This window comes from Xanthomonas arboricola pv. guizotiae (genome assembly GCF_002940205.1).
Classification (GTDB): Bacteria; Pseudomonadota; Gammaproteobacteria; order Xanthomonadales; family Xanthomonadaceae; genus Xanthomonas; species Xanthomonas arboricola_C.
Genome location: NZ_MDSK01000024.1, coordinates 1 through 57,671, shown reverse-complemented (window position 1 = coordinate 57,671; position 57,671 = coordinate 1). Strand labels below are relative to the sequence as shown.

The following is a 57,671-nucleotide window of genomic DNA, read 5'->3' as shown; positions in this document are numbered from 1 at the left end:
GGCGTGGAGAAATAGCGCTCGCCGGTGTCGGGCAACATCGCCAGCACCACTGCGCCGGGCACCGCGCTTTCGGCCACGCGCAGGGCGGTGGCGACGGTGGCACCGCCGGAGATGCCGGTGAAGATGCCTTCTTCGGCGGCCAGACGGCGGGCCACGCTGATCGCGTCGGTGTCTTCCACGCTCAGCACTTCGTGGGCGACCTCGCGGTTGAGCACTTCCGGCACGAAGTCCGGGGTCCAGCCCTGGATCTTGTGCGGCTTCCAGTCCTGGCCCTGCAATAGCGCAGCGCCGGCCGGTTCGGTGGCGGTGATGCGCACTTCCGGGCGGGCCACGCGCAGCACTTCACCCACGCCGGTGAGCGTGCCGCCGGTGCCCCAGCCGGTGACGAAATGGTCCAGCCGGTGGCCGGCGAAGTCGCGCAGGATTTCGGCCGCGGTGGTGTTGCGGTGGTAGGCCGGATTGGCCGGGTTGGCGAACTGGCTGGCCAGGAACCAGCCATGCTGCTCGGCCAGCTCCCTGGCCTTGCGCACCATGCCGCTGCCGCGCTCGGCGGCCGGGGTCAGGATCACCTTGGCGCCATAGGCGCGCATCAGCTTGCGGCGCTCGATCGAGAAGGTTTCCACCATGGTGGCGACGAACTTGTAGCCGCGCGCGGCGGCCACCATCGCCAGCGCCACGCCGGTATTGCCGGAGGTGGCTTCGACAATGGTATCGCCGGGCTTGAGCAGGCCGCGCTGTTCGGCATCGAGGATGATCGCCAGCGCCAGGCGGTCCTTGACCGAGCCGCCCGGATTGAACGACTCGACCTTGACGTACAAGGTCACGTGCTCGGGCGCGAGCCGGTTGAGTTTGACCACCGGGGTGCGGCCGATGGTGTCGAGGATGTTGTCGTACAGGGCCATGGGGTCTCCGTCGGAATCAGGCTGCGTGGGCGAGTGTGGGCGTGTCGGGCGTTGTGATGGGTGAGTGCGGGGGCGGCCGCGCGGTCAACGGCGCTGCGCCGAACCAGTGCAGGCTGGCAGCCAGCCCGGCGACCTCGCCCAGGATCAGCAAGGCCGGGGCGCGCACGGCGTGCTGCTGCGCGGTGGCGGCCAGGTGGGCGAGGGTGCCGGTGATCACGCGTTGCTGCGGGCGCGAGCCGTTTTCCACCAGTGCGAACGGGATGGTGGGTGCGCGGCCGGCCTGCAGCAGGCGTTGCTGGATGCCCTCCAGGCCGGCCACGCCCATGTAGAACGCCAGGGTCTGGCGTTCCTGGCCAAGCGCCTGCCAGTCCAGCGTGTCCAGCGAATCCTTGCAGTGCGCGGTGATCAGCCGCAGCGATTGCGCATGGTCGCGGTGGGTCAGCGGAATGCCGGCGTAGGCGGCGCAGGCGATCGCGGCAGTGATGCCGGGAATGACCTGGAAGCCGATCCCGTGGTCGCGCAGGAACTCCAGCTCTTCGCCGCCGCGGCCGAACACGAACGGATCGCCGCCCTTGAGCCGCACCACGCGGCGACCGGCGCGGGCGTGCTCCAGCATCAGTGCGTGGATCTGCTCCTGGCGCGTGCTGTGGCCCTGGGCGGCCTTGCCGACTTCCACGCGCAGCGCGTCGCGCCGGGCCAGTTGCAGGATCTGCGGGCTGACCAGGCGGTCGTAGAGCAGCACGTCGGCCTGACGCAGCGCACGCAATGCGTGCCGGGTGAGCAGGCCGGGATCGCCGGGGCCGGCGCCGACCAGGGTCACGCTGCCGGGGGAAAGCTGGCCGACCGCGGCACGGGGTGCCGGCGCGCGTGCAGGTGCCGCCGCCGAAGCGGCGGGCGCGGCGTCGTGGGTGAGCAGGCGGCGCGCGCCGGCCGCGGCACGCAGGGCGTCGTTGAGGTCCGGCGCGGTGCTGGCGGCGATGGTGAGCCAGACCGGTTGATCGGGCAGGTCCAGCCAGGCCGGCTCGAACCGCCCCACCAGCCAGCGCAGCCGCCCGGCCTGCGCCCACTCGCGCAGTTGCGGGCTGAGTTGCGGCGCGCCCACCAATGGCAGGGCGCCGGCCTGCAGCAGCGCGGCGGTGGCGCGTTCGGCCTCGGTCCCGCCGCCGATCACCAGGACGGCGCGGCCACGCAGGTCGGCAAGCAGCGGGAACACAGAGGGCACGGCCAGGACATCGAGAGGGGAGGGCCAGACCGTAACGCCGGCATATAGCCGTCGGAAATGACTTCATACACCCTGAAAATAGCGTTCGGTTATAAGCTGGCCCGCAGAACTCCTCTACAGTCCAGTCCTTCGTGGCGCCTCGCGCTTTTTTGGAGATAAGCCCATGACGCTGACCCAACTTCGTTATCTGGTCGCCATCGCCGATGCCGAGCTCAACATCACGCTCGCCGCCGCGCGTGTGCATGCGACCCAGCCCGGTCTGTCCAAGCAGCTCAAGCAGTTGGAGGACGAACTGGGCTTTCTGCTGTTCGTGCGCAAGGGGCGCAGCCTGGATGCGGTGACGCCGGCTGGCGTGGAAGTGATCGAGCGCGCGCGCTCGGTGCTGTCGGAAGCCAACAACATCCGCACCTATGCGGCCAACCAGCGCCGCGAGAGCCAGGGCCAGCTGACCCTGACCACCACCCACACCCAGGCACGCTTCGTGCTGCCGCCGGCGGTGGCGCAGATCAAGCATGCCTATCCACAGGTCAGCGTGCATCTGCAGCAGGCCGCCGAAAGTGCGGCGCTGGATCTGCTCAGCCAGGGCGATGCGGATATTGCGGTGGTCAGCACCGCCGGCGGCGAACCGAGCGCCGGCATCGCGGTGCCGCTGTATCGCTGGCGCCGGCTGGTGATCGTGCCGCGCGGCCATGCGCTGGATCAGGCACGCACCGCGCCGGACATGCAGGCCTTGTCGCAGCACCCGTTGATCAGCTACGAATCCTCCACGCGGCCGGGCTCGTCGCTGCAGCGCGCGTTCGCCCAAGTCGGGCTGGAGCCCAGTATCGCGCTGACCGCGCTGGATGCAGATCTGATCAAGACCTATGTGCGTGCCGGGCTGGGCGTCGGGCTGGTGGCGGAGATGGCGGTCAGCGCCAGCGACGAGGACCTGCGCGCCTGGCCGGCGCCGGCGCCGATCGCCGAGTGCATCGCCTGGGCAGTGCTGCCGCGCGACCGCGTGCTGCGCGACTATGCCCTGGACCTGGTGCACGTGCTGGCACCGCAGATCGACAAGCGCGACCTGCGCCGCGTGCTGGACGGCAACCAGGCCCCGGCCTGGCCGCTGCCGCCGACCTGGGAATCGCTGACCCAGACCATTACCAGCTGAGCTGGCTGTCGAAGACTGCAGCGCGCATCGAGCACGCTTGCACACGAGGGCTGCGGTGTGTGTGAGAGCGCTCGCGCAAGCACCACCGATTGGTGTCGGCGTCCGCAGGAAAAGCGAAGGCATTGCCTGCGAATCAGCTGCGGTCAAGAGCGGATGCGGCACCGCGCATTGACCCGCAGACGGTGTCTGCCGGGTTCGGCTGCGGGCGCTTGCGCGCGTACCGGCATAGGTCGCAGCAAGTACGTCCACGTAGCAACTGTGCAACTGCGTCGTGCCGGCGATCGGTGTTCGGAATCTCGTACACTGCCGACCTGTGCGCCGGGAGTACCGATCCCGCCTGGCCGCGCGCGCGATCCCTGTTCGCCACTGTGAGGCACTGCCACCGATGACCGAGCCACTGCGTCCACCACTGAGCAGGCTGTGGTCGCCCGACCAGGACGGCGGCATGTCGTTGCAACTGTCGGCCAATATCGAGGGAGGTGAGCATGCGGTACTGACGGTGCTGGCCGATTCCCGGGACGAGTCGCTGTGGGTGGAACTGCAGGCTAACGGTGCCCAGGTGCAGATTCCGCTGGCAGTGCTGCGCCAGCTGCTGGAGGTTGCGGCGGAAGAGGTGCATTCGGCGGACTGGTTCGCGCGCCAGGATGCGGCCGATTCCGGGCTCTGAGACAGCCTGCGACGGCACCTCGGGAATGCTGCGCTGCAGCGTCCGCTTTCTTGAAAAAACCTATTTTATCAATCACTTGTACAGCAGCACTCGCCGACTGGAGTGCGCGCTGTCGGTGATTCTCCCTACGGCTGTCAGGGCCGCGACGGCGGGGTGGTCCGGCCGCATCAAGTTGCGCGCTGGGCTGTCGTAAACCCTTATAGCAACCATAACGCGACACTCGCAGACGTCTAGGGGTGGACGGCGCAGGACCGGCGATGCGGTACATCGCATGGCCGGTCCGTTGGTCGTGTCGTCAAGCGGTTGCTAGCGCTGTCGCATCACCGTTGCGCGAGGCTGCGCAATGGAGCGACTGGCGCACCCGGGTCCCTGGGGAGAGACCTGGCGTGCTTGGCGGCGGATCCGGGTCGGGAGCCCGGGTCCGCCTTTTTTTATGTGCGGCATTGGTTGTGTGGCGTTGCCGGTTTGCGCAATGCCGGCAAGCCGGCACCCGTCCGCCGCGCGCCGTGGTCAGGCCAGCGGGATGCGTACCGAAAAGCAGGTGCCGCCGTGCGGGCGTGGGCGCACATCCACGTCGCAGCCCAGCGTCTCTGCGGTGCGGTGCACGATCCACAGGCCGATGCCCAGCCCGTCGCTGCGTGGATCGGCCTGGCGGAAGGCCTGGAATACCTGTTCCGGGCGGTCCAGGTTCAGGCCGATGCCGCTGTCGATGATTTCCACCACCGCATGGCCAGGGCGACGCCGGACGCCGACCAGCACGCGCCCGCGTTCGGTGTACTTGACCGCATTGCCGACCAGATTGCCGAGCAGGGTGGTCAGCAAGGTCGGGTGGCTGCGCACGCGCAGCGAGGTGGGCACATGGCGCAAGGCCAGACATTTGTTGATCGCCGGTTGCCGCCACACGCCCAGCACCGAATGCAGCACATCTTCCAGCGCCAGCGACTGCAGATCCGGCGTGGCGGTCTCGCTGGCGGCGGCCAGGGTGGCCAGCTCGTCGAGGTTGCGGGCCACCAGATTGATCGCATCGCGCGCGGTGACCAGAGTCTGGATGGAATCGCCATTGGCATGCCGGCGCATCTTGTCGATGGCATAGGCAGCGGTGCGCAGCGGGGTCTTCAGGTCGTGGCCGGCGATGGCCATCAGACGACTGCGGTAGCGGTCAGATTCTTCGGCTACCAGCAGCGCGCGGCGCAGTTCCAGCTGTGCCATGGTCTGGCGCGCGAGTGCGCGCAGCGCATCGACCTGTTCGGCGCTGAGATGGCGCGGCTGGCGATCGAGCACGCAGACCGTGCCCAGCGGCAGACCTTCGCTGGTCTTGAGCACGGCACCGGCATAGAAATGCAACGGCGCCTCGCCGGTCACCAGCGGATTGCGCGCGAAGCGCACATCCTCGCGGGTGTCCGGCACCACCAGCACGTCGCTGTCGAGCAGCGCGTGCGCGCACATCGACTTGAACAGCGGCGTTTCGCGCTCGCCCATGCCGAGTTCGCTCTTGAACCACTGCCGCTCGGCATCCACCAGGCTGATCAGCGCGATCGGGGTCTGGCAGATGATCGAGGCCAGCCTGGTGATGTCATCGAAGGCGGCTTCGCGCGGCGTGTCGAGAATGCCGTAACTGCGCAGCGACTGGAGGCGCAACGCCTCGCTCGGCGGCTTGGCGGCGCAGGGAAGGGGCTCGGCCGCTGGATCGGACAGGACGGTGCTCATGCGCGCGCAGGTGGATGGACGACGTGCAAGCATAGGGCATGCCAGGGCGTGCCATGTGCGCGCCGTCACGTCCAGTGCTGGAACTGTGACTGCCGACCTCGACAACGGCGGTGCATCGACCCCTCGGGGTGCGCCTGTCCCAGCGCCTGCGAGGTACCGGATCGGCTCGGCAGATCCCGCCGCCGGCCAGCCTCGCGGGCAAGGCGACCGTTGCCGGCGGGTGCGACATGCGGTCGCGCACCGGCCGCCACCATCGCCCCCGCGGCATGCGGCGGCTTACACTCGCGCAATGCCGTCGCTGCGCCGCCACCCTTGCCTGCACCTGCTCGCCTGTCTGGCGGTGCTGCTGATGCTGGTGGCGCCGCTGGTCAGCCGTTGGAGCCAGGCGCAGTCGCTGGAGCCGATGTGCATGAGCGGGCCGGCGCTGGACGCGGGCGGGTCGCTGCATCCGGCCCCGCCGGCACAGACGACGGCCGCGCATCAGCACGCTGCCGCTGCACCGCCCGCCAAGCCGCATACCGGCGACCACGCCGGCGCGCATGGTGAAGCCTGCGACTACTGCGTGCTGGCCGCGCGCCTGCTGCCGTGGCTGGCGTTGCTGGTGCTGTGCCTGCTGCAACTGCGGCCGGCGCCGGCGCCGGTGCACAGGCAGGCGCGCGCAACATCGACGGTGCGTTGGGCCGCACTCGGGGCACGTGGGCCGCCGCTGCACGCGTGAGTCTGGCCCCATCGCGGGCGTCCGCTTTGTCGTAGCGATTGCGTGCCCGATCTTCCGGCGCGCCTGCACGCAGCTGCATGGACGACCCGTTTTCCTGACGTGATGCCTGTGCCCGCTGCGTTGCCGCGGCGCACGGCGGTGTTGCCGTGCCGGCACGGCGAAGGGTTGGTCATGCGGTTGCGATTATTGAAAACGCTGTGGTACGCGCCGTCGTTGGCGCTGGTGTGGGGGCCGGCCTGCAATGTGCAGGCGCAGGATGCGGCATTGACCCTGGGCAAGGTGCAGGTGAGCGCGCAACCCCAGCGCAGCCCGGGCACGGCACGCGTGCTGAGTTCGGTGGATGTGATCGGTGGCGAGCTGCTGCACGATCAACACGTGGACTACAGCTGGGAGCTGTTGATGCGTGCGCCGGGCGTGCAGGTCACCCAGTTCCGCATGGGCACCGACGCGGGGCGGTTCTCGTTCCGTGGGTTCAATGGCGAGGGGCGCATCAATGCGGTGAAGCTGCTGATCGACGGCATCCCCAGCAACGACAATGCCGGCGGCATGCCGTATCTGGATGCGGTGTTTGCGCAGGACATCAGCGCGATCGAGATCGTGCGCGGCACCAACGATGCGCGCTACGGTCTGCATGCGATCGCCGGCAGCGTGGATGTGCTGACCCGTACCGGCGGCAACGATGGCCGCCTGAGCGTGACGGCTGGCAGTTTCGGTGCGCGCGAGGTGCAGTTGGGCAAGGGCTTTGAACATGGCGCATGGAGCCAGAACTATGCGCTGGCCTGGCGCGATTCCGATGGTTATCGCGAGCACGCCGACGCGCGCAAACGCAGCGTGGCCGGCAAGTGGTTCTATACCGACCCCGATGGCGGCTTCCGTGCCGGACTCAGCACGCGTTACTACGACAATCACGCACTGGAAGCCGGTTATCTGGATGCGGCCAGCGCACGCGCGGCGCCACGCAGTTCGCCGGCTTATGCGCAGGACGATCGCAGCGAACGCCAGCTGCGGCAGACCGCGTTGCACGCGGACGGCACGCTGGGCGCCGCTGCGCAGTGGAGCGCCAAGGCCTACCAGAACGATTTCCGCAATCGGCGCTGGGTGCGCTTTTCCGCAGCCGGCCTGCAGCAGGAACGCGATACCGACGAGACCCATCGCGGCCTGCTGTTGCGCGGCAACTGGCAGCCGGATTGGGGCACGCTGGCGGCCGATCTGGAAGCCGGCGTGGACGCGCAGTGGCAGGACAATCAGTCGCAGCGCTACCGCACCGTGGCCCGGGTGCGCGGCGCGCAGTTGCGCGATTGGGATTACGACCTGCGCACGCACGGGGCCTACGTGCAGGCGGTGCTGACCCCGTTCGAACGGCTGCAGCTGGTGCCGGGGTATCGCATCGACGGCGTCGATGGGCAGCTGCATGACGTGCGTGCCGGCATTTACGCACCCACGTACGACTACGGCACCATCAAGCAGCCCAAGTTCAGTGCCAGCTACAGGCTGGCCGGGCAAAACAGCGTGTACGCCAACTGGGGGCGCAGCTTCCAGATCGGCAGCGGCGACGGTGCGTACCGGCGCCAGCCGGCAAATCTCGGCCCGTCGATCAATGCCGGCTGGGAAGCCGGTTTCAAGTTCGCGCCATCGGCGCTGATGGATGGGCGCCTGGCGTATTGGGAGCAACGCGCTTCCGGCGAAGTCGCCACCATCCTGGGCGTCAATGGCGTGGCCGGCGTCGGCGATGTGGCCAATGTCGGGCGCACGCTGCGGCGCGGCTGGGATGCGCAACTGAACCTGCAGCCGGCCGAACACTGGCGGGCGTGGATGTCGTACTCGCGGCAGAAGGCCAGCATTGCCACGCCGGACCCGAGTGCGCCGGCCACGCGCGGCAAGGAGATCGAAAACGTGCCGCACTGGCTGGCCACCGCCGGGCTGGAATGGCAGCTTACGGCGGCCGTGCAGCTGAGCGCCTGGGGCAATGCGCAAGGCGATTACTATCTGGAGCGCAGCAATACGCTGGGGCGCACCGGGGGGTACGCCCTGCTCAATCTGGGCGCGCGCTGGAACCTGGATGCGCGCAATGCGCTCAGCCTGCAGCTGCGCAATGTCACCGATCGCGCCTACGTGTATGCGTGGTACGACACCGGCAGTTCCGGCTATTCGCCGGGCGATGGACGTGCATTGTCGTTGTCTTGGGACTGGAGCTTCTGATGCGCGCAATCATGGGCGATGGCCGCGTCACCAATCCGCGCCGGGATGGCCGCTGGCGCTTTTATCGCGCGGTGTGGCGCTGGCACTTCTATGCCGGGTTGCTGGTGCTGCCCTTCATCGTCTGGCTGGCGCTGACCGGTGCGGCATTCCTGTACCAGGATGCGATCGACCGCAGCGTGCACCATGGCTTGAAGGTCGTGCCGGTGGGCGAGCTGCGGGTGTCTGCGCAAGGCCTGGTCGATACGGCGCAGCGCAGCTACGGCGGCAGCTTGTTTCGCTACACCACGCCCGCACGCGCCGATGCCAGTGCCGAGATCGGGCTGGTCGACACGCATGGCGTGCGGCAGGTGGTGTATGTCGACCCGTATCGCGCACGCGTGCTCGGCGCGCTGCCCGAGCACGGCACCCTGGCCTGGACGATCCGGCGGCTGCACAGTCTCGAGTTGATCGGGCCGCTTGCGCGCGGCTTGATCGAAATGGCGGCGGGCTGGGCGATCGTGCTGGTGCTGACCGGTGTGTATCTGTGGTGGCCGCGTGGGCGCCGCGGTGGGGTGGTCAGCGTGCGCGGCACGCCGGGGCAGCGGCTGTTCTGGCGCGATCTGCATGCGGTCACCGGTGCCGGCGTCGGTGCGGTATTGCTGTTCCTGGCGCTGACCGGGATGCCGTGGTCGTGGCTGTGGGGCGCGCAGGTCAATCGCTGGGTCAATGGGCATGACTTCGGGTATCCGGCCGGTGTGCGGGTGCAGCAGCCGATGTCGCAACAGCGCTTGTCCGCGACGACCGATCCGGCGTGGTCGCTGCGGCAGGCGCGTGTGCCGGAGTCTGTGGTGCCTGCACAAGGAGCCGATGGACTGGATGAGCGTCTGCTTGATGAGACATCGGGTGGGTTGCAGGTCGGAAACGAGCACTCCGAGCACGGAGCGCTCTGGGTACACGCAGGACATGCAGGCCACGAAAAACACGCAGACGATGCAGGCCAGCCGGAACACCCGGAGCACATGGCCAAGCACTCGGAGTACGTATCCCAGTCAGAGCAGGCAGAACACTCAGGGCAACACGCGCACTCGGCAGGCAGCGAACATGCCGCCCATGGCGGTGTCGGCGGCGTTGCTGCGCCGGGGCGTGGGGCGATCGGTCTGGACACGGCGATTGCGCGTTTCGAAGCGCGCGGTATTATGGCGGGCTACAGCGTGTCGCCACCGCGTGGCGCCACCGGGGTGTATACCGCCTCGGTCTATCCGGCCGACCTGCAGCGCCAGCGCGTGATCCATCTGGATCAGTACAGCGGCGCGGTACTGCTGGACATGCGCTACCGCGATTACGGGCCGGTTGGGCGCGCGCTGGAATGGGGCATCAACGTGCATCTGGGCCAGCAATACGGCACTGCCAATCAGGTGATCCTGTTGCTGGCGTGCGCGGCGATCGTGCTGCTGTGCGTGAGCGCGGCGGTGATGTGGTGGAAACGTCGTCCGGTCGGCGGCCTGGGCGTGCCGCCGTTGCCGGCCGATCCGCGCACGCTGCGCGGCCTGCTGATGCTGTTGGTGATCAGCGGGCTGATCTTCCCGCTGGTCGGGGTGTCGTTGTTGCTGATGTGGCTGCTCGACCGCTACTGGATGCAGCGCAGTCAGCCACGCGTTCCCGCGCCATGAGCACATGCGCGTCACCTCAAGTCGCTGCAGACCCGCCGAGTCAGGGATGCGCCCGGCGGTGTGCCTACCGGTAACCTCGACGCCTTAGTGGTGCATGCGAGCTTGGTGACGAGCGCGCACTGCGCTGCGCTCAGATGTCCTCGTGGATGCCGCATTCGCGCTTCAACCCGAAAAAGCGCGTGTCCTCCTCGCGCATGCCCGGCTCCCAGCGGCGTGTGGTGTGGAAGTCGCCGATGGACACATAGCCCTGTTCCCACAGCGGGTGGTAGGGCAGGTCGTGCGCCTGCAGGTATTGCCACACGTCGCGGTCTGTCCAGTCGGCGATCGGGCTGACCTTGTAGCGCTCGCCGCGCTTTTGCACGATCGGCGTCTGCGCGCGGCCGCCGGACTGGCTGCGGCGCAGGCCGGTGAACCAGGTACCCACGTTGAGCTCGTCCAATGCGCGGCGCATCGGCTCGACCTTGCGCAGGTTGTTGTACTGGTCGATGCCGACCATGCCCTGTTCCCACAGGCGGCCGTGGCGCGCTTCCATCCAGGCACGGCTGACCAGCGGGCGGTACACCTTGAGGTTGAGCTTGAGCCGGTCGGCCAGTGCGTCGGCAAACCGGTAGGTTTCCGGGAACAGGTAGCCGGTATCGATCAGGATCACCGGAATGTCCGGGCGCTGCTGGGTGAGCAGGTGCAGCGTGACCGCCGACTGCGCGCCGAAGCTGGACGACAGCGCCGCCTGCTGCGGGCCGTGTTGCAATGCCCAGGCCACGCGCGCGTCGGCGCGCAGGCCTTCCAGCCGCACGTTGAGCGCGTCCAGGTCGTCCAGTGCGGACGCAGTGATCGATGCGGCAGGCAGCGCGGTCATGCGAGCAATTCCAGGTCGAGGTGACGATGTGTGGGGTAGGGCGGCAGCGCGATCAGGCCGCTGCGATGCAGGAAATCGCCGAAGCCTTCGTCGCCGGCCTGATCGCGTTCGGCGGCATAGCGCGCCAGCAGCGGTTCCAGCGCGGCCAGGATGTCCGCTTCGGTGATGTTTTCGCGGTACAGCGTGTTCAGGCGCTGGCCACGGCGATCACCGCCCAGCATCAGGTTGTAGCGGCCGGGTGCCTTGCCGACCAGCGCGATCTCGGCCAGGTACGGGCGCGAACAGCCATTCGGGCAGCCGGACAGGCGCAGCACGATCGGGGTGTCGGCCAGCCCATGTTGCTCCAGCAGCGGCTGCAGGGCCGCGCTGAAGTCCGGCAGGTAGCGCTCGGCCTCGGCCATCGCCAGCCCGCAGGTCGGCAGTGCCACGCAGGCCATCGCGCCGCGTGCCAGCGCGGTGGGCGCGCGATTGCCGGCATCCAGGCCGTACTGCGCGACCAGGGCATCGACGCGCGCGCGCTCGCTGGCCAGCACGCCGGCGATGACCAGGTTCTGGTTGGGCGTCATGCGGAACTGGCCGACGTTCAATTGCGCAATCGCCCGCAGGCCGCTCAGATGCGCAGCGGTGTCGGTATCGGCGATGCGCCCGGCAGGCAGGGCCAGGGTCAGATGCGACAGCCCGTCGTCGCCCTCGACCCAGCCGTAGCGGTCGCCGTTGTGCTCGAACGCGAACTCCCGGGCGGGTTGCAGCGCAAAGCCGGCACGACGTTCGATCTCGGCCACGATGGTGTCCAGGCCGTGATCGTCGATGGTGTACTTGAAGCGCGCGCGCTTGCGCACCGCACGGTTGCCGAAGTCGCGCTGGGTGGTGACCACGGCGGTGGCCACCTCCAGCAACTGATCGCGGGTGACGAACCCGACGACATTGGCCACGCGCGGCCAGGTTTCCGCATCGCCATGGCTGGCGCCCATGCCGCCGCCGATGCTGACGTTGTAGCCGAGCAACTCGCCGTCGTGCAGGATCGCGATGAAGCCCAGATCGTTGGCGAACACGTCCACATCGTTGAGCGGCGGCGCGGCGAAACCAATCTTGAACTTGCGCGGCAGATAACGCTCGCCGTAGATCGGCTCCTCTTCGTTGCCGGAACCGGACACGCGCTCTTCGTCCAGCCAGATCTCGTAATACGCACGGGTATTGGGCAACAGGTGCTCGGACACCCGCGCGGCATCGGCATACAGCGTGGCATGCGCCTGCGACAGCAGCGGATTGGTCGCGACCTGCACGTTGCGATTGACATCGCCGCAGGCGGCCAGCGTATCGATCAAGGTGGCGTTGATCGCCTGCATGGTCGCCTTGAGCTCGCGCTTGATCACGCCATGGAACTGGAACGCCTGGCGCGTGGTGATGCGCAGCGAATGATTGGCGTACCGCGTGGCGATGCCATCCAGCGCCAGCCACTGCGTAGGCGAGATCACCCCGCCCGGCGTGCGGGTGCGGATCATGAACTGGTACGCCGGTTCGAGCTTCTGCCGACGCCGCTCATCGCGGATGTCGCGATCGTCCTGCTGGTAGCTGCCGTGGTACTTGATCAGGGTCTGATCGTCCTCGCGCAACGCACCGGTCACCGCATCGGCCAGGCTCTGTTCCAGCGACCCGCGCAGACGGCGACTTTCGGATTTGATGTCTTCGACGGAGTGGGTCATGGGAATCGGGAGTCGGGAATGGGGAATCGAAAAAAGCGGCTTGGTCTGCCAGGAAAGGTCAGTTGCGGGCTGTTCCGATCCCCGATTCCCCAATCCCGATTCCCGGCACTAATAGACATCGCGCGCATACCGCCCCTCCACCTGCAGCTGGGTGAGATAGGCCGCGGCGGCTTCTGCATCCAGGGCGCCGTGGGTGGCGACGATGTCGAGCAGGGCGGCGTGCACGTCCTTGCCCATGCCGATGGCGCCGCACACGTACAGATGCGCGCCGCCCTGCAGCCAGGCGTAGACCTCGGCGCCGCGCGCGCGCAGGCGATGCTGCACATAGACCTTTTCGGCCTGGTCGCGCGAGAACGCGACTTCCAGCGCGTGCAGTTCGCCGCGCTGCAAGGCCTGTTGCCATTCGGCCTGATACAGGAAGTCGGTATTGAAATGCTGGGCGCCGAAGAACAGCCAGTTGCGGCCGTTGGCGCCAACTTCGGCGCGTTCCTGCACGAAGCCGCGGAACGGCGCAACGCCGGTGCCCGGGCCGATCATCAGGATGTCGCGGTCGCTATCGGCCGGCAGCCGGAAGCGCGCGTTCGGCTCGATGTAGACCGGTGCGGTATCGCCTTCGCGCAAAGCGGCAAGAAAGCCGCTGGCCGAGCCCAGGTGCGCATGCCCGTGCGCCTGGTAGGTGAGTTCATCCACCACCAGATGCACTTCCTCGCCCACGCGCTTGCGGCTGGAGGCGATCGAGTACAGGCGCGGAGTGAGCGGACGCAGCGCGGCCAGCAGGCCGGCATGGTCCCAATCCGCCGGCCAGCGTCGCAGTACGTCGATCAACTGGTGATCGGCGAGCAATGACGCCAGGCCGGCGGTCTGGGTCGGGGTGAGCAGCGCTTGCAGCTCGTCGGCGCGCGCACGCTCGGCATGGGCGGCCAGCAGCGGCCGCGACAGCTTGGTCAATTCGCGCCGGGTGGCCAGCCACTCGTGCAGGGCCAGAGTCTCTTCGCCGACGGTGACCGCAGCATGACCGTCCAGGCGCAGCGTTTCGAGCACCGCATCCACCAGCGCAGGCGGATTGCGATGGCGGATGCCCAGCGCGTCGCCGGGCTCGTAGCTCAGCCCGCTGCCTTCCAGCGAAAATTCCAGGTGGCGCACGCGCTTGCTCGGCAGTGCGTAGACGCGGAACTGCGGACCCTTGAAGTCGCGCCCGCTGACGATCTGGTTGGCCAGCAATTCCGCAGGGAAGGGCTGCTGATGCGACCACACCGGTGCGGCCGGGCTGCTGCGCAGCGGCGTGACCGTGGCCGAGTGCTGGCCGCTCCTGAGCTGTTCGCGCGCGTGCCTGAGCGCCTGCGTGCGCCAGGGCGCAGCGACGCTGTCGATATCCAGGTCGGCTTCGCCGCGTGGCTGCACGCGGCTGCCGCCAAGTTCGGCCAGGCGATCGTCGATGCGGCGTGCGATGCCGCAGAAATCTGCGTAACTGGAGTCGCCCAGGCCAAGCACCGCGTACTTGAGCTCGGGCAGCTTGGGCGCGCGGCGGCCGGTCAGGAATTCGACCAGGCCGATCGCATCGTCCGGCGGGTCGCCTTCGCCCTGGGTGCTGATGACCACGTAGAGCAACCGCTCGCTGGCCAGTTCGCGGGTGGGGTAGGCGTCGGCACGCAGCAGACGCACGCTCAGGCCGGCGGCCTCGGCCTCGGCCGCCAGCTGCTCGGCCTCCCGGCGCGCATTGCCGGTCTGGCTGCCGTACAGCACGGTCAGGCGCTGGCTTTCCTGCGCCGGCGCGTGCGGCTGGCCGCCCGGCAACACCGCCAGCGAGCGCGGCGGCTGGCCTTGTGCCAGCCCGGCGGTGTAGCCGGACAGCCACCACAGCGACGCGGCATCCAGGCCGTCGACCAACCGGTCCAGCAGCGCCTTGCGCTCGTCGGGCAAGGGGCTGGGCGGTAGCGCGGAACTGGCGGCGGTCATTCGGATCCAGGGCGGTTGCTGAGACCGGAGATGTTAGGGAAGCGTTGCCACGGCCAGAAAGGATGAGCCGTTATCGCGTTATGCCGGCCGCTTATTTGGGTGCGCGCGGCCCGCGCCACACACTGCCGCGCCTTGCCCTACCATCGGCTGGTCTGCCCGCCGACGCCCACGACACCTGATGACTCTGCTGCCCCTGTCACACCTGGATCGGCTCGAGGCCGAAAGCATCCACATCCTGCGCGAGGTCGCCGCCGAATTCCGGGCCCCGGTGATGCTGTATTCGGTAGGCAAGGACAGCTCGGTGCTGCTGCATCTGCTGCTCAAGGCGTTCGCGCCGTCGCCGCCACCGATCCCGCTGCTGCATGTGGACACGCGCTGGAAGTTCGGCGAGATGATCGCCTTCCGCGACCGCCGCGCGGCCGAGACCGGCGTGGACCTGCGCGTGCACATCAACCCCGATGGCATCGCCCAGGACGTCGGCCCGATCAGCCACGGCGCGGCGGTGCATACCGACATCATGAAGACCCAGGGCCTGAAGCAGGCGCTGGAGCAGGGCGGCTTCGACGCGGCGATCGGCGGGGCGCGCCGCGACGAGGAGAAATCGCGCGCCAAGGAGCGCGTGTTCTCGTTCCGCAACGCGCGTCATCGCTGGGACCCCAAGAATCAGCGCCCCGAGTTGTGGAATCTGTACAACGCGCGCACCAGACCTGGCGAAAGCGTGCGCGTGTTTCCGCTGTCCAACTGGACCGAGCTGGATATCTGGCTGTACATCTACCGCGAGCGGATACCGGTGGTGCCGCTGTACTTTGCCGCGCCGCGCCCGGTGGTGCAGCGCGACGGCGCCTGGATCATGGTCGACGACGACCGCCTGCCGCTGCACGACGGCGAGACGCCGCAACTGCGCTCGGTGCGCTTCCGCACGCTGGGCTGCTATCCGCTGACCGGCGCGATCGAATCGACTGCAGACACGCTGGAAGCGGTGATCGCCGAAATGCTGGTCAGCACCAGCTCCGAACGCCAGGGCCGCATGATCGATCATGCGCCAGGTGCGTCGATGGAGCAGAAGAAGCTTGAGGGGTATTTCTGATGGGCCGGGAATCGGGAATCGGGAATGGAGAATCGGAACAGCAGTTCGCTGCGTCTGAATCGTTCGAGGATGCCGCTTTTGCCATTCCCGATTCCCGATTCCCGATTCCCGGCGCGATCAGCGCCTACCTGCATCAACACGAAGCCAAGCCGCTGCTGCGCTTCATCACCTGCGGCAGCGTGGACGATGGCAAGAGCACCTTGATCGGGCGCTTGCTGTACGACAGCAAGCGCCTGTTCGACGATCAGCTTGCCGCGCTGGAAAGCGATAGCCGGCGGCACGGCACGCAGGGCGAGGGTATCGACTATGCATTGTTGATGGACGGGCTGGCCGCCGAGCGCGAGCAGGGGATCACCATCGATGTGGCGTACCGCTATTTCGATACCGACCAGCGCAAGTACATCGTCGCCGACTGCCCAGGGCATGAGCAGTACACGCGCAACATGGCCACCGGCGCATCCACTGCCGATGTCGCGGTGGTGCTGGTGGACGCGCGCAAGGGCTTGCTGGCGCAGACGCGCCGGCACAGTTACATCGTGTCGCTGCTGGGCATCGGCCACGTGGTGCTGGCGGTCAACAAGATGGACCTGGTGGACTACGACGCACAGGTGTTCGCCGACATCGCCGAGGGCTACCGCGCGTTGGCCGCGCAGCTGGGCATCGCCGATGTGCAGTGCATTCCGCTGTCGGCACTGGCTGGCGAGAATCTGTCCAGCCCCTCGACGCGGATGCCATGGTACCGCGGCCCGCATCTGCTGCAGCATCTCGACACCGTGCACGTGGAGGCGCCGGAAGCCGGCAGCGGCCTGCGTCTGCCGGTGCAATGGGTCAATCGCGTCAGCTCGCAGTTCCGCGGCTATGCAGGCACGATTGCCGCCGGGCAGGTGCGGGTGGGCGATGCCGTGGTGGTGGTGCCGTCCGGGCGCCGCACGCAGGTGGCATCGGTGCTGGATGCCAACGGCGAGGTGAGCAGCGCACGCGCCGGCCAGGCGGTCACGCTGACCTTGCGCGAGGAGATCGATATCAGCCGCGGCGACATCATCGCCGCCGTCGACGATCCGCCGGAAGTGGCCGACCAGTTCGCTGCGCATCTGCTGTGGATGGACGATGCCGCCTTGCTGCCGGGGCGCCCGTACTGGCTCAAGATCGGCACGCGTACGGTCACCGCGAGCATCAGCGAGATCAAGCACAAGGTCGATGTGAACACGCAGGAGCGGCTGGCCGCCAAGCGGCTGGAGCTCAATGAGGTGGGCTACTGCAATCTGGCGCTGGACGAGCCGATCGCGTTCTCGCCGTATGCGCGCAACCGCGTGCTGGGCGGCTTCATCCTGATCGACCGGCAGAGCAATGCCACGGTGGCCGCCGGCACGCTGGAGTTCGCGCTACGTCGCGCCGGCAACGTGCATTGGCAGCATCTGGACGTGGATCGCGCCGCGCGCGCGCGCATCAAGGGCCAGACCCCGCGCGTGCTGTGGTTCACCGGCCTGTCGGGCGCGGGCAAATCCACCGTCGCCAACCTGGTCGACAAGCGCCTGCACGCGCTGGGCTATCACACCTTCATCCTGGACGGCGACAACGTGCGCCACGGGCTCAACCGCGACCTGGGCTTCACCGACGAAGACCGCGTGGAAAACATCCGCCGCGTGGCCGAGGTGGCGCGGCTGATGGCCGATGCCGGCCTGATCGTGCTGGTGAGCTTCATCTCGCCGTTCCGCGCCGAGCGGCAGCTGGCGCGCGAGCGCTTCGAGGCCGGGGAATTCGTCGAGGTGTTCGTGGACGTGCCGCTGGCGGTCGCCGAGGCGCGCGATGTGAAGGGGCTGTACCGCAAGGCGCGGGCCGGGCAGATTCCCAACTTCACCGGCATCGATTCGCCGTACGAGGCGCCGGAGGCGCCGGAGGTCCATCTTCACGCCGATGGTGAGAACGTAGAGGCGCTGGCGCGTCATGTGCTCGAGTTTCTCGGGCTGGAACGCTGAGCGGGGCTGACAGGACATAGCGGCAGGCGTCAGGCGGTGTGGGCAACGCGAAGCCGCCATGCATGAATGCGTGCATGCAGCGGCCGAGCGGTGGCCGCGTCCGTCCGGCAGCCACGCCGCCGTGTCGGTGGCTGCGCTGGCCAGCGCATCGTGCCGACGACAGCAAGGGTCTTTGGTCATGGTGCAAAGCACGCCCTTTCTGTCAACTCCATGGCGGCTAGGTCGTTAAACTTTCGACGTACCCCGCCAGGATGTTCTGATGCTTGTTCGACCCAGCGCGCGTTTCGGCGCAGCGCTCTTGTTGGCCGTCGCGCTGGCCGGTTGTAGCCGTGAGGCCGCCGCGCCGGCCGCCGCCAACCCCATCCCGGTCTCTGTGCAGGCGGTGACCACCCAGCCCTGGAACTCGACCGTGCAGTCGATCGCCACCGTGCGTGCGCGCGAATCGGTGGCGCTGACCGCCGCGGTGAGCGATGTGGTGGAGCAGGTGTATTTCGACAGCGGCGACGAGGTCAAGGCCGGGCAGCTGCTGCTGCGGCTGCGCGGCAATTCGCAGCAGGCGGCACTGACCGCCGCGCAGGCCACCTTCGAGGAAACCGATCAGCTGTACCGGCGCCAGTTGAGTCTGGTTGGTCAGCAGCTGGTGGCCAAATCCACCGTCGATACGCAACGCGCGCTGCGCGATGCGGCGCAGGCGCGCGTGCAGCAGATGCGTGCGGAGATCACCGACCGCGAGGTGCGCGCGCCGTTCTCCGGCGTGCTCGGCATCCGCCAGATCAGCCCGGGCTCGTTGATCACCTCCAGCACGGTGATCGCCACGCTGGACGACGTGTCGCGCATGTACGTGGACTTCCAGGTGCCGGAGTCGCAGTTCGGCCTGGTGCAGCTCGGCAATACCGTCAATGGCACCGCGGCGGCGTATCCGGGCGAGCAGTTCGAAGGCGTGGTGGCAGCGATCGATTCGCGCATCGACGAGACCACCCGCGCGGTGACGGTGCGGGCGGACTTCCCCAACGGCGATCGCCGGCTGCGCCCGGGCATGTTGCTGGATGTGCGCCTGTTCCAGCCGGCGCGGCAGGCGGTGGTGATCCCGGAGATTGCGGTGGTGCAGGTGGGGCGCGAGTCCTACCTGTTCCGGGTCAAGCCCGACAGCAGCGTGGAGCGCGCCGACGTGCGCCTGGGCGAGCGCCGCGACGGCAAGGTGGAAATTCTCGACGGGGTCAAGGCCGGTGAGCGCATCGTGGTCGACGGCACCGGCAAGCTGCGTCCGGGCCTGAAGGTGGTCGATCAGGCCGCAGCTGCGCCGGCAGCGGCGCGCCCGCAGGCAGCACGATGAAACTCTCCGACCTGTCCATTACCCGCCCGGTGATGGCGGTGGTGATGAGCCTGCTGCTGATCGTGCTGGGGGTGATGTCGTTCACCCGGCTGACCTTGCGCGAGTTGCCGGCGATCGACCCGCCGATCGTGTCGGTGGATGTGGAATACACCGGCGCTTCGGCCGCAGTGGTGGAAAGCCGCATCACCCAGGTGCTGGAAGACGCGCTGGCCGGCATCGAAGGCATCGAGACCATCGAGGCGCGCAGCCGCAACGGCTCTTCCGATATCAGTATCGAATTCGTGCAGTCGCGCGATGTGGAAGCCGCCGCCAACGACGTGCGCGATGCGGTCAGCCGCGTCTCCGACCGCATGCCCGACCAGGCGCGCCCGCCGGAGATTTCCAAGGTCGAGGCCGACGCCGACCCCATCCTGTGGCTCAACATGAGCTCCAGCACGATGGACACGCTGCAGTTGTCCGACTACGCCGAGCGCTATGTGGTGGACCGCTTCTCCAGCCTGGACGGCGTGGCGCAGGTGCGTATCGGCGGGCGCCAGCGCTATGCGATGCGGATCTGGCTGGACCGCGATCAACTGGCCGCGCGCGCGCTCACCGTGGCCGATGTGGAAGCGGCGCTGCAGAACGAGAACGTGGAGCTGCCGGCCGGCAGCATCGAATCGGCGCAGCGCGATTTCACCTTGCGCGTGGAGCGCAGTTATCTCAAGCCCGAGGACTTCGCCAAGCTGCCGCTCAGCAAGGGCGAGGGCGGCTATGTAGTGCGCCTGGGCGACGTGGCCAGGGTCGAGCTGACCTCGGCCGAGCGCCGCGCCTACTTCCAGAGCAACGGCGTGCCCAATGTGGGCCTGGGCATCGTGCGCAACTCCACCGCCAACGCGCTGGACGTGGCACGCGAGGCGCGCGCGCAGGCCGAGGAAGTGCAGAAATCGCTGCCGCAGGGCACCAATATCTTCGTCGCCTTCGACACCACGACCTTCATCGATGCGGCGGTGAAGCGCGTGTATCACACGCTGATCGAAGCGGTGGTGCTGGTGCTGGTGGTGATCTGGGTGTTTCTGGGCAGCGCCCGCGCGGCCCTGATTCCTGCAGTGACGGTGCCGGTATGCCTGATCGCCGCATTCATCGCGCTGTACGCGTTCGATTTCTCGATCAACCTGCTGACCTTGCTCGCGCTGGTGCTGTGTATCGGCCTGGTGGTGGACGATGCCATCGTGGTGGTGGAGAACATCCAGCGCCGCATCGACCTGGGCGAGCCGCCCTTGGTGGCGGCCAAGCGCGGCACCGGCCAGGTCGCCTTCGCGGTGATCGCCACCACCGCGGTGCTGGTGGCGGTGTTCCTGCCGGTGGGCTTCCTGGAAGGCAATACCGGGCGATTGTTCCGCGAGCTGGCGGTGGCATTGGCCGCGGCGGTGGCGATCTCGGCCTTCGTGGCGCTGACGCTGACGCCGATGATGTCGTCCAAGCTGTTGCGCCCGCACGGGCAGGCCAGGCCCAACCGCTTCCATCGCTGGTTCGATGGCCGCATGCAGGCGGTGTCCGCTGCATACGGGCGCTCGCTGGAGCGGCATGTGCATCGCAGCTGGATCTTCGCGCTGCTGATGCTGTTGGCACTGGGCGCCAGCGCATGGTTGATGGGGCGGATTCCCTCAGAGCTGGCCCCGGCCGAAGACCGTGGCAACTTCCAGATCATGATCGACGGGCCTGAAGGCGCCGGCTTCGATTACACCGTGGGGCAGATGCATCAGGTCGAGGCGATCCTCGGCCCCTACGTGGGCCCGGACAAGCCCATCGTGCGCGCCAACCCGCGCGTGCCCGGCGGCTTCGGCAGCAGCGAGGAAATGCACACCGGCCGGGTCAGCGTGTTCCTGCAGGACTGGGAAAAACGCACGCGCCCGACTACCGAGGTGGCCGACGAACTGCAGCAGAAGCTCAACGTGCTCAGCGGCGTGCGCGCACGCACGCAGGTGAGCGGCGGCCTGGTGCGCAGCCGCGGCCAGCCGTTCCAGCTGGTATTGGGCGGGCCGGATTATGCGGAGATCGCGCAGTGGCGCGATCGCATCCTGCAGCGCATGGAAGCCAATCCCGGCCTGGTCGGCCCGGACTCGGACTACAAGGAAACCCGCCCGCAGATGCGCGTCAACATCGACCGGCTGCGTGCGGCCGATCTGGGCGTGCCGGTGACCGCGATCGGTGGCGCGCTGGAGGCGATGATGGGCTCGCGCCGGGTGACCACGTTCGTGGACAACGGCGAGGAATACGACGTGATGCTGCAGGCCGGTCGCGAAGGCCGCATGGCGCCGGAAGACCTCACCGCCATCCGCGTGCGTTCCAACCGTGGCGAGCTGATTCCGCTTTCCAACCTGGTGAGCTTGAGCGAAGTGGCCGAGGCCGGAACCTTGAACCGCTTCAATCGCCTGCGCGCCATCACGATCACGGCGGGCCTGGCGCCGGGCTACCCGCTCGGCGAGGCGATCGCCTGGGCGCAGCAGACCGCACGCGAGGAATTGCCCGAGTATGCGCAGGTGGACTGGAAGGGCGAATCGCGCGAATACCAGCAGTCCGGCAGCGCGGTGCTGCTGACCTTCGGCATGGCCTTGCTGGTGGTGTACCTGGTGCTGGCCGCGCAGTTCGAGAGCTTCGCCCACCCGCTGGTGATCATGCTCACGGTGCCGTTGGCGGTGCTGGGCGCGCTGGTCGGGTTGTGGGTCACCGGCGGCACGCTCAACCTGTTCAGTCAGATCGGCATCGTGATGCTGGTGGGGCTGGCGGCCAAGAACGGCATCCTGATCGTGGAGTTCGCCAATCAGTTGCGCGACGAAGGCCGCAGCGTGCATCAGGCGATCGTGGAATCGGCGTCGGTGCGCCTGCGTCCGATCCTGATGACCTCGATCGCCACCGTGGTCGGCGCGATTCCGCTGGTGGTGGCCGGCGGGCCCGGCTCGGCCAGCCGCGCCACGATCGGCGTGGTGGTGATCTTTGGCGTGTCGCTGTCCACCTTGCTGTCGCTGTACGTGGTGCCGGCGTTCTACAGCCTGATTGCGCCGTTCACCAAGTCGCCCGAGGCGGTGGCGCGCGAGCTGGAAACCCTGGAGGCGCAGACGCCCTCGGTAGGCGGTCACGCCTGAGTGAGACCGGCAGCGGTGCGCTGCTGCCGGTGGTCGACGACGCGGGGACGCTGCGGCACCGGCGTTGATCGCTGCGTTCGCATGCGGCTGCAGCGCGAACAAAACCCAAACATCGGGGCGCAGGCTGTGTCCATCGAACGTGTCAGCGCCAGGCCAGCGTCATCGATGCGATGACGCAGCGCAGCCTGCTGCCTTGCCGGGGGTGTATTGGCGACGGCCTGCATCTGTCGTAGCGCGCGCCGGCGGGCCGCTGCGTCGATGCGGGCGGGCGTTTGCGCCCACCGCATCGGCCGCGCAATGACTAAGGTCACATGACAGTCATGGCCTGCTGTGGTCGCCTCCCGCAGTTGCCCTGCCCGGAATCGCCAATGCGTCGTCTTGCCTGCCTGCTTGCTCCCTCGCTCCTCGCACTGTGCTGCGGCACCGCGCTGGCGCAGTCCTCCGGCGAGCCGGTGCCCAATGGCCGCCTGCCGACCTGGGCAGTGCCCGAGCGCTACAGCCTGTCGTTCAAGATCGATCCGGACCAGAGCGAGTTCAGCGGCCGCACCCGCATCCGCGTGCAGCTCAAGCAGGCTTCCGATCACCTCTGGCTGCACGGCAAGGAACTGAAGGTCAGCAAGGTCACGGTCAAGCCGGTCAAGGGCAAGGCGCTGACCGCAGGCTACATGCAAGCCGATGCGCAGGCCGGTGTGGTGCGCCTGGATTTCGGCCGCACGCTGCAGCCGCAGACGCTCACCGTGGACATCGTCTACAGCGCGCCGCTCAATCAGCAGCTGCAGGGCCTGTATCAGGTGAAGTACCAGGGCCAGGCCTACGCGATGACGCAGATGGAGCCGATCAGCGCGCGCTACGCGTTCCCCGGTTTCGACGAACCCGCATTCAAGACCCCGTTCGACCTCAGCCTGACCGTGCCCACCGACGACCAGGCGCTGGCCAACACCATCGCCACCTTGAGCAAGCCGGCCGGCAAGGGCTGGAAGACGGTGACCTTCGCCCCGACCGTGCCGCTGCCGACCTATCTGGTCGCCTATGCCGCCGGCCCGTGGGACGTGGTGGATGTCGCGCCGATGCCGGCCACCCCGCAGCGTCCCAATCCGACCCCGTTGCGCGGTATCGCCGCCAGGGGCCAGGGCCCGCGCATCACCCCGGCGCTGGACCAGACCCCGGCGATCATCGCCGCGCTGGAGGACTACTACGCCTTCGGCTACCCGTTCGACAAGCTCGATCTGGTCGCCGCGCCGGACTTCAGCGCCGGCGCGATGGAAAACCCCGGGTTCGTCACCTTCCGCGACTGGCTGCTGTTGCTGGACAAGGACTCGCCGGCCGAGAACGTGCAGCGCTCCTTCAACACCAATGCGCATGAGCTGGCCCACCAGTGGACCGGCGACGCCGTCACCATGGAGTGGTGGGACGACCTGTGGTTGAACGAAGCGTTCGCCACCTGGATGCAGCAGAAGATCACCATGCAGCTGCACCCGGAATACCGCGCCAATCTGGACCGCATCGGCGGCGCGCAGCATGCGATGGACAACGACAGCCTGGTCAGCGCGCGCAAGATCCGCCAGCCGATCACCGGCAACGGCGATATCGAAACCGCCTTCGACGGCATCACTTACCAGAAGGGTGCGGCGGTGCTGGCGATGTTCGAGGCTTTCGTCGGCGAAGACGTGTTCCGCCAAGGCATGCGCGCCTACATCGCCAAGCACACCTTCGGCAGCGCCACCGCCGACGATCTGGTCGATGCGATCGCCGACGCGGCCGGCAAGGGCGAGGAGTTCAAGGCCGCCTTCCGCAGCTTCCTCAATCAGCCGGGGGTGCCGTATCTGCAGACCCAGCTCGCCCGCGAAGGCGGCAACACCGTGGTCAAGCTGCAGCAGCAGCGCTATCTGCCGCTGGGGTCCACCGGCTCCACCGCGCAGCAATGGGGCGTGCCGGTGTGCGTCAAGTACGGCAAGGGCAAGAACCAGGTCGGCACTGCCTGCCAGATGCTCGCAGACGGCAGCGGCAGCATCGTGCTGGACGGCGCCGGCAAGAACACCTGGGTGTTCCCGAACGCGCGTGGCGCCGGCTACTACCGTTTCAGCCTGCCCAAGCAGCAGCTGGCTGCACTGGGCAAGCAGGTCGGCCAGCTCGACAACAACGAACAACTGGCCTATGCCGATGCGATCGATGCGGCCTACCGCCACGGCGATACCGACGGCGACGCCGTGCTGGCAGCGCTCAAGCAGCTGGCGCCGTCCGAATCGGCCGATGTGTCCACCGCGCTGCTGAACCGCTTCGTATGGATCTGGCGCTACCAGGCCATCAGCGAGGCCCAGCGCGACGTATTGCGCAAGGCCGCCGAGCAGGCGTATCTGCCGCGTCTGCGTCAGCTGGGTTACACGCGGCGTAGCGGCGAGTCGATCGACGACACCAGCCTGCGCTCGGCGCTGGCCGGGCTGTTCGCGCTGCGCCTGCAGAATGCGGAGGTGCGCAAGGCACCGCTGGCGCAGGGCGATGCGGTCCTGGCCGGCGGCAACGGCGCGCTGGACTTCTCCAAGGCCAATCCGGATCTGCTCGGCACCGCACTGGCGGTGACCGCGCAGGAGCGCGGCGCACCGGCGGTGCAGCGCCTGATCGATGCACTGCGCACGCATGCCGACCCGGCGCAGCGCAATGCCATGATCGCCGCCCTGGGTACGCTGCAGGACCCCGCCCTGCTCAAGCAGGTGCGTGATTTCGCGCTGACCGATGCGATCAAGGTGGGCGAGATGAAGAGCCTGCTGGTGCGCGGCCACAGTTACGAGAGCTCGCACGCGTCGATGTGGCCGTGGTTCACCGCCAACTTCGACCGCATCGTGCAGCGCAGCGGCTCGTTCGACGGTGGTGGCTTGCCGGCGCTGGGTGCGTCCGGCGGTTGCAGCGTGGAAGAAGCCGACCGCCTGGACGCGTTCTTCAAGCCGCGTCTGGCCACGCTCAGTGGCTCCGACCGTGGCATGGCGCAGACCGGCGAGACCATCCGCCTGTGCGCCGCGCTCAAGCAGGCGCAAACCGCCAAGCGCTGAGCCGCGGCTTGCGGCCCGGGTGTGCGGTAGCGGCGGTGCCGATATCGCGCACATCACATCGCGAACGGCTACACGCAACCGCAGGTTCCGCCAGCCGGACGCGGCGGAACCACCCGGCATCGGCCAGGGTGCGGCTGCGCAGCGACCTGGTCGAAGAAGGCAGCAGCCGCTGCGCGATCATGCGGCCGGATGCGCTGCACGATTTGCGCGTGTTCGCGCGGGTGGAGTTGCCGGCCGATCTGGACTGACCTCGGCCATCTGCGCTGGCGAATGCGTCGGTCAGGCGCGTGTGCGCGTTGCGGGTTGGCGCAGATCCGTCACCGGCATCGGCGCCGATCGCCCGTCCCTTATCGCTTCAACGGCAGACCGAGCCCCAGCTGCAGGGCCTCGAAAGCCGCGCCTCGGCCGCTTCGTATACGGCGCGTTGCGCCAGTGGCTTACCATCGTCGCCAATGCGTCTGCACCGCCGGCTGCGCCGGCCTGCAGGATGACGAACACCGCTGGTGGCGGAGGGGGCGATACCGTCCCCGCGGAGCCGGCAAGCAACACGAACCCTGGATACGACGATGACACAGCATGATGGACGGGGCGGACGACCGCCGCGCGATGGCAGCAGCTCCGGCGCCTCGCATAATCCCTGGGGCCGCGCCGCGTCGCGCACACCGGCAGCGCGCCCGCCGGCACGGCAGGCGCCAACGGCTGACATGCCTGCTGCTGCGCAGTCCGCGGCTTCGTCGTCCGGCGGCAATGCGCGCGAACTGCGGCTGTACGGCATCAACGCAGTGCAGGCCGTGTTCAAGGCGCGCCCGGAGGCCGTGCGCAAGCTGTACCTGAGCGAGGCGCGCATCCCGCAGTTCAAGGCCTTGCTGGCCTGGTGCGTGGCCCAGCGCATCGGTTACCGCGTGGTCGAGGAGGCCGATCTCAGCAAGCTCGCCGCCAGCACGCACCACGAGGGCGTGGTGGCCGATGTGCTGCGCGTCGCCCCGCAGCCGTTGCAGGACTGGCTGGCGGCGTTGCCGCAGGGGCCGGTGCTGGCGCTGTGGCTGGATGGCGTGGGCAACCCGCACAACTTCGGCGCGATTTTGCGCTCGTCCGCGCACTTCGGGGTGGCCGGCCTGCTGCTGCCTGCCGGCTCCCTGCTGGGTCTGTCCGGCGCAGCCGCGCGCGTGGCCGAAGGTGGCGCCGAAGCGGTGCCGCTGGTGCAACTGCCCGACACCGCAACGGCGATGGCGCAGCTGCGTCAGGCCGGTTTCGCAGTGGCGGCCACCCTGGTGGAGGGCGGCCAGGACGTGTTCGCCGCCGCGCTGCCGCAACGGCTGGTGTATGTGATGGGCGCGGAGAGCGAGGGCATGGACCGCCAGTTCGCGCGCGATTGCGACCTGCAGTTGTCGATCCGCGGCAGCGGCAAGGTCGAAAGCCTCAACGTGGCCTCGGCCACCGCCGTGTTCCAGGCCGCCTGGCGTGCCCGTGCGTTGGGTGGAGAGTCGTGATGCGCCTGTGTGCCGGTCTGCTTGCCGCCGCTTGCGCGTTGAGCGTCAGCGCGCATGCCGCAGCGGCCTCCACGCCTGCCGCACCGCCGCAGGTGCGCACCGATCACGGCTTGGTGCGCGGGCAGTGGCAGGACGACGGCAGTGCGGTGTTCCGCGCGATTCCGTTCGCCGCGCCGCCGCTGGGCGCGCTGCGCTGGCAGCCGCCGCAACCGGCCGCTGCCTGGTCGGAGGTGCGCGATGCCACCCAGGCCGCCACCCCGTGCGTGCAACCGGCGCTGGGCTGGAACAACGCCATGGCCAGGCGCGGTACGGAAGATTGTCTTTACGTCGAAGTGCAGACGCCAACGCTGCAGCCGGCCAAGCCGCTGCCGGTGTTCGTCTGGATCCACGGGGGCGCTAACGTGGCCGGCGGCGCCGATGGTCATCTGCCGACCAACCTGGTCGCACAGGACATGCTGGTGGTGACGCTGCAGTACCGGCTCGGCGCGCTCGGTTTCCTGTCGCTGCCGGAACTGCGCGATGGCGACCATCAAGCCGCCGGCAACTATGCCTTGCTCGACCAGATCGCCGCGCTGCAATGGGTGCGCGACAACATCGCGCAGTTCGGTGGCGACCCTGCGCGGGTCACCATCGCCGGGCAGTCGGCCGGTGGCCAGGATGTGGGCTTGCTGATGCTCAGCCCGCTGGCACGCGGCCTGTTTTCGGCGGCGATCGAGCAGAGCGGCACCGCCGGGTTCGGATTGCCGGCGCGTTCGCTGGAGGACAATCGCGCGCTGGGCGTGGAGATCGCCAAGCGCGCAGGCATCGACGATCCTGCCACGCGGCTGGCGCAGCTGCGTGCGCTGCCGGTGGAGCAGCTGATCAAGGCCGGGCAGGGGGTCGACGTGCCGGCCTTGGATGACGATGGTTACATCTGGCTGCAGGCGGTCGTCGATGGACGCGTGCTGCCGCGTGCGCCGGCCGCGTTGTTGGCCGACGGGGCACAGGCCAGGGTGCCGCTATTGATCGGCTATGTGGTGCAGGAGTTGGAGTACGGCGGCAAACAGGGCGCGCAGGCGCGGTTGCGTCGCGACTATCCGGCGCAGGCCGATGCCGTGCTGCAGGTGCAGCGCAGGCATGCGGCGCAGCGTGCCGCACGGCAGGGCGATGCGGCGATGCAGCTGTCCACCGACCTGACCTTCCGTTGCCCGGCGGTGACCGTTGCCCGGCATCAAGCCGCGCTTGGCGTGCCGGTGTGGCATTACGTGTTCGACACCGCCGCACCAGGCGGCCAGGTCACCCATAGCGCCGAGCTGCCGTTCCTGTTCAAGGGTCTGCCGATCGGCCAGCCGCCGGTGAGTCTGCAGCGCTACTGGGCCGCCTTCGTGCAGCGTGGCAATCCCAACACCAAGGGCTTGCCGGCCTGGCCGGCATTTGCGCCCAGGCATGCGGCATTGCAGTTCGACGCCAGTGGCGTGCGCCCGCTCAAGGATGCACGCCCGGCCGTGTGCGCAGGCGTGGACTTGCCGTAATCGATCGCGCGCACCGACACGGTACGCGCGACTGACTCAATGCAACTTGGCTCAACTCAACGTGCGCAGCCCGGCCCGCCGAAGTAGATGCCGCCGTTCTGCATTTCCGGCGACAGGCTGGTGCGGGTGACGCCTGCGCCAAGTGCATACGGATAGGTGTAACCGGCCATCGCCAGCGTATAGCAGGACGGCTGCTCCACATTCAGGCTCGACAGGCGCTGCGCTGGATGGGTGGCCGTCGCCGCATCGCGATAGAAGTGGTTGGCCTGGAACGCGGCCTGGCGATAGCCTGCGTTGGCAAATCGACCACTGCCCATCGGTGCGCTGGGACGACCATTCCAGGTGGAAATTTCGCCGCCCGCAGAGATGAAGATGTTCGCGCTGCCTTCGGCAATATCGCCCGCGTAAAGCTCGGCCTTGTAGTAGCCGATCCATTCGCCATTCAAGCCGAACCACCAGTAGCCATCGGCATTGCGCTGGAATTCCACATGCAGCATTGCCTGCTTGCCACCTGCGGTACTGAAGCCACCGGCCGGTGCTGCACCGAGCACGTTGGCAGTGCTGGTCTGCACGAAGTCGGCGCAATCCAGGTTGTGGCAACCGGTGGTGACGTAGCCATCCTGGGTCGAGTAAATAAACAGGACCGGCCGCGTGCCCCAACCGGCCCCGGGCTGTGTCTGCCAACCGGCTTCCAGCGTCTGGATCACGCCTTGGCGGGTGTAACCGGACAGCCAGATCTGGCTGATCGATTGCACATCGTTGGCGGTGAGTGTCGGCACCCAGGTGTTGAGATCGGCGCCGGCACCGGTCACCGGCGAGCCGGCGGTATCCAGGTAGATGATGGAGTAGTAATGCACCTCCGATGCCGCATCCTGCGCCGCCGGCGCGGCATCCGCCTGCCTGGGTGCAATCACGCTGGGGGTGGTGCCACGCAGAAAGCTGCGCAGATCCGCATGCTCGCTCATCTCGGCCAGGCCGATGCGTTCCAGCGGCACGCTGCCGGTATCGCAACGTTGCAGCGCATCGACTGGCGTGACGGTGCCGATGTTGCCCGCGGTGGTGGGCGGCATCGCGGGGGTGCTGCCGTCGCGCAGTGCCGGCTGCTGCTCGCGCGGAATGCAGTCGAACACCTTGCCGTCCTGCCGCACGCTGCGCAGTACCGTCAGGCCGTTGTAACGGTTGAACACATAGCGCTGCATTTCAGCAAAGGCGGTGGGGTTGCTGACCTTTGCCGTGGCGCTACGGCTGGCGTAACTGAGTTGCGCCTGCGCATCCAGAAACTCCTTGAACTCGCGTGTGACCTGCGGAAATGCACGCGATGCCGACAGCGATGTGCGCAGCGTATCGCGCTGCACGGCTGCGATGCTTGCGGTGGCAGGTGTTCGCAGCAGCGGTGGCATCAGTGTGTCGATGCTGCGGTCGCTGCTTGCCGAGACCGATGGCGGTAGCAGCGCGGCGGCGGCAGCGGCGGGAGCCAGTGCACAGACGCAGAGCGCAGCAACGGCGCGGCCGATCGACATCGGCCGATGAGTACGGAAAATCATGTGGTGTCCCCCTCGCGCCGGAACGGAACTGCCTGCACGCGGCGCAGCATGCAGGACAGCGCCTTCAGTTCGCAGTGGCGCCCCGGGGTCGGTTCGGCGGCGCATGCCTGCGTTGAAGGCGTGCGCATCCTAACCGCCAAAAAAAAGAAATGGATCTGCACAGGCGCATTACGTGATATCAGGCACACGGCAAGCGCAATGCGCTAAGCGGATGCCGTGCCAATGGTCATGCACACCCTTGCGTACGGCAGGTTGCCGATGCGCAAAGGTGTGCACGATCACTTCACTATAGGCATTGCTGTTCTTACTTTTTTTGCAGCCGCACGGCGGCGCCGCCATTTGCAGCCAATGGCAGCTGCAGGCTGTCGCTGGAGGTGAGCTTGCGTGTGTCGATACGCACGTCCGTCGGCGCCTCGCCATCGGCATAGACGGTGGCGGTCCAGCGGCCCTTGCCCAGGAATGCCAGCGGCAAGGTCAGCGTGCGTGCCTGCTCGTTGGTCATCGCGCCCACGTACCAGTCCTTGCCGCTACGCCGCGCCAGCGCGATGTGCTCGCCGATCGCGCCATCGAGTGCGCGCGTCTCGTCCCAGCTCGCCGGCACATCGCGCAGGAACTGCGCTGCCGGCACGTTTTCGTATTGTTCCGGACTGTCGGCGACCACCGCGAACGGGCTTTCGTAGACCACATACATCGCCAGTTGCTGCGCACGCGTGGTCATCACCTGCGGCGCGATGTGCTGCATCCTGAACTCGGCCGGGCGCACATTGCGGAAGCCGCCCGGTGTGTAGTCCATCGGCCCGAGCAACATGCGCGTAAACGGCAGCGTGAGGTTGTGGGTGGCGGTGATGCGGGTGGTCCACTTGTTGTACTCGGCGCCGAGCACGCCTTCCTGCGTGAGGTAGTTGGGATAGGTGCGGGTCAGGCCGGTCGGGTGATAGGCGCCATGCAGATCCACCAGCAGTTTGTGCTCGGCGGCCTTGGCCAGCAGGCGATGATAGAAATCCACCATCTGCTGGTCGTCGCGGTCCATGAAGTCGACCTTGATGCCCTTGATGCCGAGCTGCTGATACCAGGCGAGTGCTTCGTCCATGTGCGCATCCAGCGCGCGCCAATGCGCCCACAGCCACAGCCCGACATCGCGCTGCCGTGCGTAGGCCACCAAACCCGGCAGGTCGAGCTGCTCCACCGGCCGGCGGATATCGGCATCGACGTTGTACTGGCCATCGCCGGTGCTGCCGAAATACCAGCCGTCGTCGATCAGCATGTACTGCAGTTTCAATTGCTGCGCGTGATCGATATAGCGCTGAATCGTGGCGGTATTCATGCCCGGCTGCGCCACACCACTGGCCAGTGAGCCGGACCACCAATCCCAAGCCGATTTGCCCGCGCGCACCCAGCTCGCATCGAAGGCCGGCGGCGGATTGAGTGCGGAAATCAGATTGGATTCGATCAGGCTGGCCGGGCTGTCACCCAGCATGATCACCCGCCATGGCGTGGCGAAATCGCGGCCTTTGGCATCAAGGCTGACGGCCAGCTTGGGGTCGTCCAGGCGTGGCGATAACTTCGCCGACACGCCCAGGCCACCATCGGCGCGGCCGGTGAGATACAGGCCGGCATAGTCGCGCAGGTTGGCCTCGGCAATCGCCAGCGTGGTGCCGTTGGCATCGGTCCGGCACACCAGCGGCAACTCGAGCAGATTGTGCGGGCGCAACCTGGATGCGGCGATCGCATCGTATTCGCCCTCGTGGCTGGTGCCGAAGCGGCCCAGGTTCAAGCTCCAGCATGCGTAATCGCCGGGGAATGCAAAGCCGGTGAGCTCGTTGCGAATCCGCACCTCGCCGGCGTCGGGCAGCACATAACGCAGCGCCACGCCGTCGTCGTAGGCACGCAGTTCCACCGTCAGACGTCGCTGCTTGGGGTCCGACAACCGCACGCGCAGTGCGCGATAGTGATCGCGTGCGTGGCGCGTCTTGCCCACGGTCAGGGAGAACCGGCCGTCATGCGTCTCGGTCGTGCTGCCCTGCAGCGTCATCGCCTTGCCGAGCGTGTCGGCACGGCCCAGATCCAGTCCGAGCGGGGCGTCGTCGAGCACGACTTTGTTGCGATACAGCACACGATAGGTCGGCACGCCATCCTCGCGCAGCATGAATTCCACCTGCGTGCGTGCATCGGGCGACTGCACCTGCAAGCGCTGCGCAGCTGCAGGCAGTGCGATCGAACACAGCAGCGCGCACGCCGCCGGTAATGCGGACTGGATCAGGTTTCGCATGAGTCCCTCCTCCTGGGAGCGCCAACCCTAACGCAGAACGGTTGTCGTCGATATCCACCTGGGGTAACGTTACCTCGCACCATGGCCGCTGAAACAGGGGCGGCAGCCACGGGCGGCATCACGACAGATGCAATGACTAAGGCGACGACGCGTCGCTTTGGCGGTTGCGTCGAGGTGGTGTGCACCGTTGCGTGGCAGTAGAGCTTGGGAGAGGCCTCTAATGCTGATGGTTCGCAAGGCGTTTCGCCGTGGAGCGCTGTGGTTGTTGTGTGCTTGCATCGCCTGGACTGCAGTGGAGGCTGCACCCGCCGATGCCGATCCGCCCGGTCCCTACGACGTGCGCGTGCTCGCGGGCGGTCTCGGGCTGAGCAAGAAGCTCGCCGCCGGAACCCCGCTGCTGGCCGCCGATGCGGATTGGAGCGTGTCCGGTTGGGTGCGGCCGTCCAAGGGGACCACCGGCCCGGCGTTGATTGCCGGCCTCGGCGATCCGCTGGCGGCTGGCCGTTTCTTCGTCATCGACAACGGCCTGCTGGGCTTTGCCCAAGGCGCCGGACACGTGCTGCGCAGCAAGCAGCCGCTGCGCCCAGGTGTCTGGACGCAGGTTGCCGCGATTGCGCAGGGCACGCGTCTGAGGCTGTATGCCAATGGCCGCCAGGTCGCCAGCGGCAGCGTGCAACAAACCGCAGTCGCGCCGATGCTGGTGTTCGGGCCGCGCCAGCAACCGTCGGCGTATGCGCAGCACTTCGGCGGCGAGATCGCAGGCTTCAGCGCGCAGGCCGGTGCACTGGAGGCGGCAGCCGTCGCACGGCTTGCCACACAGGCGCCGGATCCTGCGCTGCAGCGCTTCGAAGATGCATCGCCTGGCTGGCGCGTGCAGGTCAAGCAGATGGCAGGGCAACTTGCACCGCAAGCGGCGGCGACCCTGCCGCGCAGTGCCGCACCCTTCCCGGCGCCGGTCGCCAGGCCGGCGCCGGAGGCGCCCGCGTTGCAGCCGCTGGATGCCGCGTCATGGCGGATCGGTGCCTGGCAACTCGCTGCTGCACCAGCGCTCGGGCAGGCCAGCGGTGCGACGCTGTCGCGCAGCGACGACGCAACCGGCAAGACCCACTGGCGCGCCGCGACGGTGCCGGGCACGGTGCTCACCACGCTGGTCGATCGCGGCGTGTATCCGGATCCGGATATCGGCCTCAACAACATGGCGATTCCCGAATCGCTGAGCCGGCAGGACTGGTGGTACCGCAGCAGTTTCGATCTGCCTGCCGCACTGCAAGGCAAGCGATTGGAACTGCTGTTCAACGGCATCAACTACGCCGGCGAGATCTGGGTCAATGGCACCCAGGTCGGCCGTACCCGCGGCGCATTCGCCCGCGGTCGCTTCGATTTCAGCAAGCAGCTCAGGCCGGGCAGGAACGTCATCGCGGTACGGGTGTCGCCGCCGCCGCATCCCGGCATCGCGCACGAACAGTCGATGACGGCCGGTGTCGGCGAAAATGGCGGCATGCAGGCGCTGGACGGGCCGACCTTCATCGCCAGCGAAGGCTGGGACTGGATTCCGGCGGTGCGCGATCGCAATGCCGGTCTGTGGCAGGACGTGCAACTGCATGCGACAGGTCCGCTGGCGATCGGCGACACGCAGGTGGTCACCGCACGGCTGGCACCCGATCACCGCCGTGCCGAACTCGAGATCAACCTGCCGCTGCGCAACGACACTGCCGCAGCGGTGCAGGGCACGGTGCAACTGGCGTTCGGCGATGTGCGCATCCAGCGCGAGGTCACGGTGCCGGCCGGTGGCAGCACGCTCAAGCTCACCGCCGCCGATACGCCGCAGCTGGTGGTCGCCAATCCGCGCCTGTGGTGGCCCAACGGCTATGGCGAACCGGCGCTGTATACCTTGCAGGTGGGCGTGGACGTTGCCGGTGCGCGTTCGGACACGCAGCGGCTGCGCTTCGGCATTCGCGAGGTCACCTACGAGTTGTCCCTGTTCGATGAGGATGGCGCGCTGCGGCGCGTGCTGGTGGATTTCAACAAGGCGCGTGTGCGTGGGGAGCGCATTGTGGATGCGCGCCACAGCGCCATCCGGCCCGTGCCCGGTGGCGATGCGCAGTCGTTCTATCCCGGTGCCGCCGTGTCGCCGGCGGTCACGCCGCTGGAGGATGATGCGCTGGCGCCGTATCTGGCCCTGCGCATCAACGGCGTGCGCATCGCGGTCAAGGGCGGCAACTGGGGCATGGACGACTGGCGCAAGCGGGTCTCGCGCGAGCGGCTGGAGCCATATTTCCGCCTGCAGCGCGATGCGCATTTCAATGTGGTGCGCAACTGGGTGGGGCAGAACACCGAGGCCACTTTCTTCGAGCTGGCCGACGAGTATGGCATGCTGGTGTTCAACGATTTCTGGCAGTCCACCCAGAACTACAACATGGAGCCGGCCGACGCGGCGCTGTTCCTGGACAATGCCGCCGAGGTGATCAAGCGCTTCCGCAATCATCCCTCCATCGTGCTGTGGTTCGGGCGCAACGAAGGCGTGCCGGCACCCATCCTCAACGAGGGCCTGGACACGCTGGTTGCAGAACTCGATGGCACGCGCTGGTACACCGGCAGTTCCAACCAGGTCAATCTGCAGGGCAGCGGCCCGTACAACTACCGCGAGCCGGTGGGCTACTTCAACGCATTGGCGCAGGGTTTCTCGGTAGAGGTGGGCACGCCCTCGTTCTCCACCCTGGAGTCGTTCAAGGCGTCGGTTCCGGCGGTGCAGGACCAGTGGCCGATCGGCGATGCCTGGGCGTATCACGACTGGCACCAGTCCGGTAACGGCGACACTGCCAGCTTCATGCGCTCGCTGACCGACAAGCTCGGCGCGCCGACCAGCCTGGCCGACTTCGAACGCAAGGCGCAGCTGCTCAACTACGAGACGCATCGCGCCATCTTCGAAGGCTTCAACGCGCAGCTGTGGAGCAAGAACAGCGGGCGGCTGCTATGGATGAGCCATCCGGCCTGGCCCAGCAACGTGTGGCAGATCTACAGCCACGACTACGACACCCACGCGGCCTACTACGGCGTGCGCAATGCGGCAGAGATGCTGCATGTGCAGATGAACCTGCCCGGCCACGAGGTGGTGGTGGTCAACAACGCGGCCGAGCCGGTGAGCGGCCTGCGCGTGCGCGCAGAAGTCTATGCCGCCGACGGGACGCTGCTGCAGCAGCGCGAGCAAGCGCTGCAGGCCGCGGCGGTTGCGGTGTCGGCACCGGTGCTGCAGCTGGCACCGTTACTCAAGGACACCAATGGCCTGGGCTTTGTGCGGCTGCAATTGCTCGATCGCGATGCGGTCGTGCGTTCGCGCAATTTCTACTGGGTGGCGCGCGATGCGGCGGCCATGCGGGGGCTGGATGCGCTGGCGGCAGTGCCGGTGCAGCTCAGCACGCAGCTGCAGGAGGGCGCCGAACCGGTGCTGCGCGCCAGCGTACGCAATGCCTCGCAACAGGTTGCGCTCAACGCCAAGCTGACCCTGGTGGACGCGCAAGGCCAGCGCATCCTGCCGGCGTACTACAGCGATAACTATCTCAGCCTGGTGCCGGGCGAGCAGCGCGAGATCCAGATCCGCGGCCCGTCCGCGGCGAGCCTGCGCAATGCCACGCTGCAGGTGCGCGGCTGGAATGTCGAACCATCAACAGGCGTTGCCAACGGGCCTCCGTAGCGGCGCCAGCGCGTTGCCGCGCCGTGCCCCCCACGGCGTTCACACTGATGCGCCGATTGCGCGTCAGCCAATACCGCATTGCCGTTGCTGCAATGCCATTCGAAACGGTCGTGGATTGTCGTCATCCCTGGGAGGGGACCATGAACAAGCTGCATTCGAACACCCGCCACACCCCGCTGGCCGCCGCACTCGCGGCTGCACTCACCCTGCTTGCCGGCAGCGCAGGCGCACAGGACGCCGGCAACACCGCCGGGGTCACCGACCTGGACAAGGTCATGGTCAAGGGCGTGCGCGGCGCGCAGGCCGAGGCCATCGAAAACAAGCGCACCGCCGCGCAGATCATCGACTCGATCTCTGCCGAAGACATCGGCAAATTGCCCGACGTCACCATCACCGATTCGCTGCAACGCGTGCCCGGCGTGCAGATCCGGCGTTCGGCCGGCGAGGGCTCGCAGCTCAATATCCGCGGCATGCCGCAGGTGCAGACCACCATGAACGGCGAGTTGTACCTGAGCGCCGGTGGCGGCGACCAATACGGCCAGCCGAACATCGGCCGCGCGCAGCCGGATTTCGTCGATATCCCGCCGACGCTGTTCAGCGGCGTGGATGTGATTAAGTCGCCGACCGCCGCCGATCTGGATGGCGGCATCAGCGGTACCGTCTCGCTGAAGACGCGGCGCCCGTTCGACCTGCCGGAAGGCTGGACCTTCAGCGGCCAGGCCGAAGGCTCCTATGGCGACCGCGTGCAGGAACTCAACGAGCTGTATTCGGGGCTGGCCAGCTTCCGCACCGAGCGCTGGGGCGCGTTGCTGGCCGTGTCGTACTCCGATGCCACGCTGGAGAACAAGCACCCCAGCGTGTATTCCAACGGTGCGCAGAAATCCACCGAGCAGAACGTGGGTTTCGATTTCAACGGCGACGGGCGCATCGGCAGCAACACCGACCCCAGCAATCTGCCGCGCGATTATTTCTACAACTGGGTCGCCACCGAACTGGACAACCGCAGCACCGATCGCCAGCGCACCGGCATCAACGGCTCGTTCCAGTTCAACATCAACGATTCCTGGACGCTGTTGGCCGATGCGGCCTACACCAAGCTCGAAGACCAGGACACCTCGGTCGCCGCGCAGCTGCACACCGGCTGGGCCACCAACCAGTTGCAGCCCGGGTCGGTGGTCGATTCCAACGGCGTGCTGGAATACGGCCAGTTCCGCTACAACCGCTTCCAGGCCCACTCGATGGCCGGCGTTGCAGACTCGGACGCGCTCAACACCAATCTGGAGCTGCGCTTCGATGATGGCGGCCCCTTCCGTGCCTCGTTCCGCTGGGTGCATGGCGATGCACAGCGCACCTACGACGAAGCGCGTGCCGATGCAGTGGTGACACGTGGCGACCAGATCACGCGCGCCGGCGGCGTCACGCAGTGGGCGAACGCCAACGGCTTGCCGACAGTGGATGCCTCGGTGGATTTCCGCGGCACCTATCCGGCGGTCAACCTCGGTACCGACGTCTCCAACCCGGACAACTGGCAGCTGATGTCGACCTGGGCGCAGGGCAACAAGATCGAAGCGACGATGGACGCGTTCCGCGCCGATGGCACCTTCGAGTTCGACGAGGGCGTGGTGCGCGGCTTCCAGTTCGGCATCCGCTACGGCGAGCGCGAGGTCAAGCTGGACACCTATCGCTATCTGTCGCCAGTATCGACCAGCTGCGCCGACCCGAACCGCTCGCTGTATTACTTCAAGGATCCGCTGATCGTGGACACCTGCAGCGGCGTGTCCGAAGCGCGCCTGCTGCCGTTCAATTCGATTCCCGGTTATTGGGCGTATTTCAACGACTTCGATCCGCTCAAGGTCACCGGCCTGGGCAGCCAGGGCCTGCCGGCGATCAATCCGCAGGTCATGAAAGATCCGGTGGGCTATCTCAATAGCCTGTATCCGGGCAACGTGGCCTACCAGCAGGCCGCCGACTCCTACAAGGTCACCGAAAAGAGCACCGCGGCGTACTTTCTGGCCAATCTGGAAGGCGGTACCGGCAGCGCAGTCCCGTGGACGGCCAACATCGGCGCGCGCATCGTGCAGACCAAGCTGGCCATCGACCAGTACCTGAGCAGCGGCAACGTGTTCATCGGCAATGTCGAATGGAACGGCGTCAGCCCGGCGATCGGTACCAATCGCCTGAACCGCCAGTACACCGACGTGCTGCCCACCGCCAACCTGTCGCTGGACATCACCGACGCGCAGAAGCTGCGCTTTGCCTACAACAAGGCGGTGGCGCGCCAGGACCTGCCCGATCTCGGGCGCGGGCTGGTGAGCTTCTATGCGGTCAACGGCACGCCACCGCGCAACCCCGCGTTGCCCTCGGATGCGGTGCTGTTCCTCAATGGCCGCTCCGGCAATCCGGATCTCGATCCGTATCGTGCCACCAACTACAACGCCTCGTGGGAGTGGTATTTCTCCGATGCCTCGTTGGTCAGCGTGGGTGCGTTCCTGATCGATGTGAAGTCGTTCCCCACCACGGTGACCAATATCGAACTGTTGCCCGATGCCGACGGCGTGGCGCGGCTGGGTGGCCCGGTGGAGCGCATCGTCAATGGCGGCGGCGGCAAGATCAAGGGCTTTGAAGTGGGGTATCAGCAAGCCTTCGACTTCCTGCCCGGCTGGTTGAGCGGTTTCGGTACCAACATCAACTACACCTTCTCCGACGCCGATACCGACAACACCGATATCGAAGGCAACACCTTGCCGATCGGCGACAACTCCAAGCACCAGGCCAACGCGGTGCTGTGGTACCAGAAGGACAAGCTGCAGGCGCGCGTGGCCTACAACTGGCGCAGCAAGCGCTTCAGCCAGGTCAACAGCGCTGCCTGGGGCGACGAGCTGGCGATCTGGAACGACGACGTGGGCTATCTCGATGCGTCCTTCAGCTACGACGTCAACGATCACCTGACCCTGTACGCCCAGGCGACCAATCTGACCGGCGAAAGCGAGCGGCGCTACGCGCAGTGGACCAATCACTACTACGACCAGAACATCTTCGAGCGTCGCTATTACGCGGGCTTGCGTCTGCGCTTCTGATCCGGCTGTACCGTCGTGCGACACGGCGTACCCCTGCTGTGTCGCGCATGGTCCGCTGTTGTCGCTCTGCAAGCGGTCATTGCGCTTTCTTCCCGTCGCCGTCGATTGCGGCGCTGCAGTACGCCTGACGGCAACGTCGGGCACCCTCCCATTCGGCCGCATCGTCGGGAAGCGATGTGGCCGTTTTTTTGAGCGTGATGCCGAAGGCGTTACGCGATGCCGATCGATGCGGCGCTTACCGCGCCGGCGGCCCCGCCGTCGAGCCGCGCTTGACCACGGTGTACTTCATCACCTGATGTACGCCCTGTGCGGGATCGCCCTTGCGTCGCTGGCGGATCGCATCGGCCAGCAGCGATACCGCGGCGCGGCCCATCGCGGTGACCGGTTGATGCACGGTGGTGAGCTCGGGCCAGATGGTGGTGGCGACCGGGGTGTCGTCGAAGCCGGCGACCGATACGTCCTCGGGCACGCGCAGGCCCAGGCCGTGTGCGACCGCAACGGCGGCTGCCGCCATATCGTCGTTGCTGCAGAACAGGGCAGTGGGCGGTAGCGCCTGTGCGAGCAGGCTGCGCGCGGCGAGCAGGCCGGAGTGGTAGGTAAACAGACCGTCTGCCATCAACTCTGCGGCCACGGGCAGGCCGGCAGCCTGCAGGCTGTCGAGATAGCCGTTGGCACGTAATGCACTGGGCGTGTGCTTGGGGTCGCCCTTGATCAAGGCGATGCGGCGATGGCCCAGTTCGATCAGGTGATCGACGATGGCGCGCGCGGCCTGGTAATCGTCGATGCGCACCGAGCTGATCTGCGCCATCGGTGCGCCGCTCGCCACCGCCACGACCGGGATGCCGCGTGCGTCGAGTTCGGCGATGGTCTGGCGTGAATCGCATAGCGGGGGCGGCAGGATCACGCCGTCCACGCCGGCCGCCAGCAACCGCTCGGTGGCGGCACGCTGGCTGCGGATGGCGCCGCATTTTTCCACCAGCACCTGGCTGCCATTGAGGCTGCTCTGTTCGAGCAGGCCGAGCATGAATTGGTTGAGATAGGCCGCGCTGGGATTGCTGTAGAGCACGCCGATGCGCAACAGGCCGCTGGTGCGCAACGAACGGCCGGCCAGGTTGGGGCGATACCCCAATGCCTGGACCGAGGCCTCCACGCGCACGCGCATCTCCTCGCCGACATGCGGGTGGCGGTTGATGACGCGCGAAGCCGTCATCGGCGAGACGCCGGCGTGCCTGGCCACATCCAGCAGGGTTGCCGCGTTGTTCGCACTGCGTTGGCGCTTGGCCGCCATTGTGTGTGCTCGTCCTGGAGTGGAAGCGAAAGGCGGGTGGCGTGCTTGAGGCCTGCAGCGACCAGGACGTGCCTGGCCGCTGGCGATCGTCGCTGCGATGTCGGTATCGGCACAGACAACGCGCAGCGTGCGCGTGCCCTGTGCCGCGCGCACTCAACCGAGGAGTGCCCGCGACGTCTGCAAATGCAGTTATTCGCTCGGCGGCTGCACGCTTTTTGCGCGGCTGCCGAAATCGCCATCGGCTTCGGCCGCCAGGTACGCAAACACCGTGTAGGCCGCGACGTTTTGCGCAAGCGCCTTAGGGTCGATCTTGTCCAGCGTGTCGTCGGCGGTGTGGTGCAGATCGAAGTAGTCGGTGCCGTCCTGCGCCAGCCATGCCCAGGCGCCACCCTTGGCGGAAATCGGCCCGACATCCGGGCCGGGGCCGCCCTTGCTCGGCTCATACGCGATGCCCAACGGCGCAAGCGCCTCGGCAATCTGTTTGGTCGCTGCGCGCGACTGGTCCGGTGCCGCCGAGCCGATGTTGAACGCATAGATGCGCCCGGCACCAAAGTCGCTCTCCGCGCCGATCTGATGCAGCGCCATGTCCCTGGCATCCTTGCCGTGCGCGGCCGCATACGCCTTGCCGCCGTACAGGCCTTGCTCCTCGTTGGCGAAGGCCACCACGCGGATGCTGCGCTTGGGCGCCTGCTTGAGTTGGCCGATCAGGTGGCCCGCGGCCATGGTGATCGCCACGCCGGCGCCATCGTCGATCGCGCCGGTGCCCAGATCCCACGAATCCAGATGCCCACCGATCACCACCACTTCCTTGGGCTTGCTGCGGCCGGTGATTTCGCCGATCACGTTGTAGGAGGTCGCGGTGCCGTCCCAGCCGCAATCCAGCGCCAGCCGCACACGCGTGCTGCCCAGCGCGGTCAGACGTGCGAGCTGGTTGGCATCGGGCACCGACAACGCCGCCGCCGGCACCGGCGTCAGGCCTTCGTCGAAACGGGTGATGCCGGTATGCGGCACGCGGTGCGAGTCGGTGCCGGCCGAGCGCATCACGAAGCCGATCGCGCCCTTGCGGATCGCTTCCGACGGCCCCTTGCTGCGCACCGCGCCGCCATTGCCGTAATCCTTGCCGTCGCGTGCCTTGGTCATCTGGTAATCGACGAATGCGATCTTGCCGGCGAGCGAGCCGGCCGCTGCGGCCTGCAGTGCGGCCAGGTTTTCGAAGCGCACCACCTCGCCTTCGACGGTGCCGCCCGGGCTGCCACCCAGTGCGGTGATGGTCAGCGGCTGCGCATGCGCGCCGAGCACGGCCGCGCGCTCGCTGCGACGCTCCCATTTCGGAAAGGTCACCGGCTCGGTCCACACCTTGTCGAAGCCCAGCGACGTGAACTTGGCCTTGGCCCAGGCCACCGCGCGCGGATCGGTCTCGCCACCGGCAATGCGCGGGCCCACTTCGGTGGTCAACGATTCCACCACCGCAAAGCCGGTGGTGTCGGCCAGGGCCTGCTCGCGCAGCTGCGCGGCGGTACGTAGCGCACCATCGGCGATGGTGGTCTGTGCGGCGAGCGCCGGTGTGCAGGCGAGTAGGGCGGAGATGGCAACAGCGAGGCGACGCATGCAGGGCGGCTCCAACGACAAGGGGGACCCCGAGCTTATCAGCGCAAGGCTCCCCGTCTGCGTGCGAAAGGTCATCCTCCTGCGCGAAGTTACGCAGCGGATGTGTCCGCTTACGGCATGCCCGGTGTCTTCAGCGTGTCGTTCTTCAACGAGTCGCGGATCTCGCGCAGCAACAGCACTTCTTCGCTCGGGCCCTTGGGGGCGTCCGGCTTGCGGTGGGTCAGGCGGTTGATCAGCTTGACCACCATGAAGATCGCAAAGGCGATGATCACGAACTGCACGACGGTGTTGATGAAATCGCCGTAGCCGATCGCCACCGCCGGAATTTCCTTGCCGGTGGCATCGACGCCGGCTGGCTTGAGCACCCACGCCAGGCGCGAGAAATCCACATTGCCGATCGCCCAGCCGATCGGCGGCATGATGATCTTTTCCACCAGCGCAGTGACGATCTTGCCGAACGCTGCACCGATGACGACACCGACTGCCAGGTCGATGACATTGCCACGCATCGCGAATTGCTTGAATTCGCTGACCATTCCCATAGCGCACTCCAGATGCGGTCGCGGACCAACTGCCGCATCGCGATCGTAGCGGGCCGCGTGTCAGCCCGCGATGATGCCGTGGCGCTCTGCAACGTTTTCCAGGCGTGCGCTGAACTGATCGCCCGGCAGCAGCGGGCCGACGCCGGCCGGCGTACCCATGAAGATCAGGTCGCCCGCGCGCAACGCATAGAGTTTGGAGAGCTCATGCAAAATCTCCGGCACGTTCCAGATCATCTGATCCAGCAACGACTGCTGACGCACCTGGCCGTTGACTTCCAGCGACAGGTTCAAGGCCTCCAGCGCACCCACTTCGCCGGCATGCACCAGCTCGCTGATCGGCGCGGAGTGATCGAAGCCCTTGGCGATGTCCCACGGCAGGCCCTTGGCCTTGGCGGCCGCCTGCAGGTCGCGTCGGGTCAGGTCCAGGCCCACGCCATAGCCGTAGATCAGCGCCTCTGCCTGCTCCAACGGCAACTCGCCGGCCGGCGCATCGCTGCCCAGTGCCACCACCAGTTCCACTTCGTGGTGCAGTTCCTTGGTGCAGGGTGGATACGGAATGTGGTCGCCATGGCCGACCACGATCGCATCGGCCGGCTTCATGAAAAAGGTCGGCTGGCCACGCTCGGCCTTGGAGGCAGGCGCAGCGGCGCCCATCTCGCGCGCGTGGTCGGCAAAGTTGCGGCCGACGCAGTAGATGCGGTGCACCGGAAAGTTGCCGCCACCCACCACCGGAATGCGCGGAACATCGGCGGCGGGAATCACATCGTGGGTCATGCACGCATCCTTGGGGAACGGGGCATGTGAGTCTAGCCGTTTGCCCGTGCATGACGTAACCGTCGCGCTGCAGCGTGCAGTGCGGCGCAATGTCTGGCTGGCAGGTCTGCGATCACGGCTTGCATCGGCGCACGCAAACTCGCGCAGACCGGTCAATACCTGCGCGACTGATTCGGGATTGGATGTTCACCGCGCCGGAGGCGGTGGACTGGAGCCTCAGTGCGACAACGGCAGCGCAGGCTTGCGCACCACGCGGTATTCGGCCTCGACCACGCGGGTGTGCTGCGGCGTGCGACGGTTCGATTTGCTCAGCAGCTTCCAGGCGATGCCGCCCAGGATCATCGCCGTGCCCACGAAAACGCTGACGAAAATCAGTACCGCAAGGATGACCAGACCAGCCAGGCCGGCGGCCACGCGCACCAGCGGGTGACGCGGCTTGCGCGGGGCAAACAGGTGGTGGAGGTTGCCGAGTTGGAAGATGCGTGCAGGCATGGCGGTGGGCTGCCGGGCAGGAAACGGGCAGGCAGTATCGTTGCGGTTTCATGTCATTGAGTGAAAACTTCGTTAAATACTCGGGCGTTTTGTTAAACCCATCACGTTCGTTGTGGTGAAGGAATCGCCGGTGGACCGAACAGACGCATTCCCCGTGGTGGTGGTAGACGCGCGAGTGGCTGTTTTCCCATGGCGCCGGAGCGATGCAGGCGCATGCCACAATCGCAGTCCGTTCTCCAGCCGCAGGCCGCATGTCTTCGTCATCGTCCACCACGCTTGCCGAACTGGCGCAGATCCCCGACGCTGGATTGCTGGAAGTCGAAGCGGTCTGGGACGGCGGCCCGGAGTCCTTGCTGCTCTATCGCGACGGCGCCCAGGTGCGCGCCTGGTTGAACGTCTGCCCGCACGCCGGCCGCCGGCTGGACTGGGCGCCGGGCCAGTTCCTCAAGACCAAGGACGGCCATCTGGTGTGCGCAGCGCATGGCGCAGCGTTCGAGCTCACCGGCGGCGAATGCATCAGCGGCCCGTGCCGCGGTCAGTCGCTGCTGGCGGTGCCGGTGCGCATCGAGGGTGAGCAGGTGGTGCTTGGGTGACTGCTGAAGGTGGTGCGGCTCAGCGCGCTGCCCACCAGAACATCAGGTTGATCATCGACACCATCACCACGATGTAGATCAGCGACAGCGGTGCGCCCACGCGCCACAGCTCGCGCGGTTGATAGTTGGCCGGGCCGGCCACCATCGAGATCACCGGGTTGGAGGCCGTCATCAGATTGTTGGACGCCGACAGCGCCACGATCAGCGCGAATGCGGTGGGGTTGCCGTTGGCTGCCAGCGCCAGGTTGACCGCAATCGGCACCATCACGATGGTGGCGCCGACATGGCTGATCACCAGCGAAAACGCGGTGGTCAGCAGCGCCAGGCTGATTTCCAGCGCCCATACCGGAATGCCTTCGGGAAGGCGGTCGATGGTGTGGCCGGCCACCCAGGCCGCAGTGCCGCTGCTGTCCATCGCCCAGCCGAGTGGAATCAGGCCGGCCATCATGAAGATGGTCTTCCAGTTGATCGAGGCGTAGGCCTCGTCCATGCGCAGCACGCCGCTGACCAGCATGCAGGCCACGCCGGTCATCAGGGTCAACGCCACCGGCAAGCGCGAGGTCAGCGCGATCAGGATGGTGAAGGCAAAGATCGCCATGGCGATCTTGAACTTGTGCGGGCGCTGCTCGCCCTTGGGAAAGTCGGTCACCGGCACGAAATCGCGGCTTTCCGCCGCCTGCGCCAGGTCCTGCCAGATGCTGTGGAACACCAGCATGTCGCCGCCACGCAGCGGCACGTTGCGCACGTCCTCGCGGATCACCTGCTTGTCGCGGTTGATCGCCAGCAGGCTGATGCCGCTCTGCTTGCGCAGGCGCAACTCGGCCGCGGTCTTGCCGATCAACCGCGAGTTGGGCGGAATCAATGCTTCGGAAATGCCGGCCAGGCTGGGATTGAACAGGTCGCCCAGGTTGCGCAGGCGCGAGGACATGCGCAGGAACTGGTTCTGCGCAAAGTCGGTCACTTCCTGGCGCGGCCCCATCGCACCGAGCACGCTGCCGACCCAGATGCGCATGTCGGCCGGCGGCGCCAGGCGGGTGTCGTTGCCGGTCTTCAGGGCCAGCAGCAACGGCGCGTCGTGCAGCGCCTCGGCCTCGCCCAGGGTCATGCCGACCAGCGGGCTCTCGGCGCTGACGGTGAGCTCGAACACGTCGCCGTCGATGCCGTAGGTCTTGGCGAAATAGCTCTCGGTGCGCGAGGGCGTGACGCCTTCGTTGATCAGGCGTTCTTCTTCGATCAGCTTGCGGTCGCCGTAGAAGCGGAAGTACAGCAATGCCGCGATCAGCAAGGCCACGCCGATCGGCAGCGGCGCGAACATCGTCAACGGCTCGATGCTGGCCATGCCCGAGGGCAGGTTGTTGTTGGCGGAGACCAAGAGATCGTTGAGCAGGATCAGCGGCGAATTGCCCACCATGGTCAGCGCGCCGCCCATCACGATGGCCGCGGCGATCGGCAGCAGCATGCGCTGCAGGGTCAGCCCGGTGCGCGTGGCCAGCCGCGAGGCGACCGGCAGGTACAAGGCCATCACCGACGGGTTCTGCATGAAGGACGAGTTCAAGCCGGAGATGGCCAGCGTCATCATCATCAGGCGCTGCTCGCTGCCGTGCGAGCGCCGCAGCAACCAGGTCGCCAGCCGATTCAACGCACCGGTGCGCTCCAGCCCCGCACCGAGAATGGTGGTGGCGATGATGCTCATCACCGCGTTACCGGAAAAACCACCGAACAGTTCTTCCGGCGCCACCAGCCCGGTGACGCCCAGCACCACCAGCACGATCAAGGCCACCACGTCGGCGCGGATGCGCTCGAACAAAAACATCGCCATCGTGAAACCGACCAGCCCGAGGACGAGCTTCATATCGTTGGTCAGTGTCAGCGCGGTGTCCATCGGGTGCCGGGAATGGGGAGTCGGGAATGGAGAATGGTGAAAGCGGGATAGGCCGATGCAAGGCGACGCTATCCGGATGCCGCAGGCAGTTGCCCTTGCGATTCCCGATTCCCGATTCCCGATTCCCGGTCGTACAGCAGATCCCACACGCCGTGGCCGAGCTTCTGGCCGCGGGTTTCGAAGTGGGTCTGCGGGCGCCAGGCGTGGCGTTCGACGTGGCCGCGCGGGCCGGCGCGATTGACCAGGCCCGGGGTGGCATCGAGCACGTCCCACATCTGTTCGGCGTAATCGGCCCAGTCGGTGGCCGCATGCAGGCGGCCGCCATCGCGCAGCTTGCGCACCACCAGCTGCGCGAACGCCGGCTGGATCAGGCGGCGCTTGTTGTGGCGCTTCTTGTGCCACGGATCGGGAAAATAGATGCGCACCTCGTCGAGCGCGCCATCGGCGATCTCGTGTTCGAGCACTTCCACTGCGTCGTGGTGATACAGGCGCACATGCGTGCTGCCATCCTCGTCCAGCGCATTGAGCAGGCGACCGACGCCGGGCGCATGCACCTCGATGCCGATGTAGTCGCGGCTGGGGTCCTGCTGCGCGGCAAAGCGCAATGCCGCGCCATTGCCGAAGCCGATCTCCAGCACCTTGGGTGCGGGACGGCCGAAGGCCGCATCGAGATCGCGCGGCGCACCGCTGTAGTCCAGGCCGAAGCGCGGCCACAGCTCGTCGAACGCGCGCTGCTGCGCCGGGGTGAAGCGGCCCTGGCGCAGCACGAAGCTGCGCACCTGCCGGCGGCCCTCTTCGATGGTGAAGGGCTTGGGCGGCATCTTGGCGCCGTCGCTGGTGAAAGGATCAGTCATGAATTAAGTCATCGGCAAAACGAAAGCCCCTCTCCCACCGGGAGAGGGGTTGGGGTGAGGGTACGGCGTGAGGGGGCGCTCGCAGCAACGCGCGATCTGGCAGCGGTCATATCCAGCACGCCGCAATGCCAATCATTGCGCCTCGGCCGCAATGTCAACGCAGCCCACCTACTCATCCAATCACGCCATCCACCGGACTCGACGCCGAGGCATAGCGCTTGCGCGGAATCCGCCCGGCCAGGAAGGCTTCGCGGCCGGCCTCGATCGCCTTGCGCATCGCGCTCGCCATCAGGATCGGATCGCGCGCACCGGCGATGGCGGTGTTCATCAGCACGCCGTCGCAGCCCAGCTCCATCGCGATCGCCGCATCCGATGCCGTGCCCACGCCGGCATCGACAATGATCGGCACCTTGGCGTTTTCGATGATTTCCAGCAGGTTGTACTTGTTCTGGATGCCCAGCCCGGAGCCGATCGGCGCGGCCAGCGGCATCACCGCCACGCAGCCGATCTCTTCCAGGCGCTTGGCCAGGATCGGATCGTCGGAGGTATAGACCATCACCTCGAAACCATCGGCGACCAGTTGTTCGGCCGCCTTGAGCGTCTGCACCACGTCCGGATACAGCGTGCGCTCGTCGCCGAGCACCTCCAGCTTGGTCAGGTTGTGGCCGTCCAGCAGCTCGCGCGCCAGCCTGCAGGTGCGTACTGCGTCTTCGGCGGTGTAGCAGCCGGCGGTGTTGGGCAGCAGCGTGTAGCGATCCGGCGGCAGCACATCGAGCAGGCTGGGCGCGTTGGGGTCCTGGCCGATGTTCACCCGGCGGATCGCCACGGTGACGATCTGCGCGGCGGCCGCTTCGGTGGCCAGGCGGGTTTCGTCCAGGTCCTTGAACTTGCCGGTGCCGGTCAGCAGGCGCGAACGGTAGGACTTGCCGGCGATGATCAGCGCATCAGAGGGGGCGGTATTGGTCATCGGGCAATTATCACCGATCGCGCGCAGCTGCGCCGGCCTGCGTGCCGCATCAACCGCCGCCCAGCGCGTGCACGATCTCCACCACATCGCCGGCACGCAGCCGGTGCGTGGCATGCCGCCCGCGCGACACGATTTCGCCATTGATCTCCACCGCCACGCGCCGTTGTGCAAGACCTTCCTGCTCCAGCAGGGTGGCCAGCAGCAGGTCGTCGGGAACGTCGCGCGGGGTGCCGTTGAGTTGAATGTTCATGTCATCATTGTGGCATCGCGTGCCGCCAGGGCGCGCGTTTTTGCGTTATGCGGCAATGCAGCGTGAGCGCGGGCGGCGAGGGTGAAACCATGTGCCATTCGCCGGCGTACGTCAGCAGGTCCGGTCCAGTTCCACACTACCTTGAGCAGGCACTCCCATGGCTTCAACCCTTCGCCCGATCCGTTCCCTGATGGCCGTGGCCATTGCCATTGCGGCCACCCCGGCCATGGCCGCGTCTGCGTTCGACCAGACCGTGTTCTTCGGTGACAGCCTCACCGACAGCGGCTACTACAACCCCTTGCTGCCGGCCGCCTCGCGCGCGGTCACCGGCAAGTTCACCACCAACCCGGGCTGGGTCTGGGCCGAATACGTCGCCGACCACTACGGCAGCAATGCCGCGCCCAACGGCAATGGCCAGACCGGCGACAACTACGCCGCCGGCGGCGCCCGCATCCAGGCCGGTTCGACCAGCGTGCTCGGTGCAGCGCCCTCGGTGACCAGCCAGATCAACACCTACCTGAGCGCCAACGGCGGCCAGGCCAACCCGAATGCGCTCTACACCGTATGGGGCGGCGCCAACGATCTGCTCGCCGCTGCAGCCGCGCCGGCCCAGGCGCAGGCCATCATCGGCAACGCGGTCACCGCGCAGGTCGGTGCGGTCGGCGCCTTGCAGGCTGCCGGCGCGCGCTATGTGATGGTCCCGACCATTCCGGACGTGGGCATCACCCCGCGCTTCCGCGCCGGCGGTGCCGCCGCGATGGCGCAGGGCACTGCGGCGGCAACCGCCTACAACACCGCATTGTTCAATGGCCTGCGGTCGGCCGGCCTGCGCGTGATCCCGGTCGACACCTTCCACATCCTGCAGGAAGTGGTTGCCGATCCGGGCACCTACGGCTTCAGCAACGTCACCAGCACCGCCTGCAACCCCGCCGTGCCGCTGCCGGCCTGCAACCCGACCAGCCTGGTCGCCGCCAACGCGCCCAACACCTATGTGTTCGCCGATGGCATCCACCCGACCACCGCCACCCACCAGATCCTGGGCGAGTACGCCATCTCGCTGCTGGAAGCCCCGCGTCTGCAGCAGGTGCTCACGCATTCGGCGCAGGCGATCGGCCGCGCGCGCGCCGACCAGGTGGCCTGGCATCTGGACGGCAAGCCGGACGCCGACGGCCTGCGTTGGTGGGGCAGCGTGCGTGGCGACATGCAGCGTTACGACCACGCCGATCTGTACGACGGCATGGCCCCGGCCGGCCTGTTCGGTGTGGACTGGACTGCGGGCGATCTGGTGTTCGGCGGCTTTGCCGGCTTCGGCAGCATGGACGCCGACTTCGGCAACCGTAACGGCAGCTTCAAGCAGGACGACACCACGCTGGGCGGCTTCTTCGGCTGGTACACCGGCCCGGTGTGGGTCAACGCGCAGGTCAGCTACAGCTGGCTGAGCTACGACGTCGACCGCGAAGTGCAGCTCGGGCCGGCCACCCGCGTGCACAGCGGCTCGCCGGACGGCAGCAACCTCACCGCCGCAGTCAACGCCGGCTATTCGCTGGGCGAAGGCAACGTCAAGTACGGCCCGGTGGTCGGCCTGACCTGGCAGAAGCTCAAGCTCGACGGCTACACCGAGAGCAACGAAAGCTCCACCGCATTGGGCTACGCCGATCAGGACATCGACTCGATGGTCGGCCGCATCGGCTTCCAGGTGCGCCTGGACGGTGCAATGGTCAAGCCGTACCTGCAGGCGACCTACGACCACGAGTTCAAGGACGGCACCGAAGCCAGCGCCTGGCTGCAGTCGATGCCGGACGTGGGCATGTACACCGTCCCGGGCCAGAACTTCGATCGCAACTACGCCACCGTCGTGCTGGGCGCCCGCACCGGCCTGTGGGGCCTGCAGAGCAATATCGGCCTGAGCACCACCACCGCCCAGCGCAGCGCCCGCGACGCGACGCTGTTCGTGAATTTCAGCGGCAACTTCTGATCCAAAGCACCATACGCGTTGCAAACGAGGGCCGGGCAACCGGCCCTCGTCACATCGACGCATTGCGCCCGGGCCCCGCACTCGCCTAAACTCTCACAACGCCGCGCGGGCGTAGCTCAATGGTAGAGCTGTAGCTTCCCAAGCTACTGACGTGGGTTCGATTCCCATCGCCCGCTCCACTTCGACTTTCCACTGACGTCCACCCAGCGCCAAGGAACGTTGTAAGTGACTGATCTGGTTCTGAATTACCCCTCTTCTTCAGTCCAGTGACGTCCAGCGAAATCCACTGACTACCGGTACAAATCGGTACGTTTTGCGGTACAAAATGCGGTGAACACCCGTTCCGCATTGTTGCTGGAAGAGCAGGCCACCTGAGAACAAACATCGCATCCAACTCGCAGCATCAGGAGTTGGTACGCATGCTCACAGATATGGTCGTCCGGCAAGCAAAGGCTTCCGACAAGCCCTACACCCTCGCAGACTTCGACGGTTTGTTCCTTACGTCTCCCCTGTTGGCGGCAAAGCCTGGCACTTCCGCTACACCTGGGTTGGACAACGTGCCCGAATTTCGCTTGGCAGCTATCCCGAACTCTCTCTGCGCGACGCGCGCGAATTTCGTGACCAGGCCCGTGCCCTCGTCGCCAAGGGCATCAACCCGCGCACCGACCGAAAGCAAAAACGCCAGGCCATCCGGTTGGCTGGCGAAAACACCTTCATGGCGGTCTACGAAAAGTGGATGGAACACCGGCAACTGACCCTGGAAGAAGGTCGTCAAAGTTCGCTGGAACAGATCCGCCGCGTGTTCAAAAAAGATGTATTCCCTTACCTCAAACGCTACACCATCTACGAGATCACCCGTCCGGTGCTACTGGAGGTGATCGGCCGGATCGAGAAACGCGAGTCACTGTCCGTCGCCGAAAAGGTGCGCACCTGGCTCAAGCAACTCGCCGACTACGCCATGGTGGTCATTCCGGGCATGGTCGAGCACCCCGCCATCGATCTACACGTGGTCGCTGTTCCGTTGCCGCCCGTTGAGCACAACCCATTCCTGCGTATGCCCGAGCTCCCCCTGTTTCTGCAGACACTTCGCAAGTACCGCGGCATGCAGATGACCCAATTGGCCATTCGCCTGTTGCTGCTGACGGGTGTACGCACAGGCGAACTACGTTTGGCCACGCCGGACCAATTCGATCTGGAACAAGGTTTATGGATCATCCCGGTGATGTCGCTCAAGCAGCGCAAGATGCTGACCAAGAAGAAGCGAAAACGCGTAACTGACATCCCGCCCTACATCGTGCCGCTGCCCGTGCAAGCCATCGAGATCGTGCGGCACATGCTCGACCTGTTCAAACCAGCGCAGACCTACCTTTTCCCAGGCGTGAAGCGAATCACTGCCCGCATGAGCGAAAACACGGTCAACCGTGCGATCAAGCGGCTGGGCTATGACGGTCGTCTCACCGGTCACGGCATCAGGGCGACGATTTCAACCGCCCTCAATGAGCTGGGTTACCCCAAGGTCTGGGTCGACGCGCAACTCTCACATGCTGACCCCAATCGCATCAGCGCCACCTACAACCATGCCGAGTACGTTGAACAGCGTCGGCTAATGATGCAGGACTGGGCTGATCGGCTGGATCTGTTCGAGCAAAATCAGGTTCAGATTGCCAGCACGCACCTCACCATCCACCTTCAGGGCGTTCCCACAATTGCCGGTCAGAAAGTCACGCCGCTGCCGGCGTTGGGCCAACACGCTCCCATCATGCTGGTAGCACCCAATGAGCAAACGATGCCAGCTGTCGGCACCGGGACTCAGCGGCTCTCTGCAGTGCAAATGCCTGAATACGCTCTACCGAAGATCTCTGAGGTCCAGCGAGAGCGATTGGAGGTACTGGACATTTTTGAAGGGCCCGACAACCTGGTCGTCGCGGACTATGCCAAGCTCGCGGGCAAATCGCGGCGGTGGATTACTTACGAGATCCAGGCCCGCAACCTACTTTCAATTCAGTTGGGCAACAAGGGGCAGCGGGTTCCGGTGTGGCAACTCAACATGTTCAAGCGCCGCTTGGTGCAGGCGGTACTCAAGCGTCTGCACCGTGGCGTTGATACATGGGATATCTACTACGCCTTGACGCGACCTCGCGAGGAACTTGATGGCAAGTCGCCTATTGAGGCGCTCACTTCGGACAATCAGCAAGCGATGGTTGAGGCGGTTTGCCGGGCCGTATCTGAAGCAACGACGCCAGTCGTTGAGAAGCGAGTCCCCATAAACAGGATTGCCGAATGCATGTCTGAATTTTGAGGCGCGGATGAACGCCGAGCAAGGCGAATGGGGCTTCAAAAGTCATGTCTAAGTGCGAGGCCCCAAGTGTTCCTCTAATGGGTAGTCAAACCGACAAGCCTTACTGTTCCACTTACACTGGTGTTCCGTCACTCTCGCAGCATCGTCGAAGTGTGACGCGTTCGACGCTTATCAGGAGAGCCACATGAAACCTTGGCTGAAAGTTTTCACTATCATTAGTCTGGCAATCTCCTCATTAGGAGGATGCAACGCGTTCCTAGCCACCGGGAAGATCCCAACAGCTTCCTATCACTTGATAATTCCTCACGACCTGCCGAACCAACGCCTGTTTGACTGCGCCGAACTCAGCATCAGCCAACTCTCTGCAACCGATAGTTCTTGGAGAGAGGTCACGCATAAGGACATCAGCAATGGAGTGCTTGAATCCGGAACCTTTGACGATAAGAACCGCACCGGTTTCCGCATGCGTATCGAACGTGCGCAAGGGGCGAACCAGGCGGATATAACGCTGAGAGGTGGCGGTCCCTACTTTATTGACCTAGGGGTGGCACAGGCGATGAACAACCTCAAGGGCTTGCTAGACTCGTGCGTCTCTAGCAAGTAGCAATAGCAAAGCATTAATGGATTGAACAGAGCATGCCCAAGTATACGATTGAAGCAAGATCACTCAATGTTGTGGGTGTAGCTGGACACGATTTCTGGGTTTTGCGCGATGAGCAGGGTAAAGCTCTAGCTGAGCTACACGGCCTGGCCACTGATCGACAAACCGGCGAAGCACTTACAATAGGTACTGACGAGGCTAGGCATTCCCTTCGTGCTTGGAACCTTGCGCTCGATGGTGCCTATGCAGCCTCAGTTGGCACCGACGTGAGTCGAAGTACCTTTATTGAGGATAACCAGCAATCACGCACAGTCGCCATCGGCGATAAGGATGAGATCCTTGCGCGTTGGAACACTGCAGTTAAAGCGATGCCAGAACTCAATGCACTGAATCTGAACTATCCCAAGTATGGCTTCAAGGTCTTTGGTGACACCGTTAATAGCAATTCCGCCTTCCGAACCTTAGGCGAATTGATGAGTTTACCGGTAGAGGGTTTTCCTGGCAGGATCGAGCCGGGCCTTGGCAATCGTATGCTGCCGCAGGAACGTATAGAGGAACTGCGCTACCGCGAGCAACCAGCCCAGAACCGGGAGCTAGAGCTTACCCCGGCCAACGATCCGATACGCCAGGGTCATCCGGATCACGCTTTGATGCAGCAGATACGCGAGAAGATCGAAGGACTAAAAAATTCCGGTCACGTGCAAGCTGCAGACAGCGCCCGCATTAGCGCCAGCGTGTATGCGCTCGCCAAGCAAAACAACTTCAGTAGCGTTGACGAAATCGCACTGAGCAAGCAGACCAATGCCGCAGCGCCCGGCGAAAAAATCTTCATTCTGCAGGGCGCTTCAGACAACCCTGCAACCCTGCGCGCTTACATGCCGACTCAGGAGGCGATACAGACGCCAGTTGAGCAATCTTTCGAAAAGGTGCGGAAACTGCAAAGCAGTGAGTCGGTAACGGAGCGCGCGCAGCAGCAGCAGCCTCCGCACCAGATTCCGGAGCAAGAAGCTCGGCAGCGGCCGACTGTGCCCTCTCTGTAGCCTCTTTTTTGCCGATAGCAGCGATGCACGACAACGCCATAAACGATCTATCAAAATCCCGCTCCAGTTTTCACCTGAAACGCTTGTTTTCCGTGGACATCGCTACCCGTGACGCTCGCTCGACAAACCTCTCAACTGCAGGTGAGAGAGCATTAGCCGATCGAAAAAGATAGGTGTAAACCCAACGAGGAGTGCCGAGGATCTGGCGCATGACGATACCTCGGTTACGGGCACTTACTATGTAGCTCTGCGGCGCAATACCGATGCCATAGCCAGCCGCAACGAGTACCGTTAGCAGATCGAAGGATGTGACTGCAATACGGCATAGATGAGCGCTTCGATCATCCGTTTCTGCCTCCGTATCAAGCCCTTCAACACAAGGATCCGGATGCCAACAAATCAATGGGTAACTGAGTGTTACCTGTAATGAAATAGCACGCTTTTCCAGCAGTGGGGAACGAGCGGGCAAAGCGATGGCTAATTGGTCGCGCCACAGTGGCAGTACGGCTAGGGCATCGGTGTCCACGGGCCAACCGATGCCTAGGGAAGCTCTGAACAACTCCTCGATAGACTTCTGATCGACGCCTGAGGTTGGAGCCATCACGCGTAAGTGATTGATTTTCAGCAACGGAGATTGTCGTGATCAAGCGAAATCCCAAGTTCGCTCGCAACGCCAAGAGTTGTTCAGAGGTTCCCTAGATCGTAGGCTCCTCCAAGAATGCTAGTCGTGAGTACGTCCTGGGTGACCTCTTGCAATATCACAGATGTTTCAGGCTCTTCTGTTCGCTGAAGCGCAAGGAGATCAGCCAACTCTGGGGACAGCACTGCTGGAGCGGCGGCAACTCTGATCAATCGCGAGCAACAATTCTGGTTCATGGTCTGCCCCTCCGGACTATGTAAGGGAAAAGTCACCAAACATCATGCAAAGAGTTAAGTTTAACGTGGTTTAGTTAAGCTTAATGCGTGACGCTTTTGCCGATGCAGAAGCGCACAATGAAACCAGGACGCCCAGTGGGCGCCACCACCTATGAAGCTGAGCCGGCGATTGCGTTCGGGAAGGCTGTACGTGCCGCACGAATTGCGCGCGACATATCTCAAGAAGAGCTGGCAACCCTCGCCGGCATTGAGCGCTCTCACATGGGAAAGATCGAGCGGGGGCAACACATGCCTACATTGGCGCTGATTTTGCGGGTATCCATTGCATTGAACGACAGTGCAGCCAACCTGATGACTGCTACTGAAAGCATTCTGTACGCTGACTCAGAAGGGTGAGGTGTTCGATTTGATTGCAGCGATTATCTAATTTCTATCTTTCAAACGTGTTGTGAAGCGATCCACAGAGATTGAAGGCGCAGCACTGGCAGCTTTCAGCATGTACGTCGTAATCACCGCTGATTGATTTGCCAATGGACGGATGACGATATCAGAATGCTTGCACGGTTCCAGCTTCGCGCCAGATGCGAGGCCAATCCCGTAACCAGCCGCAACAAGAGCTAGCATAACGTCGAGCGAAGCTGCGCGCTCGATGACGTTCGGTTTCTCATCCAAGCCTCGCAACAGCTTTGTAAAGGCCTTATCGTAGCCCTCATAGGCTTGGTGGTTCCACATGATCAATGGGGCGCGGAGAAGTTCTTCGATAGGCACTTCTTTGAAAGCGAGTAGCGGATGACGGGCTGGTATCACTGCAACCATTCGTGCATGCCAAATGGGTTCAGCAACAATGCCATCGCCAACCTCTTCTGTGTGTGTGAACCCAATGGTGAAGTCTCCCGACCTTAGTCCATGGAGGAGATCAGAGAGCGTGACTTCTGTGAGGCGAATTTCAACATCAGGCTCCTCCTCGCGACAACGTGCAAGAAGATCAGATAATCTGGAATCGATCGCTCCGTCAGATACTGCAATCCGCATACTTACCCGGAAGCCCGCGGAAACCGCCTTCACATTTTCTCGGGCTTGATCCAAAGTGATAAATAAACGGCGTACGTCCAGAAGAAATGCTTTGCCGGCATCGGTCAGCCGCGTTCCTCTTCGATCACGGTTGAACAGTAAAGCGCCCAGGTCGTCTTCCAGTTCCTTGATAGTCCTGGATAAAGGAGATTGTTCGATATGGAGGCGTTCAGCTGCTCTTGTGAAGTGCAGTTCCTCGGCCAAAACCACAAAGCAGCGCAGATGTCGCAGCTCCATCCGCAAGACTCCTTAACAGTCACAATCATCTGTGCCAACAGCAGAGGGCAAGGTTGGTTCGGTTGCTAGCTCGTATAATCGCGTAGGTTAGCGACGAATTTCCTGACGCAATTCATGATATGTCGACGAGATGCGCATCAACTCAAGATAGGATATCTAGTATAAATACCATTGAGATGCTGGCGCTGAGCAATCAAACAAGTCGACATGCAAACTGCACATATCTCAATTTCTTCTAAACCCGCTCACTTCGGAACCCGAACTGCTTGATTAACATAGAGTGCTTGACTCATGCTGCCCATAGCACATCCGTACTATTGAATCCAGCAAATCAGGTGGCTAAGCTCTCGAAGATCCCGAGTTAAAAAAAGTCACTGTGACACATGCAATGAGTCAGCCTTAATTACGCATTATTAAAGCAACTATTTCTGTTCATTGTATTGCCTAAGTTATTCTGCTCTGTGGTTTTACAGTTAAATCGTGTTGTTTCGCGTGACGAATAACCAGCTCCAGCAGAGCAATCACCTGATCGGGGCGTTCCCGTCGACCGGTCGCATAGAAGGCGATCAGATAAAAGCAACACGCTAGGATCAAGGGCGCCCACAGCATGAAACTACTGTCTTGCTTGGCTAGGATAGTGACAGAGATTGCGGCAGCTGCAAAAGCTGGGAAGATGCCGATTTTTCGAATATCACCGACCAGGAGCGAGACTCGTCCGTCAACAGTACTCCAGCGATGCTTATATTGTAGCAATCCATACTCAAGGGTTATCTTGTCAAATTCAGCTAGCCTTCCGAGAAACTGAGCGTCGTCCAAAAGATCGCTTTCCAACCGTCTTAATAAAAGTGCAGAGCTTTTTCTCCGGTGTTGCCGAAAGAACTGATAGAACCCAATGCTGAGGGTGACAAAGTAAAGCAGTGCAATAAAAAGCAGGGCCCAATTGGTAACCTGCATTGCCCTGATCATCTTCACGACTGGCGCATCTGGGCCATAGCGATACCACGCTGCAAAACATAGAATCACAAGAATCGTGATCAAGAAACTGATCATCAGCCAGTTTTCGATTTTCTTCAGCCATTCGGATGACAAAGAGGAAAATTTTTTGTCCTCGGCAAGAGTCATTTCTTCAAGTAACTCATACAGTGCAGCAAGTTCTTCGTTCCGTGGCGCCATGGTTACACCGTAAAAATTGAGCAATAGTGCATAATTCAATCAGTTGGGGAATTGCATTCCACTTGACTACACGTTTGCATTGCCACTGACCAGTCATTTACATTCGACGTGACCACGCGTTGCACGAGACTTGACCAGCGCACTGCATGCCCTCGACCGGCTGGAGTCGACCCGAGGCAGGCCTTCCTTAACAGGCTGCTGAAATACCTCTCAGCTCGTAGACTACTTGAGTCGGAACATCCCCCACTACCATGCGTGGCGTAGACGTCTTCAGCGAGC

40 protein-coding genes, 1 tRNA gene and 2 pseudogenes (1 of these 43 running past the window's edge) are annotated in these 57,671 nt (G+C 65.4%); 23 read left to right on the top strand and 20 right to left on the bottom strand.

Annotated features, from left to right (window positions below):
* On the bottom strand, positions 1–902 hold the 5' portion of the coding sequence (gene cysK, locus XarbCFBP7408_RS14835) for a cysteine synthase A (protein ID WP_016902280.1). Its footprint begins 58 nt before the window's first position; the window shows 902 of its 960 coding nt (coding positions 1–902); it begins with the start codon at positions 900–902; the stop codon falls past the left edge of the window.
* A 16-nt stretch (positions 903–918) separates the two neighbouring features.
* On the bottom strand, positions 919–2,124 hold the full coding sequence (cobA, locus tag XarbCFBP7408_RS14830) for a uroporphyrinogen-III C-methyltransferase (RefSeq protein ID WP_104563611.1): 1,206 nt from the start codon (positions 2,122–2,124) through the stop codon (positions 919–921).
* Between the two features lie 163 nt (positions 2,125–2,287).
* Between cobA and XarbCFBP7408_RS14825 the strand changes: the two genes are divergently transcribed.
* Both XarbCFBP7408_RS14825 and XarbCFBP7408_RS14820 read left to right on the top strand, forming a co-directional pair.
* Positions 2,288–3,271: a LysR family transcriptional regulator gene (locus tag XarbCFBP7408_RS14825; RefSeq protein ID WP_024938173.1), complete on the top strand. Its 984-nt coding sequence runs from the start codon at positions 2,288–2,290 to the stop codon at positions 3,269–3,271.
* Between the two features lie 385 nt (positions 3,272–3,656).
* Positions 3,657–3,938 (top strand): hypothetical protein, encoded by a 282-nt coding sequence (locus XarbCFBP7408_RS14820; RefSeq protein WP_104563610.1) that lies wholly within the window; start codon positions 3,657–3,659, stop codon positions 3,936–3,938.
* 510 nt (positions 3,939–4,448) lie between these two features.
* On the opposite strand, the gene XarbCFBP7408_RS14815 is transcribed toward XarbCFBP7408_RS14820, so the two are convergent.
* Positions 4,449–5,645 (bottom strand): GAF domain-containing sensor histidine kinase, encoded by a 1,197-nt coding sequence (locus tag XarbCFBP7408_RS14815; RefSeq protein WP_104563609.1) that lies wholly within the window; start codon positions 5,643–5,645, stop codon positions 4,449–4,451.
* Positions 5,646–5,934: 289 nt separating this feature from the next.
* On the opposite strand from XarbCFBP7408_RS14815, the gene XarbCFBP7408_RS14810 reads away from it, so the two are divergent.
* The 3 genes from XarbCFBP7408_RS14810 to XarbCFBP7408_RS14800 all read left to right on the top strand — a co-directional run bounded on the left by XarbCFBP7408_RS14810 (position 5,935) and on the right by XarbCFBP7408_RS14800 (position 10,211).
* On the top strand, positions 5,935–6,363 hold the full coding sequence (locus tag XarbCFBP7408_RS14810; RefSeq protein ID WP_104563608.1) for a DUF2946 family protein: 429 nt from the start codon (positions 5,935–5,937) through the stop codon (positions 6,361–6,363).
* Positions 6,364–6,558: 195 nt separating this feature from the next.
* Complete coding sequence (locus tag XarbCFBP7408_RS14805; protein ID WP_181106666.1) at positions 6,559–8,562, top strand: TonB-dependent receptor; 2,004 nt, start codon at positions 6,559–6,561, stop codon at positions 8,560–8,562.
* Positions 8,562–10,211 carry a PepSY-associated TM helix domain-containing protein gene (locus XarbCFBP7408_RS14800; RefSeq protein ID WP_104563607.1) on the top strand — a complete coding sequence of 550 codons (1,650 nt, stop codon included), beginning with the start codon at positions 8,562–8,564 and terminating at the stop codon, positions 10,209–10,211. The genes XarbCFBP7408_RS14805 and XarbCFBP7408_RS14800 overlap by 1 nt, the downstream gene beginning before the upstream one ends.
* A 130-nt stretch (positions 10,212–10,341) precedes the next feature.
* On the opposite strand, the gene XarbCFBP7408_RS14795 is transcribed toward XarbCFBP7408_RS14800, so the two are convergent.
* The 3 genes from XarbCFBP7408_RS14795 to XarbCFBP7408_RS14785 form a co-directional block, all read right to left on the bottom strand.
* Positions 10,342–11,067: a phosphoadenylyl-sulfate reductase gene (locus tag XarbCFBP7408_RS14795; RefSeq protein ID WP_104563606.1), complete on the bottom strand. Its 726-nt coding sequence runs from the start codon at positions 11,065–11,067 to the stop codon at positions 10,342–10,344.
* On the bottom strand, positions 11,064–12,770 hold the full coding sequence (gene cysI, locus XarbCFBP7408_RS14790; protein WP_104563605.1) for an assimilatory sulfite reductase (NADPH) hemoprotein subunit: 1,707 nt from the start codon (positions 12,768–12,770) through the stop codon (positions 11,064–11,066). Before cysI ends, XarbCFBP7408_RS14795 begins: the two co-directional genes overlap by 4 nt.
* 108 nt (positions 12,771–12,878) lie before the next feature.
* Entirely contained in the window at positions 12,879–14,726 is a 1,848-nt protein-coding gene (locus XarbCFBP7408_RS14785) for an assimilatory sulfite reductase (NADPH) flavoprotein subunit (protein WP_104563604.1), read from the bottom strand.
* A 178-nt stretch (positions 14,727–14,904) separates the two neighbouring features.
* On the opposite strand from XarbCFBP7408_RS14785, the gene cysD reads away from it, so the two are divergent.
* The 8 genes and pseudogenes from cysD to XarbCFBP7408_RS14745 all read left to right on the top strand — a co-directional run bounded on the left by cysD (position 14,905) and on the right by XarbCFBP7408_RS14745 (position 28,289).
* The gene (gene cysD / locus XarbCFBP7408_RS14780; protein WP_104563603.1) at positions 14,905–15,813 is read left to right on the top strand and encodes a sulfate adenylyltransferase subunit CysD; all 909 of its coding nucleotides are present in this window, start codon (positions 14,905–14,907) and stop codon (positions 15,811–15,813) included.
* The gene (gene cysN / locus XarbCFBP7408_RS14775) at positions 15,813–17,789 is read left to right on the top strand and encodes a sulfate adenylyltransferase subunit CysN (RefSeq protein ID WP_104563602.1); all 1,977 of its coding nucleotides are present in this window, start codon (positions 15,813–15,815) and stop codon (positions 17,787–17,789) included. Before cysD ends, cysN begins: the two co-directional genes overlap by 1 nt.
* A 259-nt stretch (positions 17,790–18,048) precedes the next feature.
* A complete protein-coding gene (locus XarbCFBP7408_RS14770) occupies positions 18,049–19,122 on the top strand; it encodes an efflux RND transporter periplasmic adaptor subunit (protein WP_104563601.1) in 1,074 nt (357 codons plus the stop codon).
* Positions 19,119–22,244, top strand: coding sequence for an efflux RND transporter permease subunit (locus XarbCFBP7408_RS14765; protein ID WP_104563600.1), 3,126 nt, complete (start codon positions 19,119–19,121; stop codon positions 22,242–22,244). The genes XarbCFBP7408_RS14770 and XarbCFBP7408_RS14765 overlap by 4 nt, the downstream gene beginning before the upstream one ends.
* A gap of 368 nt (positions 22,245–22,612) precedes the next feature.
* Complete coding sequence (locus XarbCFBP7408_RS14760) at positions 22,613–25,288, top strand: M1 family metallopeptidase (protein WP_104563599.1); 2,676 nt, start codon at positions 22,613–22,615, stop codon at positions 25,286–25,288.
* 110 nt (positions 25,289–25,398) lie between these two features.
* Positions 25,399–25,536, top strand: a pseudogene (locus tag XarbCFBP7408_RS14755) (GNAT family N-acetyltransferase); the annotation flags it as partial.
* A 318-nt stretch (positions 25,537–25,854) separates the two neighbouring features.
* Positions 25,855–26,778, top strand: coding sequence for a TrmH family RNA methyltransferase (locus XarbCFBP7408_RS14750; RefSeq protein ID WP_104563598.1), 924 nt, complete (start codon positions 25,855–25,857; stop codon positions 26,776–26,778).
* Positions 26,775–28,289: a carboxylesterase/lipase family protein gene (locus XarbCFBP7408_RS14745; RefSeq protein WP_181106662.1), complete on the top strand. Its 1,515-nt coding sequence runs from the start codon at positions 26,775–26,777 to the stop codon at positions 28,287–28,289. Before XarbCFBP7408_RS14750 ends, XarbCFBP7408_RS14745 begins: the two co-directional genes overlap by 4 nt.
* Before the next feature lie 56 nt (positions 28,290–28,345).
* Here XarbCFBP7408_RS14745 and XarbCFBP7408_RS14740 read toward each other — a convergent pair whose 3' ends face one another.
* Positions 28,346–29,833: a neprosin family prolyl endopeptidase gene (locus XarbCFBP7408_RS14740; protein ID WP_258072145.1), complete on the bottom strand. Its 1,488-nt coding sequence runs from the start codon at positions 29,831–29,833 to the stop codon at positions 28,346–28,348.
* A 304-nt stretch (positions 29,834–30,137) separates the two neighbouring features.
* Positions 30,138–32,102 carry a glycoside hydrolase family 97 protein gene (locus XarbCFBP7408_RS14735; RefSeq protein ID WP_104563596.1) on the bottom strand — a complete coding sequence of 655 codons (1,965 nt, stop codon included), beginning with the start codon at positions 32,100–32,102 and terminating at the stop codon, positions 30,138–30,140.
* Positions 32,103–32,322: 220 nt separating this feature from the next.
* Here XarbCFBP7408_RS14735 and XarbCFBP7408_RS14730 point away from each other — a divergent pair, with 220 nt between their 5' ends.
* Positions 32,323–35,793, top strand: coding sequence for a glycosyl hydrolase 2 galactose-binding domain-containing protein (locus tag XarbCFBP7408_RS14730; protein WP_104563595.1), 3,471 nt, complete (start codon positions 32,323–32,325; stop codon positions 35,791–35,793).
* A gap of 140 nt (positions 35,794–35,933) precedes the next feature.
* Positions 35,934–38,870 (top strand): TonB-dependent receptor, encoded by a 2,937-nt coding sequence (locus tag XarbCFBP7408_RS14725; RefSeq protein WP_104563594.1) that lies wholly within the window; start codon positions 35,934–35,936, stop codon positions 38,868–38,870.
* 235 nt (positions 38,871–39,105) lie between these two features.
* Here the strand turns inward: XarbCFBP7408_RS14725 and XarbCFBP7408_RS14720 are convergent, their stop codons facing one another.
* The 5 genes from XarbCFBP7408_RS14720 to XarbCFBP7408_RS14700 form a co-directional block, all read right to left on the bottom strand.
* Positions 39,106–40,158 (bottom strand): LacI family DNA-binding transcriptional regulator, encoded by a 1,053-nt coding sequence (locus XarbCFBP7408_RS14720; RefSeq protein ID WP_104563593.1) that lies wholly within the window; start codon positions 40,156–40,158, stop codon positions 39,106–39,108.
* A gap of 189 nt (positions 40,159–40,347) precedes the next feature.
* Entirely contained in the window at positions 40,348–41,766 is a 1,419-nt protein-coding gene (locus tag XarbCFBP7408_RS14715) for a M28 family peptidase (RefSeq protein ID WP_104563592.1), read from the bottom strand.
* A 110-nt stretch (positions 41,767–41,876) separates the two neighbouring features.
* Positions 41,877–42,308: a large-conductance mechanosensitive channel protein MscL gene (gene mscL, locus XarbCFBP7408_RS14710; protein ID WP_104563591.1), complete on the bottom strand. Its 432-nt coding sequence runs from the start codon at positions 42,306–42,308 to the stop codon at positions 41,877–41,879.
* Positions 42,309–42,368: 60 nt separating this feature from the next.
* Entirely contained in the window at positions 42,369–43,082 is a 714-nt protein-coding gene (locus tag XarbCFBP7408_RS14705; protein ID WP_104563590.1) for a fumarylacetoacetate hydrolase family protein, read from the bottom strand.
* Positions 43,083–43,298: 216 nt separating this feature from the next.
* Positions 43,299–43,574: a hypothetical protein gene (locus XarbCFBP7408_RS14700; protein ID WP_104563589.1), complete on the bottom strand. Its 276-nt coding sequence runs from the start codon at positions 43,572–43,574 to the stop codon at positions 43,299–43,301.
* A gap of 251 nt (positions 43,575–43,825) precedes the next feature.
* Between XarbCFBP7408_RS14700 and XarbCFBP7408_RS14695 the strand changes: the two genes are divergently transcribed.
* Positions 43,826–44,167, top strand: coding sequence for a Rieske (2Fe-2S) protein (locus XarbCFBP7408_RS14695; RefSeq protein WP_104563588.1), 342 nt, complete (start codon positions 43,826–43,828; stop codon positions 44,165–44,167).
* 19 nt (positions 44,168–44,186) lie between these two features.
* Here the strand turns inward: XarbCFBP7408_RS14695 and XarbCFBP7408_RS14690 are convergent, their stop codons facing one another.
* The 4 genes from XarbCFBP7408_RS14690 to thiS all read right to left on the bottom strand — a co-directional run bounded on the left by XarbCFBP7408_RS14690 (position 44,187) and on the right by thiS (position 48,120).
* On the bottom strand, positions 44,187–46,049 hold the full coding sequence (locus tag XarbCFBP7408_RS14690; RefSeq protein WP_024940321.1) for an SLC13 family permease: 1,863 nt from the start codon (positions 46,047–46,049) through the stop codon (positions 44,187–44,189).
* A 68-nt stretch (positions 46,050–46,117) separates the two neighbouring features.
* Positions 46,118–46,903: a tRNA (guanosine(46)-N7)-methyltransferase TrmB gene (trmB, locus tag XarbCFBP7408_RS14685; RefSeq protein ID WP_104563587.1), complete on the bottom strand. Its 786-nt coding sequence runs from the start codon at positions 46,901–46,903 to the stop codon at positions 46,118–46,120.
* A 172-nt stretch (positions 46,904–47,075) separates the two neighbouring features.
* Positions 47,076–47,870 (bottom strand): thiazole synthase, encoded by a 795-nt coding sequence (locus tag XarbCFBP7408_RS14680; RefSeq protein WP_104563586.1) that lies wholly within the window; start codon positions 47,868–47,870, stop codon positions 47,076–47,078.
* A 49-nt stretch (positions 47,871–47,919) separates the two neighbouring features.
* On the bottom strand, positions 47,920–48,120 hold the full coding sequence (thiS, locus tag XarbCFBP7408_RS14675) for a sulfur carrier protein ThiS (protein ID WP_024939391.1): 201 nt from the start codon (positions 48,118–48,120) through the stop codon (positions 47,920–47,922).
* A gap of 190 nt (positions 48,121–48,310) precedes the next feature.
* Between thiS and XarbCFBP7408_RS14670 the strand changes: the two genes are divergently transcribed.
* The 6 genes and pseudogenes from XarbCFBP7408_RS14670 (at position 48,311) to XarbCFBP7408_RS14650 (ending at position 54,035) form a co-directional block, all read left to right on the top strand.
* On the top strand, positions 48,311–50,095 hold the full coding sequence (locus XarbCFBP7408_RS14670; RefSeq protein ID WP_104563585.1) for an autotransporter outer membrane beta-barrel domain-containing protein: 1,785 nt from the start codon (positions 48,311–48,313) through the stop codon (positions 50,093–50,095).
* A 105-nt stretch (positions 50,096–50,200) separates the two neighbouring features.
* Positions 50,201–50,274 (top strand) — tRNA-Gly (locus XarbCFBP7408_RS14665).
* A gap of 209 nt (positions 50,275–50,483) precedes the next feature.
* Positions 50,484–50,714, top strand: a pseudogene (locus XarbCFBP7408_RS23510) (Arm DNA-binding domain-containing protein); the annotation flags it as partial.
* A gap of 96 nt (positions 50,715–50,810) precedes the next feature.
* Positions 50,811–52,394 carry a tyrosine-type recombinase/integrase gene (locus tag XarbCFBP7408_RS14660; RefSeq protein ID WP_429001396.1) on the top strand — a complete coding sequence of 528 codons (1,584 nt, stop codon included), beginning with the start codon at positions 50,811–50,813 and terminating at the stop codon, positions 52,392–52,394.
* Between the two features lie 184 nt (positions 52,395–52,578).
* Positions 52,579–52,998, top strand: a complete 420-nt coding sequence (locus XarbCFBP7408_RS14655) for a hypothetical protein (protein WP_087910798.1) — start codon at positions 52,579–52,581, stop codon at positions 52,996–52,998.
* A 32-nt stretch (positions 52,999–53,030) separates the two neighbouring features.
* Positions 53,031–54,035, top strand: coding sequence for an XVIPCD domain-containing protein (locus XarbCFBP7408_RS14650; RefSeq protein WP_104563584.1), 1,005 nt, complete (start codon positions 53,031–53,033; stop codon positions 54,033–54,035).
* Between the two features lie 70 nt (positions 54,036–54,105).
* On the opposite strand, the gene XarbCFBP7408_RS14645 is transcribed toward XarbCFBP7408_RS14650, so the two are convergent.
* Positions 54,106–54,663: a LysR substrate-binding domain-containing protein gene (locus XarbCFBP7408_RS14645; protein WP_258072144.1), complete on the bottom strand. Its 558-nt coding sequence runs from the start codon at positions 54,661–54,663 to the stop codon at positions 54,106–54,108.
* A gap of 350 nt (positions 54,664–55,013) precedes the next feature.
* Between XarbCFBP7408_RS14645 and XarbCFBP7408_RS14635 the strand changes: the two genes are divergently transcribed.
* Positions 55,014–55,307 (top strand): helix-turn-helix domain-containing protein, encoded by a 294-nt coding sequence (locus XarbCFBP7408_RS14635; RefSeq protein WP_039434960.1) that lies wholly within the window; start codon positions 55,014–55,016, stop codon positions 55,305–55,307.
* Between the two features lie 27 nt (positions 55,308–55,334).
* Here XarbCFBP7408_RS14635 and XarbCFBP7408_RS14630 read toward each other — a convergent pair whose 3' ends face one another.
* Positions 55,335–56,219: a LysR family transcriptional regulator gene (locus tag XarbCFBP7408_RS14630; protein WP_104563583.1), complete on the bottom strand. Its 885-nt coding sequence runs from the start codon at positions 56,217–56,219 to the stop codon at positions 55,335–55,337.
* Between the two features lie 444 nt (positions 56,220–56,663).
* A complete protein-coding gene (locus tag XarbCFBP7408_RS14625; protein ID WP_104563632.1) occupies positions 56,664–57,392 on the bottom strand; it encodes a hypothetical protein in 729 nt (242 codons plus the stop codon).
* Positions 57,393–57,671 lie beyond the last annotated feature (279 nt).

Bases quoted from the DNA above. Each gene is read 5' to 3' on its own strand.
- XarbCFBP7408_RS14825 (WP_024938173.1), top strand. From the start codon at position 2,288: ATGACGCTGACCCAACTTCGTTATCTGGTCGCCATCGCCGATGCCGAG.
- XarbCFBP7408_RS14820 (WP_104563610.1), top strand. From the start codon at position 3,657: ATGACCGAGCCACTGCGTCCACCACTGAGCAGGCTGTGGTCGCCCGAC.
- XarbCFBP7408_RS14815 (WP_104563609.1), bottom strand. From the start codon at position 5,645: ATGAGCACCGTCCTGTCCGATCCAGCGGCCGAGCCCCTTCCCTGCGCC.
- XarbCFBP7408_RS14810 (WP_104563608.1), top strand. From the start codon at position 5,935: ATGCCGTCGCTGCGCCGCCACCCTTGCCTGCACCTGCTCGCCTGTCTG.
- XarbCFBP7408_RS14800 (WP_104563607.1), top strand. From the start codon at position 8,562: ATGCGCGCAATCATGGGCGATGGCCGCGTCACCAATCCGCGCCGGGAT.
- XarbCFBP7408_RS14795 (WP_104563606.1), bottom strand. From the start codon at position 11,067: ATGACCGCGCTGCCTGCCGCATCGATCACTGCGTCCGCACTGGACGAC.
- cysI (WP_104563605.1), bottom strand. From the start codon at position 12,770: ATGACCCACTCCGTCGAAGACATCAAATCCGAAAGTCGCCGTCTGCGC.
- XarbCFBP7408_RS14785 (WP_104563604.1), bottom strand. From the start codon at position 14,726: ATGACCGCCGCCAGTTCCGCGCTACCGCCCAGCCCCTTGCCCGACGAG.
- cysD (WP_104563603.1), top strand. From the start codon at position 14,905: ATGACTCTGCTGCCCCTGTCACACCTGGATCGGCTCGAGGCCGAAAGC.
- cysN (WP_104563602.1), top strand. From the start codon at position 15,813: ATGGGCCGGGAATCGGGAATCGGGAATGGAGAATCGGAACAGCAGTTC.
- XarbCFBP7408_RS14770 (WP_104563601.1), top strand. From the start codon at position 18,049: ATGCTTGTTCGACCCAGCGCGCGTTTCGGCGCAGCGCTCTTGTTGGCC.
- XarbCFBP7408_RS14765 (WP_104563600.1), top strand. From the start codon at position 19,119: ATGAAACTCTCCGACCTGTCCATTACCCGCCCGGTGATGGCGGTGGTG.
- XarbCFBP7408_RS14760 (WP_104563599.1), top strand. From the start codon at position 22,613: ATGCGTCGTCTTGCCTGCCTGCTTGCTCCCTCGCTCCTCGCACTGTGC.
- XarbCFBP7408_RS14750 (WP_104563598.1), top strand. From the start codon at position 25,855: ATGACACAGCATGATGGACGGGGCGGACGACCGCCGCGCGATGGCAGC.
- XarbCFBP7408_RS14740 (WP_258072145.1), bottom strand. From the start codon at position 29,833: ATGATTTTCCGTACTCATCGGCCGATGTCGATCGGCCGCGCCGTTGCT.
- XarbCFBP7408_RS14735 (WP_104563596.1), bottom strand. From the start codon at position 32,102: ATGCGAAACCTGATCCAGTCCGCATTACCGGCGGCGTGCGCGCTGCTG.
- XarbCFBP7408_RS14730 (WP_104563595.1), top strand. From the start codon at position 32,323: ATGCTGATGGTTCGCAAGGCGTTTCGCCGTGGAGCGCTGTGGTTGTTG.
- XarbCFBP7408_RS14725 (WP_104563594.1), top strand. From the start codon at position 35,934: ATGAACAAGCTGCATTCGAACACCCGCCACACCCCGCTGGCCGCCGCA.
- XarbCFBP7408_RS14720 (WP_104563593.1), bottom strand. From the start codon at position 40,158: ATGGCGGCCAAGCGCCAACGCAGTGCGAACAACGCGGCAACCCTGCTG.
- XarbCFBP7408_RS14715 (WP_104563592.1), bottom strand. From the start codon at position 41,766: ATGCGTCGCCTCGCTGTTGCCATCTCCGCCCTACTCGCCTGCACACCG.
- mscL (WP_104563591.1), bottom strand. From the start codon at position 42,308: ATGGGAATGGTCAGCGAATTCAAGCAATTCGCGATGCGTGGCAATGTC.
- XarbCFBP7408_RS14705 (WP_104563590.1), bottom strand. From the start codon at position 43,082: ATGACCCACGATGTGATTCCCGCCGCCGATGTTCCGCGCATTCCGGTG.
- XarbCFBP7408_RS14700 (WP_104563589.1), bottom strand. From the start codon at position 43,574: ATGCCTGCACGCATCTTCCAACTCGGCAACCTCCACCACCTGTTTGCC.
- XarbCFBP7408_RS14695 (WP_104563588.1), top strand. From the start codon at position 43,826: ATGTCTTCGTCATCGTCCACCACGCTTGCCGAACTGGCGCAGATCCCC.
- XarbCFBP7408_RS14690 (WP_024940321.1), bottom strand. From the start codon at position 46,049: ATGGACACCGCGCTGACACTGACCAACGATATGAAGCTCGTCCTCGGG.
- trmB (WP_104563587.1), bottom strand. From the start codon at position 46,903: ATGACTGATCCTTTCACCAGCGACGGCGCCAAGATGCCGCCCAAGCCC.
- XarbCFBP7408_RS14680 (WP_104563586.1), bottom strand. From the start codon at position 47,870: ATGACCAATACCGCCCCCTCTGATGCGCTGATCATCGCCGGCAAGTCC.
- thiS (WP_024939391.1), bottom strand. From the start codon at position 48,120: ATGAACATTCAACTCAACGGCACCCCGCGCGACGTTCCCGACGACCTG.
- XarbCFBP7408_RS14670 (WP_104563585.1), top strand. From the start codon at position 48,311: ATGGCCGTGGCCATTGCCATTGCGGCCACCCCGGCCATGGCCGCGTCT.
- XarbCFBP7408_RS14660 (WP_429001396.1), top strand. From the start codon at position 50,811: ATGGCGGTCTACGAAAAGTGGATGGAACACCGGCAACTGACCCTGGAA.
- XarbCFBP7408_RS14655 (WP_087910798.1), top strand. From the start codon at position 52,579: ATGAAACCTTGGCTGAAAGTTTTCACTATCATTAGTCTGGCAATCTCC.
- XarbCFBP7408_RS14650 (WP_104563584.1), top strand. From the start codon at position 53,031: ATGCCCAAGTATACGATTGAAGCAAGATCACTCAATGTTGTGGGTGTA.
- XarbCFBP7408_RS14635 (WP_039434960.1), top strand. From the start codon at position 55,014: ATGCAGAAGCGCACAATGAAACCAGGACGCCCAGTGGGCGCCACCACC.
- XarbCFBP7408_RS14630 (WP_104563583.1), bottom strand. From the start codon at position 56,219: ATGGAGCTGCGACATCTGCGCTGCTTTGTGGTTTTGGCCGAGGAACTG.
- XarbCFBP7408_RS14625 (WP_104563632.1), bottom strand. From the start codon at position 57,392: ATGGCGCCACGGAACGAAGAACTTGCTGCACTGTATGAGTTACTTGAA.